Below are 55363 nucleotides of genomic sequence, written 5' to 3' on the forward strand. Positions count from 1 at the left end.
TCCTGTACTTACGGTACAGAGTTTAATCCCGCAGATTCAGGTACGGGAAATGGAGTCATTATTGCAAATTGGCAGTGGTAACACAGCGGTGCTAGGTGGGTTAATGCAAGATGAAATTTACAGAAATACCGATAAAGTCCCCGGTTTATCTGATGTGCCTGGCGTGGGTGCTGTATTTAAGGGTAAAAACGATGCCACGCGCAAAACCGAGTTGGTGATTTTTTTGCGTCCAACCGTCATTCCATTTGCCAGTCTAGAGTCAGATGAATTGCAAACATTTAAACAGTATTTACCTGCCCAACAATTAGAAAAAGTGCTTGAAGAAGCGAATCAGTAATTGATGCATTACCACTATTGCGATGAGTTTATTAATTAAAGCATTGGATAAAGCCGAAAAAGCGCAAGTTGAAAAAGCGCAGGCTGAACAGCAAAAAGTTGAGCAGCAGAAGCTTGCGCAAGAAGCTGCCACTTCGCCGCAAAATACAAGCAGAAGAAGTGCAGGTAATATTGCCAATGAGCAAACGGAAAGCACGATTGATGCGCCATTTATTCTGGAGCTGACTGAGCCAGAGCAGGCACAAGCTCAAGCAACACAAGCATTTGCACGTACCAATTACTCAGAAGAGCACACGTCAGAACGTGCAAATAATGTATTTGCATCTAAAGCTGCGCCCACAACAGAGATCAAGCCGATTGTTTGGATTGTGTTATTTGGGTTGTTTGCAATGCTATCCATTGCTGGTTATTTTTATTACCAGCTCAACCAAATGCAAGCCCCTATTGCTTCGCCTGTGGTGAGTCAACAAAATACAACGGTCAATCCAACACAGTCAGCGGTTGCTCAACCGCTGACTGCAAACGCGCCGCCTGTTGCGGAAAACCCTCCTGCGGATGCCCCAGCTTTAACTGAACAAGAAAAAACGGTGGAACTGTCACCAGCAAAATCCGTAGCAAGCAAGACGCATGTTGCAACTGCTACACAGCAGCCGGAGGCACAGTCTGCAGAGCCGCGCGCAATCAATGTAGTGAGCAGTGGTGATATCAAGGTTAGGCGTTCTACAGTGTCACAGTCGGTGCCGACAATCGCTTCAGAAAGTGCTTCGATTAGAGTCTCTCGGAGTGCTTCTGCACCCGCCGTGAACCCTGTGCTGATGAGCGCTTATAACGCTTATGTTGCCGGCAATGATAGTGAAGCGCAGGCTTTGTACAAACGTGTACTACAACGTGAAACCCACAATGTAGATGCGCTACTTGGCATGGCGGCCATTGCAGAGCGTCAAAATCGCTTGGACGATGCGCTGGGCTGGTACCAAAAAGTATTAGAGGCAGACCCTAAAAATACAATTGCGCTGACGGCTACCGCAGGCAATACGGCGGATCGTCAAACGCAAGCATTACAACTCAAGAACCTAATTGCACAGCACCCTAACGACGCGAATGCTTATGCTAACTTAGGTGCCTATTTTTCAGAACAATCACAATGGCCAGAGGCGCAACAAGCATATTTTGAAGCATTTAGATTGAATGCCAGCGCAGAAAATGCATTGAATTTGGCGGTGAGTTTAGATCAAATGGGCAAGCCAATGCTTGCGCTTCCTTATTATCAACAAGCACTGGCGTTAGTGGCCTCCTCTCAGTCAAGTATGATTGATGTTGCAGCATTACAAGCACGCATGGCTGCAATTCAAGCGCAATAAATAACTATGGCAGAACAAAGACGTAAATTAAGACTAGGTGATTTAATGGTGCAGCAAGGCCTGATTACTCAGGATCAGTTGCGCATTGCCTTGATCGAGCAAGACCAAAACAATTTGCCGCTTGGTAAGCAATTGGTACGCTTGGGTTTTGTGTCTGAATCCATGGTGCGTGATTTGGTGGCACATACCATTGGGCAAGAAAGTATTGATCTGAGTGCAGTGGTGGCCGATATCGATGCGCTTAGCATGGTGCCGGAAGACTTCTCCAGACGTTATCACGTATTGCCCGTCTCTTATGACGACGCCAGCAAGATCATGGTGGTGGCCATGGCGGACATGTTTAACGTGGTAGCGCTAGATCAGCTCAGAGCGATGCTTGGTGGGCAAATTCAGCTCAAACCGGTATTGGCAGCAGAAGCGCAACTGGAAGAGTTTATAGACCAGTTCTATGGCTACGAACTTTCGGTAGATGGCATTCTGCGGGAAATTGAAACTGGCGAGATTGACTATCAAAGCTTGTCTGAAAATGGCAACGAGTACACACAGCCAGTGGTGCGTTTAGTGGGCGCCTTGCTTATGGATGCCGTGAAGCGTGGCGCATCGGATATTCACTTTGAGCCCGAGTATGCGTTTTTACGTATTCGCTACCGCGTGGATGGCGTGCTGCAACAAGTCCGTAGTTTGCATAAAACCTATTGGCCGGGGGTAGCGGTGCGCTTAAAAGTGGTGTCCGGTATGGACATTGCTGAGACGCGCTCACCGCAAGATGGCCGATTAAATATGAATTTATGCGGCCGTCCGATTGATTTCAGGGTGTCCACACACCCCACCATCAATGGCGAGAATATTGTATTAAGGGTGCTCGACCGCGAAAAATCCATCATTCCGCTAGAACGCATGGGGCTGAGAACCAATACGCTGGATGAGCTCAAATTCATGATGACGCGCCCGGAAGGCATCGTCATTGTCACAGGGCCGACCGGTAGTGGTAAGACCACTACGCTATATTCATTGCTTTCACATTTGAATACCGAAGCCGTGAATATCATGACCCTGGAAGACCCGGTGGAGTATCCGGTCACCATGATGCGTCAAACCTCGGTGGCGGAAGTGAATAAAGTAGATTTTGCCAACGGTATTCGCTCTATTATGCGGCAAGACCCGGATATTATTTTGGTGGGTGAGATTCGTGACGAGGATACGGCCACCATGGCGTTTCGTGCCGCCATGACTGGTCACCAAGTGTTCAGTACCTTGCACACTAACTCTGCCTTAGGCACCTTCCCGCGCTTGCTGGATATTGGTATTTCGCCGGAAATCATGGCAGGCAATATCATTGGTGTAGTGGCGCAACGTTTGGTACGTGTGCTCTGTCCGCATTGTAAAGAGGCAGTAAAGCCCAGTGATGATGAGCGCAAAATTTTGGGCGTAAGCCAGTCTGAGGCAGTACAGATTTTTAGGCACAAAGGCTGTAAACGCTGTGGGTTTACTGGCTTTAGAGGCCGCATGGCCATTATTGAGTTATTGCGTGTAGACAGCGATATGGATGCGCTGATCGCGCGACGCGCACATTTGGATGAGTTGCGTAAACTTGCGCTGCAAAAAGGGTTTGTCACATTAGCGGATGATGGCGTGCGTCGTATTTTAGAGGGCTACACCAGCATCGACGAAGTGATGCGTGTGATTGACTTAACTTCAAGAATTAAGCATTAACTGCTAACGCACTGTGGCTACCTACAATTACAAAGCAATTGATAAGTCTGGTCGCTACGCACGTGGTCAAATGGATGCGGTCAATGAGGTGGATTTGGAAATCCGCCTTGAACGGATGGGTTTGGATCTCATCACGTTTAAGTCTTCCGGTAAATCAAGCCAAGTGTTGTCTGGCAATCGTGTCAGTAATCGCGATTTGGTGATGTTTTGTTTTCAGCTAGAACAACTCACCAGTTCCGGCGTGCCACTGTTAGAAGGTTTGAATGACCTGCGTGAAAGTACCACTAACCCTTATTTTCAAAAAGTCATCGGCGGTTTAGTTGCAGATGTAGAAGGCGGTAAAGTGCTATCGCAAGCGCTGGCAGACTACCCCAATGTGTTTAGCGAGGTGTTTGTTAACTTAGTGGCGGCGGGTGAGCAAACTGGGCAGTTGCCTTTGGTATTCAATAACTTAAGCGATACCTTAAAGTGGCAGGATGAGCTGTTTGCGCAAACCAAGCGTTTATTGATGTACCCATTGATTTTGCTGGTGGTAGTATCGGCAGCGGTGATTATACTGATGGTGTATTTGGTGCCGGAAATGGTGAAGTTTCTCAATAGCTTGGGGCAAGAGCTGCCCTGGAATACCAAATTATTAATCGCCATCTCCGACGCATTTGTGCATTATTGGTGGCTGATATTGCTGCTCATAGCGGCCGCAGTCATTGGTGTGTTCTCTTTATTGAAGTCTAGTGAGAGTGCGCGCTATCAATTTGATTACCTGAAATTGAAATTGCCGTTAACGGGTGAGATTTTGCATAAGATTGTAATGGCCAGATTCTCGCGTTATTTTGCATTGATGTATCAAACCGGCATTCCAGTATTGGATGCCATTAAAACCTGCGAAAAAATTGTAGGCAATCGTGTCATTGCCGATTCGTTAAACCGGGTGCATGGGCAAATCAATGCGGGCGATAGCATGAGTGAAAGCTTTCAGAATGCAGGCTTATTCTCACCGCTGGTGGTGCGTATGATTAAAATTGGCGAGAACACGGGCGCTCTAGATAAATCGCTCATGAACGTGAGCTATTTTTATGACCGTGACGTCAATGACATGATGCAAAAAATGCTCAAATTGCTAGAGCCTGCATTGACCATTATTCTGGGCTTAGTATTATTATTCATCATGGCATCCGTATTGTTGCCGGTGTATGACTCATTTAGTGCGATGAAGATATAAATGGCTATTTCTAAATTGATTTTATGCGCATCTAACCACCACCTGACAGCAGGGGTATGGTTTGGCACGCGCCTGCACTACTACGAGACCTTTGCCAACACCGAAGATGGCTATCAAGCATTTGATGCGTTTATCAAAAAAAATGCAAAAATGAATGTGTATTTGATCGCGGATGCCATTGAAGAGGAGTATCGCCTAGAGAGTCTGCCGCATACCACTGGTGGCGCTAGAGCCGAGCTACTTGAGCGCAAGCTGAATCAGTTTAATCGTAATAACCTGTTTAGAACTGCCCACTTTATCAGCCAAGATAAAGACAAGCGACGCGATGATAACTTCCTATTTGTTGCACTGAATAACGCCGACTTTTTACAAGGTTGGATGGGTGTCATTCAAGGGAATCAAGTGCCGCTGGTGGGCCTGTATTTGCTACCGATGATTAGCCAATACACCGTGCAGCAAATGAAGTTAATGGCGCCCAATATTTTGCTATGCGAGCGATTGTCTTCTGGCCTGCGCCAAACCTATTTACACAATGGGCATTTGCGCATGAGCCGTTTGGCGCCCATTGTGGATGTGAAGCCTAATCAAATGGCTTATTTCTACTTGGTGGAGATAGAAAAAACACGTTTGTATTTGCTTAGCCAGCGTTTTATCACCGATCACACCGAGCTACAGTTGGTCATGCCTTCTTCGGATAATCAGAGTGAGGTAATCGGTAGAAGCATTAGCCAAGAGCAGGGCATGGAATGCAAAATTGTGGATTCTTTGGCTTATGCCAAACATATCAATATTGCGCCAGATCTCGTACTTAAACACCCAGAGCTGCTGCACATGCAGCTGTTGGCCAATGGCAACATTCCCGCCAATTTAGCACCAGATCAATTAACCAAGGCCTATCATCTTAACAAGTTACGGCAGGCGATTTATATTGCTGCCGCTGCAGTGGCGCTGATTGGCATAGGCATTGCCAGCTATAGTTTTCTGCAAGCCAATTGGGATGCGCGTGAAACTGAACAGCTTGCACTACAGACACATGCGCAACAGCAGCGCTACGAGGAAGTGGCGAGTAATTTCCCCACCACGCCTATCCCTAGTGCCGAGCTAAAAACGGCGGTGGATTTGGCTGCAAGCGTGAAGCAATACAACATTACGCCGGAAGAAATGATGCGTGTGTTGAGTGGGGCGCTAGAAACGTCGCCAGAAATTGCCATCGAACGTCTGCGTTGGATGCAAACCGACAACGTGGAGGTGCAGGATGCAGAGAAAGCGCGTGAGCCTAACGCCAACAATGCGACTTCTCAGGCCGCAACGTTACGTCAAATTGCATTTGTCAGTGCATCGCTCAGTAACTTTAACGGGGACTACCGTGGTGCGCTCAACAGTGTGAATCAATTTGTTGCGCAGATTAAAAATAACCCCAAAGTAGAGCAGGTAATGGTGTTGCAAGAACCAGTCAATGCCAGTTCATTTGCCAGTTTGCAAGGGAGCACGCTGGATGAAAATACATCCGAACAAGTGCCCGCCATGTTTAAGTTGAAAGTGGTATTAAAGCCAATGGTGGAAACAGGGGTGGCCAGATGATGCTCAATCAACAAGATTGGAAACGCTTACAAGCTCCAATATTATGGCTAGGGGTTGCGTTAGTCGTTGTAGGCTTACTGGCGTTTTATGCCAAGAATTATCATGATGAAAAAAGAGTTGCACTTGAGCAGCAACGCACTCAACTAAATCAAGCACGCCAAAAATACTTATCATCTGGGCAAGAGCGGGAAATGATTGTGCAGTATCTTCCGCTGTATCAGCAGTTGATCGCTACAGGATTTATTGGAGAAGAGCGACGAATTGAATGGATAGAAGCGTTAAGGCAGATTCATCTGCAACACAAACTGTTTAGCATTGATTACAACATCAGCCAGCAAGCAACAACGCACCCTAGCTATTTGTCTAACCTGGGTAGTTTTATCTTGCATAGTTCCACCATGCGTTTAAATTTCGGCTTGCTGCACGAAGGCGATTTACTGACGTTGCTGGACAACTTACGCGCGCAATCCACTGGCTTTATCGTACGCGAATGTACCGTGACGAAACTCTCTAGGGCAAAAATCAATCCCACCATGCTCACCGATTACTTGGATGCAAGTTGTGATATTGATTGGATTACGTTGCGAGACCCACAGCTAAGGACGCCGCTATGAGGCTACTTATTCTCTTAATGTTGCTGTTTAGCTGGCATGTACAGGCCGCAGATGCTGGGCTAGGGCGTTTATTCAGCACACCAAGTGATCGTATAAATTTAGATCGTTTACGTCAAACCAAAAAAGAAATTGTGCCGCAAAAAGTGGAAACACCGACCACGCATACAATGCTGCCTGCGGTTGCGCCAAACGCGGTAGAGGTGCAAGGGTATGTCAAACGTAGCGATGGAAAAAAAGGCACGGTATGGGTAAACCGTCAGGCAGTGCAAGAAGGCACGAAAAATGATGAGGTGACGGTTGGGCATTTACCAACGCAGCAGAATCGCATTCCTATCCAAATCAATGCCACTGGCAAAGTGCTGTCGTTAAAGGCCGGGCAAACTTATGATCCTGAATCTAATCGCGTGAGAGAAATACGATACTCAGTGCAAGGTGACTCTGGCACAATCGGCAATGCTGATTAAGTATGAGTGTATCTAAATCTTATACAAAACAAAAAGGCGCGATAGTCATCTTAGCTGCTTTTATTCTTGGATTAGCTGCAACCGCGTATTTGTTAAAAGTATTTAACCCAGAAAGTCTTAGAGTAGAGCAAAACAGGAAAACTAGTTTGGCATTGAACGAAGCGAAGCAGGCTTTAATTGCGTTGGCTGTTAGTAATACAATAAATCCGGGGCAGTTTCCATTTCCTGATAGAAACAATGATGGCAATTATGATGGAAGAAGCGACTGTCCTTCTCCAGTTTCTGCATTTTCTTACGCATTCTTAATTGGGCGTTTGCCAATCTATGGCCAAACCAATCCGTGTGTTAGTCCTCAAACTGGTTTAGGGGTTAATGTACAAGATGGGCAAGGTAATCAGCTATGGTATGCGGTTTCGCGTAATTTGGTACATAAATACGATGCTCCAACCTCTAATCCCGCTATCAACCCATCTATTATTTTAACCCCTACCTACCCTTGGCTTAAAGTGTTTGATGGGAGTGGGGTGCTAATCTCTGACCGCGTAGCTGCAGTTATTATTTCGCCAGGAAATTCAATTGGCGCCCAAGATAGAGCAGCAGGCGTGGCGGACGCTAATCACTACTTAGATACATTTTTAATAGGCGCTACGGTTTTTAGTAATAGTGATTACAATAGTGCGGATGAGGATTTTGTGGTGATCCAAAGTAATGCAGATGTGAATGATCGGCTTACATATATCACTGCTGACGAGTTGATCTATGCTTTAGAAAAAAGGGTGCTGCAAGAGGCGAAGAATAAGCTGACAGCATTTTACGCAGCTAACAGTTATTATCCCTTTGCAGCAGGCTTTGGCTCAGTAGCTAATCAAAATCAGTGCATCCAAGGCAATCTTCGAGGATTACTCCCGGTAAATGCACCGAATAATCATGTATGTACTTGTGCAGCTGCAGATAAAACCTGTCATTGCAGCTTTAGCATAGTAAGTTCGGCCTCGTTTACTAGAAATGATGATAGTTTTGTTCCAGATGGTGCGGGAGTAAATAGTCCGACAGGCGCTTGCTCTGTGAGCCTTGCTGATACTAAGACTTGTAGTTGTAAAGGTGCAGGCGGTTGCAAGAGCTTAACTGGCACAACCGATTACCAGTGTGATGCTTGTGGGGCTTGTGTTGCTACTGTGGACGGTATAAATAAATTTACTACCACAGGCGCATTTGCGGGTGATGCCGGCGCTTGCATTAGCAGTGCTAATCAGGCGAGTTGTGTGAGTGGCTCAGATGGTAGTTTTGCCCTTATAGCATGCAATGGTAGTCAACTGATGGGTGGGTTGTTGCCTGCATGGTTTACATCAAATCAATGGGAAAAATATATTGTTTACGCAGTATCAGGTGATTGCGTTTCATCCTCCACTTGCCTTTCAAATACCTCACCTCCTAAAATAACAGTTGGGATAAATCCTAAGATAAATGCACTAGTTGCAGGATCCTTGGCCAATCCTAATGCTAGTTGCAGTATAGCGAGTTATCTTAATAGTGGCGAAAGTAGCAATATAAACGTAAGTAATGGAATACAAGATTCTCTATATCAAATGACGCAGCCTAGAACCTTGACCAACGGTGATCAGATAGTGGTGATCCCATGACATCTTTACGTTACAGAAGTAGTGGTTTTACGCTTGTAGAGATTGCTATCGTATTGGTTATCTTTGGACTGATTATGTCTGCGCTATTTGTGCCACTACGCGCCCAACGTGAGCAAGCTGCATTAACGCAAACTATTAATACTATGGATAATGCCAAACAGGCATTGCTAGCATTTGCACAAGTTAACGGCAGGCTGCCATGTCCAGCTACTGCTACCAATTTCATAAAAGATACAGATGCTGGTAGCTTTGGAATGGAAAACCCATTAGGTGGTACAAGGAACATCACACCGCCATTGCCAGCAGTGCCAAATTGTGCTGCGTATGTTGGGTTTTTGCCTGCAGCTACACTAGGTTTGCAACCTGTGGATGGTAGTGGTTTCGCGCTAGATGCTTGGGGCAACAGAATTAGGTATGCAGTTACGTCTGTTGACAGCAGTGCTACTTGTGGAGGCGACACCGCACCTGATTTTACTACTGCTGGTAATATGAGTGTAGTTGGCTTGAGTTGTTTAGCTCCAAATTTAAGAGTCTGTAGCACGTCAGTTGTGGCTAATTGCTCAGTTGCTGTGAATTTAATTAATAATGCTGTGGCTGTAGTTTACTCAACAGGAGCAACGGCGGTATTAGGTAGCGCAGGAAAAGCAGATGAATCAGAAAATTTAAATATCGATACTATTTTTGTGAGTCACGATATTTATCAAGGCGATACTCCCAACGAGTTTGATCATATTGTCACTTGGATATCGCCTTATATGCTCTATAACGCTATGATTCAGGCAGGTCAATTGCACTAACTCCTATGAATGATCTTCAACTACTACGTTACAGCCGTCACATTCTATTGCCGCAAATCGAATATGATGGTCAGGAAAAGCTCGCGCAAAGTCATGTGTTGATTGTGGGAGCCGGCGGGTTGGGCTCGCCAGTGGCCATGTATTTGGCAGCCAGTGGGGTGGGTACACTCACCATTTGTGATTTCGATGCGGTGGATTTAACCAATCTGCAGCGGCAGATTATTCACACCACGCAGTCTGTGGGTACCAATAAGGCAGTGTCTGCGCAACAAGCGATATTTGAAATAAATCCGGATGTGCTGGTGCACACTGTCCAGCAAAAATCCACGGAATCTGAAATGGCGGCACTAGTTGCACAAGCCGATGTTGTTGTTGATTGTTCAGACAATTTTGCTACGCGTTACGCACTCAATCGTCTATGTTTTCAGCACAAAACACCTTTGGTATCTGGTGCAGCCATTCGGTTTGAAGGGCAGATTACTGTGTTTGATTTCCGTCATGCTGCAAGCCCGTGTTATCACTGTTTGTATCCGGATACAGGCAGCGATCAGGAAATGCGTTGTGCCGATAACGGTGTATTTGCGCCGCTGGTGGGTATGATAGGTACCGCGCAAGCGGCAGAAGCATTAAAGTTGTTGCTGAATATTGGTGAATCGCTGCAAGGACGTTTGTTGCTATTGGATGCGCTGACGGCGGAATGGCGTACGATTAAACTAGCACGCGATGCTGCTTGTACAGTGTGTGGCTAAATCTAGATGCTTAGCCACACCTTATAGCGCTACTACTTACCGCCACCCACTAGATTTTTCACTGCACTGATAATATCTCCGGGGACAACAACCAGTTTGCTATTGTTGGATTCCGCCATTTTCTGCATGGTCTGAATATAGCGGTCGCCCAATAGAAAAGTCGCCGAAGTATTGTTTTCTTTGACAGCGTCAGTAATCAGTCGGATTGCTTCAGAGGACGCTTTAGCTGCCACTAGTTGTGCTTCCGCATCTTTACGCGCTGCTTCTAAGCGCGCTTCTGCATTTAAAATCAGCGATTGTTTTGCGCCTTCGGCTTCTGTCACGACTGCCACACGCTCACGCTCTGCCGCTGCTTGTCTTTCCATGGCTTCTTGCATGTTGGGGGAGGGTTTAATGTCTTGAATCTCGACAGATTTTACTGTGAGTCCCCAGTCCAATGCTTCATCTGCAATCGCCGTTTTTAATTCAGCTTTAATGCGATCACGCGAGGTGAGGGCTTGGTTTAAATCCATGCCACCAATAATAGAGCGTAAGGAGGTTTGCACCATATTGCGCATGGCTTCGCGAAAGTTCTCAATGCCATAGACTGCGCGTTCTATGCTCGATACTTTAATAAACGCCACGGCATTGGCCAAAATCACAGCGTTGTCGCGCGTAATCACTTCCTGCTGTGGCACGTCTAAAATGATGTCTTTGGTGGTGACTTTGTAGCTTACCTTGCTGAATAACGGATTAATCACGTGTAAGCCTGGGCTGAGTACCCCGGCAAATTTACCTAAGCGCTCTACCACCCACTCTTCACCTTGGGGCACAATGCGTACGCCTTTGATGATGGCAACAATCACTAGAAGTATAAGAATAATACTAAATTCTGGCATGACGAGATTCCTTATAAGAGATGCAGTAATGGGTTACGAATGTGCGATGACTCTGAGCATATTGCCTTCAACCGCAGTGACTTGCGCTTGCTGGCCGACTTCTAATGACACAGTGCTAATGGCAGTCCATTCACGGCTGCCCATCACACCTTGTGTAAACTGAATCACCCCATTTTGGGTTGGGCCACATGCTTGTGTAATCGTACCAATCCGTCCGATTTCTTCGCCCTGAGATTGTCCCACACGTGAGTGTGTTTCGGTTTTTTTATAATAGCGCTTCCAAATGACCAGCGCGGTGACGGAAAGCAGTGCGTACATGGCAAATTGAATACCATAATGCAAGTTAGGGTATGCCCAAACTGCAACGGCCATACATAAGGCGGAAATGCCAAACCATAATAAATAGATAGTGCCTGTAGCCATTTCTGCGGCAAGTAGTGCAAGGCCCAGTGCTCCCCATATCCACATTGTTTCCATTGCTACATTCCTTTTCAGCAGTAAAAGCACATGAATCTTAGCATTATTTTAAATAGGCTTGCCGAGATGCAGGTTTATTTAATGAATTAATTTGAAATGGTTGCAAATTACGAACGATATGTGGACAATGGATAAGATTCTCGATATAACTCACTCATTTATAACGAATAAAAAATTAATGGCGACTTCTTTCAAGCTTATATTGCCCGACGATAGAATTGAGCGTCTACAGTACATTCGACGCATGTTTCCACAAGCCAAAGGTAGGAACCTGATTGATGCATGGCAAGGCGGTAGAAAGCAAGCTTTCGCGCGCCTGCAAGCAGTAAATGCCAGTGCTTACGGGCGTAACCGCAATTTTATCAATGGTGCCGTCACCCGTTTATCCCCTTATTTACGCCATGGCTGTTTGACGGTAAAAGAAACCGTGGATCACATTCAACAACATTTTGGTAAGCAGGGTGCCAAGCTGGTGGAGGAGTTGGCCTACCGGGATTTCTGGCGTCAAAACTGGTACCGACATGGCAATGCCATCATGAGCGATATGGAAGAGCCGAAAGTTGCGCTTGGAAATAATATGCTGCCCGCGTTTATTCCACAGGGGATCACCGGCTTGCCCTGTATGGATGAAGTGGTGCGTGAACTGCTCAACGAAGGCTATGTGCATAACCACGGGCGTATGTGGTTTGCCGCATATATTATTCACTGGTTAAAGGTAGATTGGCGTAGAGCTGCCGATTGGTTTGAAGCACAATTACTGGATGGTGATAAGGCTTCGAATCACTTGTCTTGGCAATGGGTAGCCAGCACGTTTAGCTCAAAACCTTATTATTTTAATAAAGAAAACCTAGCGCGATTTACTGGTGAAAAATACTGTGCCACCTGCAAAATAGAGTGCCCATTTGATGATAGTTACGAAAATCTTCATCAAAGGATTTTTAACGATGATGGGCCTATCGTCACCAAAACTTATCCGGTCAACATGCCAGAGAAGGCGCCTATTTCTAAACACTCCTCGGTGAGTGTGTATGTGCACGATGAAATGCTTTCGTCCACTAATCCGCTGACCAAATTAGCCATGCCTAAAGTCTTTGTTTTTGATGAGGCGCTGTATGACCATTGGCCCCTCAAGCGCATTCAATTTATGGCAGATTGCCTGAGTGAAATGCCCAATGTGGATGTTTGGCTGGGCGATACGCGCACTGTGCTGCAAGAGTTGGGCGTAGGGCAGGTGATTTCACAAAATACGCCCAACTTGCAGGTCAAAGCGTTATTGGCGCCGTTTAATCCTATCTGGCAAGAAGAGGAAAAGCTCACGCATGTAGAGCTCAGTTTAAAACGCCTAGCCAGATTTACCCGCTATTGGGAAAAAGTGCAGCCGGATATCTTGGGCGAGCAAACTGCTTAATCGTTAACATAAAGGGGATTCGGGATGCCGATTGTATTGCTGGTCATTGGTGTGATGGTGCTGTTGTATATTATTACGGTGTACAACAGTTTGATTACCATTCGCCACAATGTGGAAAAAGCATGGTCGAATATTGATGTCCTATTAAAGCAGCGTAACGAAGAGCTGCCTAAGTTGATTGATACCTGTAAAGCCTATATGGCGCATGAATCTCAAACGCTAGAAAAAGTGGTGCAAGCGCGTATGGGTGTGACTCAAGCGCTCAAATCACACTCGGCAGCGGAGTTAAGTCAGGCAGAATCGTCTTTACTTTCTAGCATTGGTGGGCTTTATGCAGTGGCCGAAAACTATCCAGATTTAAAATCCAATCAAACATTTCTCAATCTACAACAGCGCATTACAGGTCTAGAAAATCAAATTGCAGACAGACGCGAGTTTTACAATGACTCTGTGAATGTCAATAACGTGCGTATCGCACAGTTTCCAGATTTAATCGTGGCAAGATTGTTCAACTTCCAGCGTGCTGATTTATTGCAGTTTGCGGCAGATGAGCTGAAAGATGTCGATGTCAGTGCACGTTTTAACGCCTAGCATCAGGCGTTAACTGGTAGTGTTTCAGCGCCTTAAAACGCAGCGTTTCAATTTGATTTGCCTAGGGTTGATGATCGCCGTGGCAATGCTAGGCTATGTCAACCATGTGCCGCGTATCTATTGGCTGTACATCGCGCTCTTTGGCATATTGGTTTGTATGTTGGCCAGTGTATTTCATTATTGGCGCTTTCTTAAGATGAGCGAAGCGCCAATTTCAAGTATCGCCAGTGCCGCACAAGGCTATGTTGAGCTATACGGTCAAGCCCGTACAGAAAAACCATTGAAGACGCCTTATCATGGCATTCCCTGTGTCTGGTTTCGTGCTTGGGTATTTTCAAATCAGCAGGGCAACCATCAACCCCATCAACTGCTGGATAATCGCCTGCTTGATTATCAAGAAAGCCGCTCTCCTTTTGTATTAGAGGATGAGAGTGGTCAATGTGTAGTAAACCCTGATGGTGCTGAGGTCATTTATTACGAGGCGCGCACGTGGCGTAAAAATAATCACCGCTATGTGGAAGAGTACTTGCCCGCCCACCAGTCTATTTATGTGATCGCTGTGCTAGACACACGAAAAGACATGCTAGATTCAGCCAAGCTAAATAAGGAAGTAAGCGCACACTTAAAGGCGCTAAAACAGCAGCCATCACGCCTGTTGAACCTATACGACCATGATTTAAATGGTGAGATCGATCTGCACGAGTGGGAGCTGGCGCGGCAAGATGCGATCCGGCAAGTGCAGTCAACGCATGCCATGCAAGCGCATACCGCTGGTTTTGAATTGGCCAAGCCAGCAGGCCAGCAATTGTTTTTAATTTCTGCAAAATCTCCATTACAGCTACGTAAAAACCATCTGCAATGGTTGGGCGTGTTTATCTCGCTGCTTACATTTTTTGTTGCGGCCTACATGAAGCTTGCATAAAAGACTTTAGCGCGCCTATGTTAAAATGGCGGCTATGAATACAACCACACCAACCCCCGAACTCGCTAAGTCATTTGATCCCAAAACCATTGAAAGTAAATGGTATGCATTTTGGGAGGGCAAAGGCTACTACGCTGCTGGTTTAAACCCAGAAGTGAACGATAATTTCTGTATTTTGCTGCCACCCCCCAATGTCACAGGCACGCTGCACATGGGGCATGGCTTTAACCAAACATTGATGGATGCGCTCACGCGTTACCACCGCATGCGTGGTGACAATACGTTATGGCAGCCAGGCACAGACCATGCCGGTATTGCCACGCAGATTGTGGTAGAGCGTCAGTTAGATGCACAAGGTGTGTCGCGTCATGATTTGGGTCGTGAAAAATTCCTAGAAAAAGTGTGGGAATGGAAAGAATACTCCGGCGGCACCATTACCAAACAAATGCGCCGTTTAGGCACCTCGCCAGATTGGTCACGCGAGCGTTTCACCATGGATGCAGGGTTGAACAAAGTGGTGACAGAAACCTTTGTGCGTTTGTATAACGAAGGCTTGATTTACCGTGGAAAACGCTTGGTGAATTGGGATGTGAAACTGGGTACGGCGGTCTCTGATTTGGAAGTAGTGCAGGAAGAAGAAGACGGCTTTATGTGGCATATCAACTATCCACTTGCGGATGGTTCTGCTAGCTTAACCGTTGCGACAACGCGCCCGGAAACCATGCTGGGTGACGTGGCCGTGATGGTACATCCTGAAGATGAGCGCTATGCACACTTAATCGGTCAACAGGTCAGTTTGCCATTATGCAACCGTGAAATCCCGATTATTGCTGATGACTATGTGGATAAAGAATTTGGTACGGGTGTAGTGAAAGTGACGCCTGCACATGATTTTAACGACAATATGGTCGGTCAGCGTCAAGGCTTGGATAAGATTGTGATCCTCAATCTGCAAGGGTTTGTGCCAGCAGCAGCAGAAGTTTGGGGCGCAGATGGTGCAGGCAAGCAGTCTATCGGCTTGCCACAAAATGTAATTGGCTTAGAGCGTTTTGCTGCGCGTAAACAAGTGGTGGCTGACTTGGAAGCTCAAGGCTACTTAGTCAAAGCCGAGAAACATAAGCTCAAAGTACCCCGTGGTGACCGTACCAATGTGGTGATTGAGCCTATGCTCACGGATCAATGGTTTGTAGCCATGAGTAAGCCTGCTGCCGATGGAAAATCCATCACGCAAAAAGCCTTAGATGTGGTGGCGAGTGGTGAGATTAAGTTTTACCCAGAGAACTGGGTGAACACTTACAACCAATGGCTAAACAATATTCAAGATTGGTGTATTTCACGCCAACTATGGTGGGGACATCAAATCCCAGCTTGGTACGATGAATGGAAGCAAGAGTATGTGGCACACTCTGAAGCAGAGGCATATGTGCAGTTCGAGCAAATGCTAAAGAGTTTGGAGTTAAAGGGAGATGCTGAAGCAGTAAAACTATTGCGTGAAAGAGGATTAACTCGTGATCCTGATGTATTAGACACTTGGTACTCCTCTGCTTTATGGCCATTCTCCACGTTAGATTGGACGGGTGATGAAGCGGTTGATGCACAAAACCAAGCATTGAAACAATTTTTGCCATCTAGCGTATTAGTCACGGGCTTTGACATCATCTTCTTTTGGGTGGCGCGTATGGTGATGATGACCAAGCACATCACTGGTCAGATTCCGTTTAAGCATGTCTATGTGCATGGCTTGATTCGTGATGCCGAAGGCCAAAAAATGTCTAAATCCAAGGGCAATGTGCTGGATCCCATTGATTTGATTGATGGTATTGGCTTGGACGATTTAATCAAAAAACGCACGACGGGGTTGATGAACCCGAAAGATGCGGAAAAGATTGAGAAACGCACGCGTAAAGAGTTTCCGGAAGGCATTTCTGCGTATGGTACGGATGCGTTGCGCTTTACCTTTGCAGCTTTGGCCAGCCCTGGCCGTGATATTAAGTTTGATTTGCAGCGCTGTGATGGTTATCGTAATTTCTGCAATAAATTGTGGAACGCCACACGTTTTGTGTTGATGAATACAGAAGGCCAAGACAACGGTTTTGGGCCAGAAAGTTGTGAGGCGGGTGGGCGTAAGTTTAGTCAGGCAGATCGCTGGATTGTGAGCGCACTGCAACGCACAGAGGCAGAGGTGGAACGTGCCTTTACCGACTACCGTTTTGATTTAGCCGCGAAAGCTATTTACGAGTTTGTGTGGGATCAATATTGCGATTGGTATTTGGAAATTGCCAAAGTGCAAATTCAAACAGGCGATGAAGCTGAACAGCGTGCTACGCGTCGCACCTTGTTACGTGTGTTAGAAACTATCTTGCGTTTGGCACACCCGATTATTCCGTTTATTACCGAAGAGATTTGGCAAACGATTGCCCCGATGACTGAGCTTAAAAACAAGTCGCGCGGAACTGAAAGTATTATGTTGCAGGCTTATCCAAAAGCGGATTTGGAAAAAGTGGATGAGCAAGCGGAAGCGTGGGTAGCAACACTTAAAATAGCGGTGGAAGCTTGTAGAAGTCTGCGTGGTGAAATGGGAATTTCTCCAGCATCTAAAGTACCGTTGATTGCGGCGGGTGATGCTAAGCAATTAATTGCTTATGCCCCGTATCTCAAATCGCTTGCTAAGTTAGAGAGCGTAGATGTAGTGGCAGACTTACCAGAGGCGGATGCGCCAGTGATGTTGGCGGGTGATTTTAGGTTGATGCTGAAAGTAGAAATTGATGTCGCTGCTGAAAAAGAGCGTTTAGGTAAAGAGATTGCGCGTTTGCAAAGCGAAATCGCCAAAGCCAACGGTAAGTTGAATAACGAAAGCTTTGTGGCAAGGGCGCCTGCCGCAGTGGTGGAGCAAGAAAAAGCACGTGTGGCTGAGTTCAGTGCAAGTTTGCAAAAGCTTGAGACACAGCTGGTTAAACTGAAGTAGCTGGCAGCGCAACGCAGGCGTAAGCAAAAGGAGGGTTGCATGAACACAGAAATCGTAGCTGATGTAGCGCGTGCAACGCTAGCTGGTGAAATTGCTTTCCCTGAGGTGGTGCGCCAGTTGATGGAAACAGGCGTTGAGTATTATCACGTGGACTACGTTAGCCGGAGCAAGTCTTTTTACAGCGCTAGTGGAGATGTAGTCACCACACCGATTAGTTATGAGCATCTACCGGCTGTTGCCGCCAATTTTGATTTGGCAGGGCTAAAAGCAGCCATTTTTGATAGTCAGCACAATCATCAGCATTATCGCGACTTTACCCGACGTGCCATGGAAGCTGGCGTACAAGGTTATATGGCTTTCTTACGTGGTCAGCGCGTCACCTATTGGGGGCGTGATGGCGAGCAGCATACCGAATGGTTTCCTGGTGCAGCACCAGCCCGTGCTGACTAGCGTATGAGTACAGACGACGATATCACGAATGAGGTGATGTGCGCCTGTAGTGGCACCACCCGTGGTCAAATCTATGACTTGTTTATGCAAGGCCTCGATCAAGAGGCTATCTCAAGGCGGACAGGCGCACTTTCTGGATGTGCCGGATGTGAGTGGGATGTCGCACAGTTTTTGAAAGCCCTTGCCGAGCAACAAAAAACATAATCAGTGACTTCATGAAATCACTTTCATCACTTTCAAGTGAAGCGAATCGCTTGAAAATGCGCTATCTAATTATTTGCCTGTGAAAGATTAGCGCTTGCACCACAGCCTTGGCAAAACTTGCTAAATGCACTTTTGCGTGTGCCGCAGCTGCTGCATTTATTGTGCAGGCCAATGCCGCAGTGCTGGCAGAAGTCATTTCTAGCATCTTTTAAATCAATGCTGCGTTCGCACCCCGGGCATACACCTTTATTAAGCAAAGTCAGCGCGGTATCGTAATTCAACTCTTCACGGCGCACTAATTGTGGTTGCGCTTCTGCCAACCGTTGTTTTTCCAAATATTTCTGTAGGGCGGAAATCGCGTACTTGCCTCCCAGCACCGTCATGATAATGCCGACTAAATAGCGGACATAACCACCGTAATCGGGCAAATAGGGCACAAGCTCAACAAAAAAAGTAATCAGCGCAAAAATAATAAAGCCCCATACAAATGGCCAGTAAGGCGTTTTACGTTTTTTGGCAAAGAGCCATGCGGCAAGCGCAAGCAGCGGTAAAGCAAGCAATAAGCGATAGAGAAATACGCGCGTCGCTTGTTTTTGGTTGGCGTCATACAGTTGTTGATAGGCGGTGTCTTCAAGTGCTTTTACTTGATCGCGCACTTTTGATTCGGATTGGTTCTGGTCTAGCTGTGTTTTGGAGAGTGCTTCTACGGCTTTTTCAGCATCACGTTCCAGTGCTTTGAGTTGGTCGAGTGCTGCAGTGCGTTTGACTAACTCGTCATCTTGCTGGTTTTGCTGGGTGACATCACGCGTGGCTAGCCAGTTTTCAAAGGTACGTCTGGTCGATTGGTAATCATTGCGACGCGTATTCAGCGTGAGCTGCGCTTGGTCTAATTTGTCGCTGGTTTCTCTATGTTGTGGTTGGAGCGCATCTAACTGCGCGCGCAGTGGATCAATTGTCGCGTGGTCGACAAAATCCTCTATTGAATATGTGTGCTCTACATGTGGTAAATCGTGGATGACGGCTGAGCCTAAACCCAGCAAAAACCAAGCAAATACGAACGCGACTAGCCATAATGCACGGTTAAACCATTTTTCTGAAAGTCTTGCACCTTTGCCCATGGATTACTCCTATATAAACAAACTGACATCCGAATTGCCGGCAAACTCAAAGAACGTTGCGGCGCCTCCGATTTCAATGCCTTCAATAAAGTCACTGCGTTTAAAATCAAATAAATCGACTGTCATTTGACAGGCAATCAGCTTGACACCACTTTCTAAACAAGCGCGGCGTAAGTCTTCGATCGATGCCACGCCTTTGTCTGCAATCTGTTGCTTCATCATCTTGGTGGCCATGCTCTCCATCCCCGGTAGCATTTGCACAAAATTGGGCATGGGTACAGGCATAGGCATAGCTGGGTTACCAAGGGGCGAGACTTTTAAATCTGAAATGTCTTTTTTAAGTAGGGTAAGCCCATAAAAAGTGAAGAAAATACAGACTTCATAATCAAGGGCTGCTGCGGTAGAGGCTAAAATAAAAGGTGGGTAAGCCCAGTCGAGCGTACCTTTGGAGGCGATGAGGGCAAGTTTCTTTGCCATGATTTAAAGCGCGTCGTTGCGCTTTTTAATATAAAAAGTAAACACTTTGTCGGTTTGGTCCAGCTGCAATAGTGTGTGACCGGTTTGCTTACAGAAGGCTTCGAAGTCTTTGACTGAGCCTGGGTCAGTCGCCATGATTTTGAGCACTTGATTCGCCTGCAGCTCGTTGAGCCCTTTTTTACATCGCAAAATAGGGAGCGGGCAATTTAAGTTTTTCGCGTCTACTTCTTTATCAAAGTCCATATTTTGTGCCTGTTATTTTATTGGTTGACGAAATCATAGCCCGCTCTTGCCCATGCAATCACACCACCAGTCAAATTGTACACATGTGCAGACCCTTTGCTTGCGGCAAAATCTGCTGCCAGTGCTGAGCGTACACCGCTATGACAGTAAAAGACTACATGGCTTGCATCTTCTAATTGTTGATATTGCACCGGTAACATCGACAACGGAATATGAATGGCGTGAGGAATTCGCCCACGCATCACCTCATCCTCATTGCGTACATCGACCAACAGCACACGGTGCTGCGTCATAAGTGTTGGTAATTCTGTGGCTTCAATGTGTTGGAATTGGCTCAAAATGATGTCCCCTGGATGCATTAGATTGTACACAGGATTTTAAATTGATGCGATGGCATCGCAAGCCGCAATGTGCGAATTTGCACAACGCGTGAATACGCTGCCAAACCTACACGCTGGGCGTTACAACATGTAAGAAAAAGAGCGGCATAAGTGATCTACATTGCACCATGCCATACAAATAAAGTATGTATTAATGATATATACGTGAATAACTGCCTAAATTGAAAGGGTAATAGGATGAATAGATTGCATTTTTTGAGTAGAATTAAGTCGTGTAGCGATAATTTAAGATGAAATTTTGTGTCGACCTGATATTACGTTGAATAGAAGGCTAGATAAGATTGCAATCAGCTCCCATCCCGCATAACGAGCAAGCGCGCATTGAGGCGCTACGCCAGTACCGTATTCTGGATACGTTGCCTGAGCCTTTGTTTGACGATATCACCCTACTGGCCTCACAAATATGCGAAACACCTATTGCCTCTATCACGCTGGTAGATGCGCATCGGCAATGGTTCAAGAGCATACGCGGTATTGATGCCACAGAAACATCACGAGATATTTCTTTTTGTGGCCATGCCATTCTTGGCCATGAACTATTTGAAGTCCCAAACGCGACAGAGGATATTCGTTTTTTTGATAATCCACTCGTTACAGGCGACCCTAATATTCGTTTTTATGCTGGTACGCCGCTAATCACTGGGCTTGGATTTAGCTTGGGTACTTTATGTGTGATTGATTCGGTTCCGAAAGCCCTCACGGAAAGTCAGCGCAATGCACTCAAAGCCTTAGGGCGTCAGGTGGTCTCGCTGATTGAGAGCCGTCTTATTGCACAAGAAGCCCTACAAGCATCCGAGTTACTCGAACGCACTGGTGAAATAGCTAAAATTGGTGGGTGGCAAATGGATGTCAACGGTACGCATGTTGAGTGGACAAAAGAGGTGTTCCATATTCATGAATTGACACCACCACATTTACCTACGCTGGAGGAGGCTATTCACTTTTATGCACCAGAAGCGCGGCCTGTGGTTCAAGCAGCTGTGGAGCGTGCAATTGTTGATGGCTCCGGCTGGGATTTAGAGTTGCCGTTTATTACCGCAACAGGCCGTTCTATTTGGGTGCGCGCCGTGGGCATGACGACAATGGTGGGTGGAAAAGTCGAGCGCCTATTCGGCACGTTTCAAGACATCAGTGAGCGCAAACTAGCGCAGCTGGATCTGGCTTGGCTGAATCGTGCACTGATGATGTTGGGCAAGTGCAACGAGACCTTGATTCATGTGGCTGACGAATCGAGATTAATTGTCGAGATTTGTCGTATTGCGGTCGATGTTGGAGGTTATCGCATGGCGTGGGTGGGCTATGCTAACGATGATGAGAAAAAATCGATTACGCCTAGAGCCTACTTTGGTAAAACACACGATGCACTGAAAGACGTAGCGCTCAGTTGGTCTGAAGAAACACAAGCAGGCAGAGGCCCTGCCGGCAAAACCATCCGCAGCGGCGAGCCGATTACCGTAGAAGATATGGCAACATTGGATTTGGATCCTGCATTAAAAGCCTTATTGGTAGATTTGGGCTATCGTGGGCTGGTGTCTTTGCCACTTAAATATAAAGGTAAAACCATTGGTTTGTTAGCGATGTATTCAGGGGAGATGCGTACATTTGCTGCCGATGAAGTCAGGTTGCTACAAGAAATCGCAGATAACCTTGCGTCAGGGGTTGTTAAAATCCGTGCAGAAATAGAGCGGCAACGGCTACATAACTCTATGCTAGCGGTGGCAACCGCAGTGAGTTTGCATAGCAGCGAGACGTTTTTCCCCGAGCTGTTGCGTAAGATGATTCAAGCTATTGGTGGGCAAGCTGGTTATATCGGTCAATTTACCAGCCAAAAACCTTGGGCCGCTAAAACCATCGCGGTACAGGTGAATCAGCAGATTATCAAAAATTTTGACTTTGCCATTCCAAGTACGATTGCAGATACTCTGTTTTCCAGTGCAGAGGTGCGGATAGTGCCAGCCTTTGCTGCGCGAGATTACCCTGAGCTTGTCATGATGCGCTACCACCCGTACCAGGCATTTGCCGCGTTGCGTTTGATAGACTCTAATCACCACCCGATAGGCTTGCTGTTTGTACTATTTGAAGACACGATTGCAAAAGATGCGATCGCGCTGATTTCTTCTATATTAACAATTTTTGCAGCCCGCACCGCAAATGAGCTGGAGCGGTTAAAGGCCTTGTCGCTCATTTCTGAGCAAGCCTCTCTGTTAGATAAAACGCGTGACGCGATTGTCGTCCGAGATATGCATCGTCGCATCACTTATTGGAACAAGGCAGCAGAGACCTTATATGGATGGACCGCCGCAGAAGCGCTAGGCAAGGATATTCACAAGCTCCTCAAACATGTGGCGTCCGATGTTCGTCAGACCGAAAAGAACGTGCTCAAACATGGTGAGTGGTCGGGTGAAATGACCAAACGACACAAGGATGGCAGCCCGCTGATGATTGAAAGTCGACTGACCTTGGTGCGCGACAAAGAAGGTCATCCGGTTTCTGTATTCTCGATTCATTCTGATATTGCGGATCGTAAGCTGGCAGAAGCCGAGATTAGGCGACTAGCGTTTTATGATCCGCTTACCAATCTTGCTAACCGTCGTTTGTTGATCGAGCATCTGGAGAAAGCGCTTAAAGTTGTCCGTCGTAAAAAGAATGCGGGCGCCGTGCTGTTTATTGATTTGGATAACTTTAAATCGCTCAATGACACCTTTGGCCACGATAAAGGCGATTTGCTACTCAAAGTTGTTGCGGAACGCCTCAAGCGGTGCGTGAGAGATTGCGATACCGTTTCGCGCTTGGGTGGAGATGAGTTTGTGATTTTGCTGGAAGACTTATCGGGTGTGCAAGTGCAGGCAGCCCATGTTGCGCGTATGGTGGCAGAAAAGATATTGGTGGAGTTGAATCAACCGGCAGATTTAGCAGGTCACATGCACAAGATCACGCCTAGCGTCGGCATTGCGCTGTTTGATCATCAGGCCAAAGATGTCTCCAGTGTGCTTGCGCAGGCCGATGCTGCTATGTATCGGTCTAAAATGGGTGGGCGTAATCAATATCAATTTTCGGCAGACTTGGACTAGCGAGGTACACAGACAAAACGCACCTCCGGCTTGGTGAACGGTCTAATGAGGGTGCACAGTGGATAGTACATAGTATCAAGTGCGAACAAATCGTCACTAAGCAGCAGTGGCAGTAGCTAAGCTTAACTTTTTAAATTTATTAGATTTTTAAATTGATTGGTTTTGCAATGAAGCTCACTCAATTAGAAAAATGGTTTAATCAATTATTGAATGAAGCAGGGATTAGCCTCAACGGCCCTAACCCTTGGGATATTCAAATCCATCATCCCGCAGCCATTCAGCGGATTGTGGCAGAGGGCAGCCTTGGTTTGGGCGAATCCTACATGCAGGGAGATTGGGACGCAGCGCAGCTGGATGCGTTCTTCTATCGCCTGCTGCGTGCACAACTGCATGAGAAAGTGAAGCCGATAGGCTTATGGTTTCATACCCTTCAACACACGCTGATGAATAAGCAAAATAGTCGGCGTGCTTGGAGAGTGGGGGAATATCACTATAACCTCGGTAATGCGTTTTATCAGGCCATGTTAGATAAGCGCATGACATATACCTGCGCGTATTGGCAGGATGCACTGGATCTTGATCAGGCGCAGGAAAATAAACTGGAGATGATTTGCCAGAAATTAAGACTACAACCTGGCATGCGCTTGCTTGATATTGGCTGCGGCTGGGGTAGCCTCATGGGATATGCCGCAGAAAAATATGGTGTGGAATGCGTAGGTATCACCGTATCATCAGAGCAAATGAAGTTTGGTCAGCAACGCTACGCACATTTGCCGGTAGCGTTTAGATTGCAAGATTATCGTGAAATGGATGAGCCATTTGATGCGGTCGCCAGCGTGGGTATGTTCGAACATGTGGGTAGAAAGAATTACCGCACATTTATGCAGGTGGCGCATCGTTGCCTAAAAAGTGATGGATTGTTTTTATTGCATACCATTGGTAAAAACCTCACCCATTTAATGCCAGACCCCTGGCTGGATCGCTACATTTTTCCTAATGGCGATTTGCCCTCTATTAAGCAGATTGCCCAAGCAGTGGAAGGCCAGTTTGTGGTGGAAGACTTACATAATTTTGGCGCGGATTATGATCGGACATTGATGGCTTGGTTTGACAATTTTAATCACCATTGGCCGGAGTTCAACACCGAGTATGGGGATGAGTTTTATAGAAAGTGGAGCTACTACTTGTTATCTTGTGCAGGTGCTTTCCGCGCGCGTGATATTCAGTTATGGCAGTGGATATTGTCTAAACAGGGTATTGTGGGTGGGTACCAACGCCCTGTTTTGCCAAATATTGAGACATAAAAGCCAGCAACTCAATGCGCACGATTACTGGTTTTCAGCCAATTGCAGTGCCGTCTGCACATACTCTTGTTTTGGGGAGCATGCCCGGCGTGCTTTCTCTCAAGGCCAATCAATATTATGCCCATCCGCGTAACGCATTCTGGCCCATCATGGCCAGTATTTGCGGATTCAGCCCTGAGCAGCCATACCTGCACCGGGTGGAACAGCTGCAAGCCGCGGATATTGCGCTTTGGGATGTGCTGCATACTTGCGTGCGTCCCGGCAGCCTTGATAGTGCGATTGAAGAGGGGTCGCGCGTACCGAATGACTTTGCGGCATTTTTCCAACAGCACCCACATATCAGGCTGGTGGGGTTTAACGGTGCAGAGGCAGAAAAAAGTTTTAACGCGTATATATTGCCCCAATTAAACGTCAGCGGTATCCGTTTTGTCCGGCTTCCATCATCAAGCCCAGCCCATGCTGCACTCACTTTAGCGCAAAAAATCACAGCATGGCGGGAGGCGCTTTGCATCAAGCCTTAGTCAATGCGGACTGAGGCCTTGCAATCACAGGAAATGCGATACCAATGATGATGGCGAGAAGATGGTAGCTGGAAGATACGTATGGGATCGCGCTTAACCTAGGGATGAATTCAAAAGCGATAGCAACCGCAGGTAACGCTACCAGCCACTGCTTGCCGATCAGTGCGCCTCTTACTACGCATATCCAACATAGCGCTAGCAATGCGCACAGCACCACCATCCACTGTATATGCAATATATTGGGCGAGTGTGAGGCAGATGCTGCGCTGGCCAGCGGTAAATAATAGGTAGGTAACATCAACAAAATGTATGACACGACAAATGTTGTATTGTTGGCGAATGCTTTATTCATGGTTTACGCTTCCTTTTGATTGGGTATGGCAACACTTAACACTCTTAAACTTCTGGATCGATTATTGGGGAATGACCAATCGATGGATTGGCCTTCCCTTAAGCCCAATAGCGCAAGACCGACTGGTGAAAGTACAGAGATTTTTCCATGCTCCACATTGGCATCTTCTGGAAACACCAGTTCCACCTCTCTCCTAAGGCCGTTGCTTTCATCCAAGTAGGTCACGCGCGCATTCATGCTAACAACGTTGGTGGGGACTTGATCCGCTGGCACTACATAGGCGCGGCTGAGTTCATAGGCCAATAGCGCACTATTTTCTAGCCTAGCTAGGCGGATATAGTCTTTATCTGAAATGATTAAATCTTCTGGTTCCATTGTCATCTCTATCGTTGTGTTACAAGCAATTTCCCGTATGGGTTGGTGATGGCTGAATCATAATGTGTTTACATCAATATAATTAGCCCTTGCAATCGCACATAATTGTTTCCTATGGCGCTACAATAGCGCTATGTATGATTTAAATTTAATGATTATTTTTGCGCAGGTTGTGAACGAGCAAAGCTTCTCTGCGGCCGCCAGAAAGCAGGGTGTTTCCAGATCGTCCGTCAGCAAAGCGGTTGCAAAGTTAGAACATGCACTGGGCGCAAGTTTGCTTAACCGAAGTACGCGTCACTTGAGTTTGACCGAGGTGGGCACAGCCTTTTTTGATTACTGCACACGCATTAACTATGAGGCGGATCAAGCCCATAAAATGATAGAAAGCCTGAATGCGCAGCCACGCGGAGTGCTGAAAGTGGCCGCTTCAGTTGCTTTCGGCACGCTACATATCGCGCCGGCAGTCGGGGATTTTATGCGGCGCTATCCGGAGCTGACCATTGATATGACGATTACCGATAGAGTCGTCGACTTGGCAGAAGAGGGATATGACGTGGTGATTTGCGTGACGCGCGATTTGCCTTTGGCCTTAGTGGCAAGAAAGTTAGCGCCAATCCGCCGCAAAATTTGCGCAACACCTACTTACTTTGATGAGTTTGGTGTGCCTACTTTCCCGCAAGATTTAGTGCATCACAACTGTCTGGATTATATTCACTCTGGTGATAGGGGGCTGTGGCGCTTACGTGGCCCTGAAGGCGATGTGTCTGTGCCTGTCTCTGGCAGGTTGCGCATCAACGATGATGAAGCCTTATCGCAAGTCGTGTTGGGTGGGTTCGGCTTAGCGTTACTGCCTACATACATTATCGGTAAAGATATTCAGGCCAAGCGCCTCAAGTCGGTGTTATCCGAATATATTCCGGTGGAGCAGCATGTCTATGCGATGTATCTGCCCAAGCGTAATTTACCGTTGAAAATTCGTGTGTTGATTGATTTTTTAATAGAGCGCTTTGGCGCGGAGCCATATTGGGATAAAGAGTAATGCTTACGCACTGAGTCGGCTAACAACAGATTCTCAGCCTGCTGCCAATTTTAAGCTTGTATTCAGGTTGGGGGCGTAGAGTGGGTCTCACGAATCACTCAATGGAGAACTAGTATGAAAAAATCAGTGCAAACCCTTTTGATGGCAACCGCCATTTCTTTTGCCATATTTGGCCCCGCCCATGCGGATGACGATGATTTGCAAGAGATGGAGTCTATATCAAAATCGTTTGGCTTGATCCCTTTAGAGCAAGCCAAAGCGACTGCATTACAAGCCAAGCCAGGCGTGATTAAAGATGCTGAACTTGAGAACCGCACCTTTGAAAAAGGCTGGGATTATGAGTTTGAAGTGGTCGATGCCGATGGTAAGGAGTGGGAAGTCAATGTGGACGCAAAAACCGGTAAAGTGCGCAACATCAAACGCGATTGGTTCTAGCCGAACATTTTAACGCTCAACCTTCATGCGCGTTAAATCTAATTTCCACCCGTAGGCCGCCCAGTGCGGCCGATCTGCCAAAGCTCAAGTGTGCGCCATAGCTATCGACAATATCGTGTGCGATGGCCAATCCAAGACCGCTGCCTGGTATGGATTCATCTGCACGAAAACCACGACGCGTCAGTAAATTAAGCTCATGCTCGGCACATCCCGGCCCATCATCTTCAATGACAAAAATCGTGGTATTGCTCCCGCTGATGGTCAGCGATACGCTGCTGCGGCACCATTTGCATGCATTGTCGAGCAGGTTCCCCAATATTTCTAACAGGTCTTCCCGGTCACCATGAAAACGTGCATCCGGTGTGATTTCCCACATGATATTGACCGCTTTGGCCTGATAAATTTGCCGTAGGGTGTGCACCAGTTGTGCAATTTCTGCTTTCAAATCTACTCTGCGTGCAGGGTGCGTATCGCCTAGTAAACGTGCACGTTTGAGTTCATGCTCAATGGTGTGGCTAATGGATGTGGTTGTGCGATAAATGTCGTTGCGTATTTCCGGGAGCATTTCCATCTCCGGTCGTTCCGCCGCCTGATTCAGCAGTGTCAGCTTGGTTTTAAGCGCATGTGCAAGATTGCCTAACGATTCTCTGGAGCGTCTGGATTTATGTTGCACGGCGATCAAAAGGCGATTCATCTCTTCAATCAGCGGGGCTACTTCTTGTGGGCCATTGTTGTTAATCTGACTTTCTTCGCCACTGGTCAGCTTGGCTATGTTGTCCTTGATTTGCTGCAAAGGTCGCAATGCATTCAGTACTACCAGCCGTTGTATGGCCAGCAAAGCAAATAACCCTAATAAAGAAACGACAGCATAGAGTATTTGAAAACGCATCACGCCAGCTTTGAGCGTTGCCAAGTTTTCTGCCACCGCAATGGTGATGACCCCTTGTTGTTTTTGGTAACCGTGCACGACAACGAGCAAAGGTTGTTGCTCAGGGCCATTGATATAGCGCTTGGTATGGGCGCCGGTGGTTAACGGTTGGATAGCCAAATCGACATCCCACAAAGAGCGGGAGGTGTGGCGCTGCTTGCCAGAAAATATCACATAGTAATGACCAGAAAAAGGCCGCTGATACACCGCACTGACATGTTTTGCATCCAGCAATAACTGTCCTGAAGCATCGAATTCTGTGCCCGCCAGCAAGCTTTCGCCCTCTCGCTGCAGGCGCTCGACCAATTGATCTTCAGTGAGCTTATTGATGGCATAAGTCACAATGGCCCATTGCAATGTCAGCAATGCAACCAGACTGATAATCAGCCCCCAAGAGAGGTGGCGCTTGAGAGAAATCATGTGCGTTTGGCCCCAAATACATAACCTTGGCCACGCTTGGTTTGAATTAAATCATTGCCGATTTTTTGGCGTAAACGATTCACGTACACTTCAATCACGTTACTGTCTTTGTCTTCGTCATATTCATACACATGGGCGGTGAGTGCCGTTTTGGAGAGCACGTGACCGGGGTGCAGCATAAAGTAGCGTAATAATCTGAATTCGGTGCCTGTGAGGTCGTGACGCTCACCATTCTCCAGTACGACTGCTTGCGATTGTTCATCCAAGCTAAAGTGATCATGTTGCAACTCTCCGCTGACCACACCAGCACTGCGCTTCAACACGGCACTGATACGGGCTAATAGTTCTTCAATCTGAAAAGGCTTGCTAATGTAATCATCTGCACCTGCATTAAAGCCCGCCACTTTTTCCTGCCAACTGCCGCGCGCGGTCAAAATAATGACCGGTATGCGGCAATCACCGTTGCGCCAGTTACCAAGGACTTCTAGCCCTGAACGCTTTGGCAAACCTAGGTCCAACACAATCAAGTCATAGGGCTCTAATGTCCCCTGTATTTCTGCCTCTACGCCATCGGTGGTTATATCCACAGCATAGCCGGCTCTTTGCAACGCAGCCTGTAGCTGTGGGCCCAGCGTAGGGTCATCTTCCGCTAAGAGTAAACGCATAATCAGTCGTCTTGCTCCATCTTGATCAGCTTGCCGGTTTTGGCATCAAGTTTCAGCTCCCACACCAGCCCTTTGTCATCGAGTATTTCTACCTCGTACACATATGCGCCATGTTTGCGTTCAAGCTCGGTTTCCAAAATCTCCCCGGGCTTGAGTGCTTTGGCTGCTTTGGTGATTTTTTCAAGCGAAAGAATTTGCCCGGAGGCTGACAGCTTACGAGCAGTCGCCGGGCTTTCTCCAGCGCTGATGGGCTGAACGGTAAACCATACTAACGCGATAGCTAGCGGTGCTATCACGAGTAACACGCGCACTGATAGCGCCTTGGCGCATGCAGATACGCATTTGTTAAAGTAATAATTGTCAGTATTCATAACGTCATTTTAGACCGTTGTTCACAACGCGAGAAGGTTTAGGGATGATGCTTAATGTTAACGCCAGAAACTTAATTCAAGCTGAATATTGGGACTTGGTGTTTAAAGCGGACATCTCTATATGTTGTGATCGAATAGAGGATGAATTAATTCAAAAAGTATATGCCTAAGTTGTATCTGATTCATCTACACTGACTTAATATAGCTAGGATATTGATTGATGGAACTGCAAAAGCACCGAACACCTGAAGATCTACGTGACCATATCGCGCTTAGTTTCACTAAGTTTTTACGCTATTTTGCAGACACGTTTTTTAGTGGACGCTATGGTCACCGTGCCGTTGTACTAGAAACTGTAGCCGCCGTGCCAGGTATGGTAGGGGGTGCGCTGCAACATTTAAAATCTTTACGCACCATGCAGCCGGATCGTGGCTGGATAAAAACATTGTTAGATGAAGCTGAAAATGAACGTATGCACTTGATGACGTTTATTGAGATTGCCAAGCCCAATGGATTTGAGCGTTTTTTAGTGATATTGGCGCAAGGTGTTTTTTACAATTTCTTCTTTGTGCTGTATGTGTTTTCGCCTAAAACCGCACATCGCGTCGTCGGATATTTTGAAGAAGAAGCAGTGATCAGCTATACCGAGTATTTGGCGGGTATTGAAAATGGCACTTACGAAAATGTTCCAGCACCACAAATTGCTATTGATTATTGGAAGCTTGCGCCAGATGCGCGCTTGAAGGATGTAGTGATAGTTGTCCGCAATGATGAAGCCGGACATCGCGATGTGAACCACGATTTTGCCAATCAACTCAGTTAAAACGCTTGCGTTACTTAGTCTTTTTAGGTGGCTTTTTAGTATTAATCCAACGCAAAAACGTATCAACAGGCATCGGCTTGGCAATCCAATACCCTTGTGCGATATCACAGCCTAACTCGACGAGTCTGTCCCACTGTTCCTGTGTTTCCACGCCCTCTGCAACTACTTTTTTATCCAGCGCGTGCGCTAAATCAATAGTGGAACGCACAATCATCAAAGACTCTTTGCTCAACAACATATTGCTCACAAACGATTGATCAATTTTAATGAACTGCACCGGGAGTCGTTGCAGGTAGCTGAGCGATGAATAGCCCGTTCCAAAATCATCAATACTCAGGGGAATGTCTTGCTCACGTAATAGGTGCAATATCTCCAAGGCATGCTGCGCGTCATCCATGACGGAAGTTTCCGTGACTTCAATCTCCAAAAGATTTGCGCCTATGTTCCACTTGGTTTTTAAGTCGTGGATTCTCTCTACTAGATCTTCCTCGTGTAAGTTGCGTGCTGAGAGATTGATGGCGATTGGCATCACAAAACCAGCGCTTTCCCAAGTATGCATCAATTGCATCGCTGTATCGATGACCCATTGAGTGATGGGCTTAATCAACCCGATTTGCTCAGCCAGTGGAATAAATTCACTGGGCGAGATCAACCCACGTTCAGGGTGGTTCCAACGTATGAGTCCTTCAACACCACATGTCTTACCCGTGTTGAATTCCACTTTGGGTTGCAGGTAAAGCGCGAGTTGGTTTTGATCGATGCCACGCCTAAGTTCTGCTGCCAGTGCTAAACGATGCGGTTTGTCTGAATCCTGCGTGTGATCAAACATTTGGTAGCGGACACCTTTTTTCTTAGCCTGACGTACTGCAAAATCGGTATGTCGATATAAATCATGAGGTGTTAACCCGTGCTCTGGAAACATGGCGATGCCGATTTTTGCAGAGATATCGAGTGCAATGTCCGAGATCACAATCGGCTGCGCTAATAAAGATTCAAGCTGATTCACCAATCTCACTGCATCATCGGCGCTGCTATTGTGCAATAAAATCCCAAACTCATCACCGCGTAGTCTGGCTATGTTGCTTGTAGCAGGTGCTACTTGCTTTAATCGCTCTGCAAATTCTTGGAGTACTTGGTCGCCTTTACTAAACCCTAGCGCATCGTTGATTTCACTTAATTTTTCGATATTGATCTGCACGAGCGGAAAAGACTGATTCGTGCGTTTTCCTGATTCGATGGCTTCAATGAGCAGGTCGGTAAACTGAGTTTCATTGGGTAAGCCAGTCAGGGCATCAAAATGCGTCAGTTTGTAAAACGCTAATTCAGCTAATTTTCTATCGGTGATATCAGCAATGAGCACATAATAGCCGCCAATCACGCCATCCATATTGGTGGTGGGTACATAGTTAACCATCTGCCAAACATTCGGGAACGGCTCCCAATCATAGTGAATAGATTTACCTAGTAGCGCCTGAGCTATATGCGGGGCCGCCTTTTGGTAACGCTCATCGCCAAGCGCTTCTTTTACACTTACCCCTTGAATGTTACTCGTGCTCGGTGTAAAAAACCGATCAATATATCTTTGATTGGCATAGACATATCGCTGCTGCGCATCCACGTAAGCAATGAGCGCAGGCACATTGTCCGTCACTTTACGTAGATTTTCTGCGCTAGCTTGCAACTCAGCTGTGCGTGTTTCAACCTCTTTCTCAAGCCGATTGTTTTGCGTTTGAATATCACGCTCGGCCTCACGCTCTATGCTGACATCTCTAAACACAAGTACAACGCCAACCACCACTCCAGAGGAATCTAGTATGGGCGCCGCACTGTCGGCAATTGGACGCGTAATACCATGACGGTCAACTAGTACGGTGTTCTTTTCTAAGCCTTGCACCGCTTTAGTTTCAATGGCGGTTTGGATAGGGATAGAAGAAGGACGGCCAGTGAGCTCGCTAAATATTTTAAACACCTCTTCAATCGGGCGGCCTTCTGCGGCAGAAAAATGCCAGCCAGTTAATTGCTCTGCAATGGGATTCATGCGGGTGATACATCCATTGGTATCTGTCGCGATTACACCGTCTCCAATAGAGTGGAGCGTTGTGGACAGTCTATTTTCATTTTCGGCTAATGCTTTACGGCTTGAATAGAGATCTTTTAGCTGTTTTAAAATGAGGAAAAATGTAGAAAAAAGCAGCGCTAAAAGCAATGTGCCGGAAAATAAAAGGGCAGCGATACTCAACTGCCGGGTTCTATCCTGTTCAATCAAGCGTTGTTTTAATAACTGCCGCTCTTCGTTCTCCATGTCTCGCCACAAATGGTAGATACGATCGCGTGTCTCTTGCAAGGGAGTTCTCGCGATATAGGCATTAGCAGCTTCCAAGCCTTGGCTTTTTCTCAGATACACCATGTGCCTGGCAATTGTTAGGCGCTCATCGATCACCTCCCGGATTTGTTGCCAGCGAAGTTGCTGAATGGGGTTATCAACAGTTGCTTGCTTGATGAGGTGTAGGGATTTTTCTCTTGATTGGATGACTTGATCGCGCTCGGCAATGCGCTTTTCATCGCCGGTAATTCTGTAGGTTTGCGTGCTTAACTCTATTTGAATCGTGTCAGACTTGGCTTGCACAACATTATTGAGCACTTCGTGTGTGTGTTGCACCCACACCATTGCATCTGCAGCGTTTTTGGATAAGTGCAATGCCGCGGCTATAATTGCAAGCACGATAAAACAAGCTACACCGAACACTGATAGCAATTTCTCATGAAATGCGTAATAAGCCTTCAATATAGTTCCAAATTAACAATGGTTATTATTTTGTTTTATTGTAAATGAACTTTTACAAATATTGAAAATTGTCCATTAAAATTAATTGCTTAGTTTAGGTCGGGCCTTTTTCTGATGTTGTTGTACGGATTTCCTGTTTTTTACGCAACGGCCCGCGCGTATTGTTTGATGCCTAGTATTGCTGAAAATTTAATCGCTGACATGGGTTTGCCAAATAAGTAGCCTTGGCCCTCACTACATTTCTTTTGCATCAGATGCTTACGTTGCGCTTCAGTTTCAATCCCTTCAGCAATCGCTTCAAGATGGAAGCTGTGCGCCATGTCCAACGTTGCGCGGATCACAGAGGCATCCTGCTCATGTTCCAACATGCCGTGAACGAATGATTGATCGATTTTGATACGGGTCAACGGATAAGTCTTGAGTAGGCTTAAAGATGCATACCCTGTACCAAAATCATCAAAAGCAATACCAACACCATGTTCACGCAAGTGATGCAATGAGCGGAGTACCACGTCATCATGGTTCAGCGCAATATTCTCAGTAATCTCCAGCTCTAGTGCTTCAGGGGGTAAGCCATGCCTGTCTAATGTTTCCATGACTTCTGAGACTAGATCGCCCACTCTGAATTGTGCTCCAAACAGATTAACGCCCATACGCAGATTGGCTGCACCGTTACGTCGCCAGTATGCGGCTTGTGCACATGCTTCATCTAAAACCCAAGCGCCAACTGTTGCGGCAAGTGTGCCGCCCTCTAGCGCAGGGAGAAATGAAGCAGGCGTCAATATGCCTCTTTGTGGGTGGTTCCAGCGGATGAGTGCTTCTGCGCCGGTAATTTCGCCAGTCAATAAATTCACCTGTGGCTGATAGAAAAGCAGAAACTCTCCCTCATCGACAGCGCGATGCAGTTCCAGCGCATACAAGCGCCTAGCGTCTGCCTCCATGCGTAAAGCCGTGACAAATAGAAAAACACGCCCACGTCCTAGGCTTTTAGCTTTGAATAAGGCAAGGTCAGCGTTGCTGACCAATTCCAACGCTTCATGTGCCTGAAGTGGGGCGAGTGCTGCGCCACAACTTGCTGCGATCCTGACTTCCTGACCACCCATCACAATCGGTAATGCAATGTGTTGAATCACTGATTCGGCGACTTCTTTCACCAATGCTGTGTCCGTCATAAAAGGCAACAAAATCGCAAATTCATCCCCGCCAATTCTGGCTGCAACCCCAATATGTTCCACCAATTTAGCAATGCGAACCGAGACTTCTTTGAGTATCGTATCACCAACGATATGTCCCAAGGTATCGTTGATGTCCTTGAAGCCGTCCAGATCGATCATTAACACAGATGCTGGCTTAGCGGCGATGAGCGTGTCTTCTACACTGCGATAAAAGCTTGCTCTATTGGCAAGACCCGTGAGCGGATCAATGTTGGCTTGATGGCGTAACTCCATTTCTTCCAGACGTTGTGCGGTGATGTCTTTAAGCACTGCTTCAAACTTCATTTGGCCGGCTTCTTTCCAACCAAATAGTGAGAATCCGAGCAGAAACTCGGTGCCATCTTTACGCAAGCCTCGTACTTCCGAAGGGATGCTGAGCTGATCCAGAGAGGCTGTAGCAATTGCATGGGCGACGGAGGCTTGGAACTGTAAATGATGGCGTTCTGGAATCAGCATTTCAACCGGTTTACCAAGCCCTTCTTTAAGGGTATAGCCATGAGATTGTGCGGCTGCTGCGTTCCATGCAGTAATACGGCGGGTCTCGTCAAACCACACTACAGGCGTATTTGAACTGCCTGCATATTCTTCAAAGTTAGGTCTGGTGCGGTTAGCCGCTACTTCAATGCGCCTTAGTTCAAGACGGTCTGACACCATCTTGGCAAGCTCTTGTAACCGTAAATGATCATCTGCAGAAAAATCCAAGTGTGGCTTATTATCAATGACGCACAACGCCCCCAGTGCGAGACCTTCCGGAGTGCGCAATGGAACCCCAGCATAAAAACGAAGATTTGCCACGCCGGTGACTAAAGGATTATCGTGGAATCGATCATCCAGCGTAGCATCTGGAATCACCATGCCATTGACTTCATTGATGGCATGCGCACAAAAAGAGACATCGCGACTCATGTCCACCGTACCAACGCCCACACTCGCGGCAAAGAACACATGATCACTACCAATCATGTTGACTGCAGCAACAGGCATATTGAACATGCGCGCTGCAATCTGAACTGCAGGTTCAAGGCTAGGGATTAACTTTTCATCGTCTAGGCCATGATTGGATAAGGCAATCAATCGTTCTGATTCAGTCGAAAGTATCGCTGGACACTTCATCAAACCCTCCTTGTTTTTACGTAGATTTTTAGCGGAGATAGATCGAGACTGTTGATTCTATTAAAAAATTACGTGTTTGCATACCCATACAAAATTGTATGACGCCAGATTTTTAATAATTCAATCTGTCATCGCTGATGTAACGAGAAGGCGGCTATCATCATTGATTGCCATGTGCGCGAAGTATATTAGACAAGGAGTACTTTTCACTTATATGAATAATGACTATTTGGACATGATTCCAAGCGCTTTTAGTAACGTCTCCCTTTCCAAAAAAGTCACAGCTATATACATGCAAACGCAGTATCTGTTATTCAGGTGCAAGCTGGAAAACATGCGAAGTTTTCTTTTACACATATCGGTGAGCCTACTCGATACAACTTGGCTAACCATGCTGGGGTGACTAGTATGCTTTTATTGGGCATCATCAATGTCGATTTTAGATTTTACAACGGGTTCCGGTTGCGGCTTAACTCAGTTCACAAGGTTGAGCGGCGGCCACAGAGAGGATTAAGTGGTCACGAGTCAGTAGAACTTGTTCCACTTGAATTCTCCACATTCATCCCAATATAGGTAAAAGATAAGAATGCGCCTTGTCTATTCCCTTTAAACAATAACAACTCAGGAGCGCAGGCAATCAGTATCCTGTTTTTAGTAAAGGGATAGATATGATTGCATACCTCATTCTGGTACACCGGTATCCAGAACAATTCAAGCGCATGTTCAAAGCAATTCACCACCCTCTTAATCATTATTTAATCCACATAGACAAAACTTCAGGTCCAGAAATTTCTAAGAACATTCAAATGTTTTTAAATGACTACCCTAATGCAGAGTTGCTTAAGCCAGAAAAGGCACTATGGGGAGGATATAGTCTAGTCAATATTGAGTTGCGTGGAATGGCCAGGCTTTTACAAATCAATCAAGAGTGGACGCATTTTATTAACCTTAGTGGGCAGGATTTTCCATTAAAAACGCAAAAGTTTATTCGTAGTTTCTTAACTGAGAATCCTAATAAAGAATATATTCAGGCGCTGGATCAACTTCAGCACCGGCCAGATACGATGCATAGAGTGCTAGATTTTTGTTATGAATTAGGAAGCAAAATTTTTAGGCCTAATATTCGCCGCAAATTTTTGAAAGGAGTAACGCCCTATATAGGCACTCAGTGGATGATTGTGAGCCGAAGATTTTGTGAGTTTGCTGCCACTTCAAAAGAGTCTCAACGATATAAAAGTTTTTATAAGAACAGCTTTATTGCAGATGAAGGGTTCTTTCAAACTGTAATGATGAACAACAATTGTCATGGGGACGTTATCCAAGATGATTTGCGTTTTATAGATTGGATTCCTGATGGAGACATCAAATTACGCCCTCGGACGTTTACCTATGCGGACTCGAAGCAATTAACTTCTAGCCATAATTTGTTTGCGCGTAAATTTGACTCTACAGAAGATGATGCAATATTGGATGAAATTGAATCCTATCTAAGCAACTCTCCTAATAACATCACAACAGCCTGTGCCAGCAGTACAAACTGACATAACGTGGCTGATTGCTACACAAAACTTAATTTGTTGGTGTTAAAAACGGCTTAGCTTTTAACTAACCCATTATTTTAATTGGTGGCCGGGGGCAGAATCGAACTGCCGATACGTGGCCGTGCGGTATTCCACTATTCAAAATACCGCTTGCTAAGCACTCAATGGTCTAGTTGGTTGCTGGTGGCGCGCTTTCAGGCTCAGATGGCTGCACTGGATTACCTTTCGTCGTCCCTGCGTTTTCATCTTTAGACTTTAAAACTTTATTTTTCGATTTGTGATGGCGAGGTTTGGGTGCTTCGGATGCACCTTTATCGGTTCTCTTGTTTTGCTGAACATGCTGGGGAGATTCTGAATTGCCTAAGTTTTTTGCATCATCATGCAAGCTATCTTGATTCACGTCAGTAGGGCCTTTATCGGTGCGGCTTTGCTGACGTTGATGCTGTGGCGAGTCGGCAGTACCAATCGCGCTTCCATCATCGGTATTATTTTCTGTGGTAGCCGCATATACAGAATATGAGCTTAAAACAAGAGATGCTGCAAATAGAGTGTTGATGAGTTTGTTCATTTTAAAATCCTAAAAAGACTTGTGATATTGCATTAAGCGCTTTAGTGGAAAATTAAAATGTCGGTTAAATCCTAAATTAATGTAGGACTAAGCCGACCAATAAACGTAAGTACCTGATCGCATGGCAGTTGCTGGCTTACAGCCGAGCTATATAGGCCATGAAATGAAAAAAGCCCACATTTCTTTGAGCTTTTTAAGTACTGGCTGCCGGGGCAAGTGAGAATTCGGCAGCTTGATAAGCAATAGGTTATTTTGTTGCCTCACCTTGGCTGCGGGCCCAAGCCATCACTTTCAATACCTCGTCAGGCGACAAGCCATTGCTTTGGTTGCTTGGATCCATCACGCCTTTGCCTTTACCGCTCATTCCGCCGTTGGTGCCGGCCCAAATGATTTCAAACATACCTTTATCGGTGCTGCTTTTGGCATGGTTAAAGCGAGGGCCAATTAAACCGCCTGCCGTCTGACCTTGTGCTTGCGCACCATGGCATTGCCCACAAGAGTAGCTTTGATACAGCTTTTTGCCACTGGCAATAGCTCCTGCATTGCCGCTATAAGGGTTGATTCCGGTGCTCAGAAATTGCTTAGACTCAGCCGTATCGAACAACTTAGCATCAATCTTCAATGCTTGACCGGATTTGGTATCTACAAAATTTTGGTCGGAAAACGATAGGTTACTAAAGAATAACAATGAAACGCTGGCTGTGATTAACGCTACTTTGGTTGGGTAGTTTTGCATCATAAATCTCCTCATCGGATAATGAATCAAGCATCCCTTACTGTTGTGAGTTTGGCCGGGTAATGAAAGTTCCGTAGGATGTTTTGAGACGAGTGCTTGAAAAGGTACTGAGGCGTAAAAGTCAGGCGAGTTTGTTGTTGAGCCTGAACAGTAAGATTTGAACAATAAAAAAGCCCACATTTCTGTGAGCTTTCTAAATGCTGGAGGTCGTTGGAAAAATCACCCAACTTAAATTTTGCAAATCTGCTTACGCATCTTCGCGAAATTTGGTGGCCGGGGGCAGAATCGAACTGCCGACACGCGGATTTTCAATCCGCTGCTCTACCGACTGAGCTACCCGGCCAGCGTTGCAATTGCACTGATGTGAATTGCAAGCCGCGCATTATAGCAAACAAACTCTGTTTTGTAATAAACCTTTACAAAATTAATTAATCGGCAGGTAGTCACCGCAAAACAATTGCACTATGATGGTCTTGTAGTCATCCTGATTTACAACTTACTGCGATTACATTTTGCTGCAGGCATACACAATAAGGAGAAGCACATGGGTTTATTTGCATTTATTAAAGAAGCTGGTGAAAAGTTATTTGGTACGGGTGAGGCAAAAGCCGCAGAAGTAGTGGCGAAAAAAGAGCCTACGCCTGTCAATATAGACGCCGCTAATCGTGCTGCCGCCAATGCGATAGCGGAATATGTTGCCAAAATGAATCTATCAGCGGATGGACTCACTATAGGCTTTGATGGTGCTTCAGGAACGGTCATCGTACAAGGCATGGCAGAGACGCAGGAAATCAAAGAGAAAATATTATTGTGTTGTGGTAACGTTGCAGGTGTGGAACACGTGCAAGATCAGTTGGGCGTGAAAGAGGCGGCGGCTGAGCCACAGTTTTATACGGTGGTACGTGGTGATACTTTGTCTAAAGTGTCGAAAGAGTATTACGGCAATGCCAATGCTTACATGAAGATTTTTGAGGCGAATAAGCCCATGTTAAGCCATCCCGATAAAATTTACCCGGGCCAAGTATTGCGCATACCACCACAATAATTTTTAAGAGGAGATTGAGAATGAATGCATTATTACGTACGTTGTTAGTTGGTTTGGTGGCGGTTACATTGACTGTGGCTTGTAGCAAAAAAACAGAAGAGGCCGCTGCTGATGCAAAAGCAGAAATGGGCGAAGCGATTGATGCCACTAAAGATGCAGCTGCAACGGCAGCTACAGAGGCTAAAGATGCAGTGGTAGAGAGTGCAGAAGAGGCCGCAGCAAAAACGGAAGCCGCTGCAGCAGACGCTAAAGAATCTGCTGTAGATGCAGTTAAAGCAGCTAAAGAAGCTGCACATGAAGCAACTGCACCTTAATTCGCGCTATCTGAATTAACAAAACAGTATCTATCATCCCGCACAGCATACGTTGGGCGGGATGAATTCTATTGATGTCATGTAAAATATGGCATGACACAATTTTCTATTACGCCACTCAATACAACGCTTAAAGATGCGTTGACCCATAAGATCAATTACAAAACCAAACCGCAAGGCGCGCTCGGCCAGCTAGAGGCTATTGCCTTACAAGTGGGGTTGATTCAACAAACCTTAACGCCGCAACTCAAGCAACCGACGATGCTGGTATTTGCCGGTGATCATGGCATTACTCAAAGTGGTGTGAGCCCTTATCCGCAAGCAGTGACTGCCCAAATGGTGTTGAATTTTCTTGCCGGTGGAGCTGCGATTAATGTGTTTAGTCGCCAAGTTGGGATGCAGTTACGTGTGATCGACGCAGGGGTGAACCATGTTTTTGCATCGGATACATGCTTGATAGACGCCAAGATTGGCATGGGCACGGCCAATTTTTTAGAGTATCCAGCAATGACTTTAGCGCAATGCGATGTTGCTATGACACGCGGTGCCGAGTTGGCGCGTTCCGAAATCGCAGCAGGATGCAACATCATGGGCTTTGGTGAGATGGGCATAGGCAATACCTCTAGTGCCAGCTGTTTAATGAGTGTGCTCACAGGCATACCTATCACCCAATGTGTGGGTCGTGGCACAGGGTTAGATGATGCAGGATTAGCCAATAAAATACATGTATTAACGCAGGCAATTCAGCACCATGCACTACAAACAACAGAAGCTCATATTGTGCTCAGTACATTTGGTGGTTTTGAAATTGCGATGATGGTAGGTGCAATGTTAGGCGCAGCTGAGCAGGAAATCGTTTTATTGATTGATGGATTCATTGCCACGGCTGCATTGTTGGTGGCCAGTAAATTGGAGCCGGCCGTGTTGGATTATTGTATTTTTGCGCACCGTTCAGATGAACATGCCCACAAAGCGCTGTTGGATTATTTGGGCGCAACACCTTTGCTGGATATTGGCTTGCGCTTAGGCGAGGGCACGGGTGCAGTACTGGCTTATCCGCTCGTGCAAAGTGCTGTGAATTTCCTCAATGAAATGGCAAGCTTTGAGAGCGCTGGTGTTTCTGAAAGGGAGTTGTCATGAAGCAAGAGTGGCGTCACTTGCTGCTGGCGCTAGGTTTTTTTACGCGTATCCCGGTGCCTAATTTACCTGATTTCAAAGACGCTGATTTGAATCATGCTGCCAAGTATTTCCCTCTGATTGGGATTTTGGTGGGGTTGGTTGCTGCCCTTGTGTATTTTCTGGCGCACTTCATATTGACGCAATCGTTGGCAGTCCTCATCAGTATGGCCGCGACTATTTATCTGACAGGTGCTTTTCATGAGGATGGATTGGCCGATAGCGCAGATGGCTTAGGCGGTGGTTGGAATAAAGAGCGAATACTTACTATCATGCAGGACTCGCGCCTTGGCACCTATGGTGCTACCGCACTATTTTTGATGTTGTTTGCAAAATTTCAAACGATAAACGCAATGAGTCCGATTGTAGTGCCAGTCGCATTGATTAGCGGGCATGCCTTGAGTCGCCTGGCTGCAGTGTGGGTCATGCGTTGCTTGGTGTACGTGCGGTTTGAGGGTAAATCGAAACCTTTAGCCACAGCAATCTCAACAATAGATACCTTAATCGCACATATGTTTGGCCTAGCGCCTTATCTAGTTGTGATTGTGTTGTTGGTGTTGAGTCAGCATGCGTGGCAAACCATAGCGTTATTTATATTGCTTACCAGTTTGCCTGTGCTGTGTGTCTGGTGGTGGTGGGCGCATAAAATCCAACGTTGGCTTGGGGGCTATACGGGGGACACTTTAGGCGCCATACAACAAATGACAGAGCTGGCATTTTATTTGGGTGTATTAGTGTGGAGTTTGCACGTATGAGATTGACCTTAATCCGCCATACCAGTTTACAGATTCCAGCTGGTGTTTGTTATGGGCAAACTGATGTCGATGTAGCTGCGACTTTTATGCATGAAGCAACCCAAGCCAGAGATAAACTAAAGCATTTGGCGTTTGATGCCGTGTTTTCAAGCCCGTTACAACGTTGTGTGAAATTAGCCCATGCGTTAGTAACAGACAACATTGCGCATGATGAGCGGCTCAAAGAGCTGCATTTTGGCGATTGGGAGATGCGCGCTTGGGATGATATTCCGCGTGATGTGTTTGATCACTGGGCACAAAATTACGCAGAATTGGCACCGCCCAATGGCGAGACATTTAGCCAGCTACAACAGCGTGGCGTGGCTTTTGTCGAAGAGATATTACAGCAGCATCCGCAAGGGCATGTGTTGGTGGTCACGCATGGCGGTATGATTCGTGCAATATTGGCGCATGTGTTGAATATGCAATTAAAAGGGTTGTTCCGGTTTAATATTGATTATGGCAGCGTCACGCAATTAGACTTTTGCGGCACAGTGCCAAAGATTGAGTATGTAAATCGCTAGACGCTAGGTAGTGTTAGCGCACTTGTATGGTTTGCCCCATACATTCTACAGTTTGCCCGGCGCGGATTTTAGCGGTTTTGCGCAATTCAATTTCACCGTCTACTGTCACCATGCCTTCAGCTACCATGGCTTTGCCTTGTCCACCGCTATCGGCAATGCCCACGAGTTTAAGCAAATCGCACAGTGCAATATGCTCACCTTTTAATTCAAATATCTCCATTATTATCCCTTTAATTGAATCGGCAGGCCAGCGGCCACAAAACTCACGTGATCTGCAATGGCCGCAATGGCTTGGTTAAGTCTGCCTTGTTCGTCTTGAAATTGGCGATTGATTTCGCCGAGTGGCACAATGCCCATGCCGACTTCGTTGCTGACCAAAAATACCTTGGCCTGCAATGTAGGCAATACCGCAAGCAGCTGATCACGTTCTTGTTGCCAGTCTACGCCTTCCAGCGGTGCGCAATCTGGGCATATGCATTGTGCCAACCACAGGGTTAGGCAATCTACAATGATGCAAACATCCGGCTGGTCTTGGGCAACGAGACACTGCGCAAGGTTAAATGGTTGTTCAATCGTGGTCCAATAGCTTGGTCTTGATGCCTTGTGGTGTTCCACGCGTTGCTTAAATTCTTGGTCATAGACTTGCGCAGTTGCAATATAAATCACTGGCAGTTCTAGTTGTGCTGCCAGCTTCTCTGCATAACGGCTTTTGCCGGAACGTGCACCGCCTAGTATTAAATGTAGCGCCATATTATGTTGCCTCTGCAGTAAGTTGGTTTTGCATGTGATTGGCGTGGCTCCATTGTCGAATAATTGTTTGCAGTTGTGTCAGCCCGTATGTAAATACGGATGGGCCGGGCTGTAAAATATCAGCTGATTTTATCTCAAATACCATATTGTTTTTAATGGCGGGTATGTTGTGCCAACCTTCGCGTGCCGCCACTTGTTCTGGTTGAAATTTTTTACCACACCAAGAGCCAATAATAATGTCTGGCATGCGCGCTAGCACTTGTGCTGGGGTGACTGTACGATCTTGCGCGCTGTGATATTGGCTTAACTCAGGAAAACAATCTTCACCGCCCGCAATCGCAATCAACTCAGCTGCCCAGCGAATGCTACACATCATGGGCGCATCCCACTCTTCAAAATATATCTTGGGTTTGCGTGGTAAATTGGCAGCTGAGTTGCGTACTGTTTCAATTTGATGCTGAATATCTTGCACAATGGTTTCAGCTTTATCGGTTGCGCCAACTAAGCGGCCAGTGGTCAGTATCATGCGTAAAATATCGTCAACAGATCGTTGGTTAAACACATGTACCTCTATGCCAGCTTGAATGAGCGACGCAGCAATATCGGCTTGTAGATTAGAAAAGCCAAGCACTAAATCGGGAGCTAGCGCTAAAATCTTGTCGATTTTGGCAGTGGTAAAGGCTGAGACCTTGGGCTTTTCTTGGCGTGCAATTGCTGGGCGTGTGGTGTAGCCGGAAATGCCGACAATGCGATCTTGCTCGCCTAATAAATAAAGCACTTCTACCGTTTCTGTAGTTAAACAAACAATGCGCTGGGGTAAGGCTTTCATTTGGACTCCACATCATTTTGCCATTGATTCTCCATGAGCATCTCAGCAAGTGGTTTTTCTTTGGCCCAGCCTTCCTCAACCAGCATCGGCGCTTTGTAAAAGCTATTGACATAACCTAAGCATAAAATAGCAATTGGCTTTGCGCCATCGGGCATATTAAGTAGTTTAGCGAGTTTCACAGGGTCAAACATCGATACCCAGCCCATGCCAATGCCTTCGGCTCGTGCGGCTAACCACATGTTTTGGATAGCGCAACTGACGGAGGCTATGTCCATTTCGGGTAGTGTGCGGCGGCCAAAAATATGTTTTTCTCTGTGGTCACATAAAGTGGCAACGAGCACCTCGCCGCAGTCCAAGACGCCCTCTACTTTTAAGCGCATAAACTCTGCCATGCGAGCAGTAGTTTCAAACTCACCAATGGCTTGCGCAGTTTTAATACGTTCTGCGTCCACTTGTGCATGAATGGCTTTGCGTAAAGAAGGGTCACTGATACGAATAAAACGCCAAGGCTGCATCAAACCCACGCTAGGCGCATGGTGGGCGGCTTGTAATAGCTTAGTCAGTAGTTCTGGCGCAATAGGCGTAGGCAAAAAATGCCGCATATCGCGTCGCTCCGCAATGGCTTTGTAAATAGCGGCTTGTTCGGCTTCGGTATAAGCGTGTCGATTAGTCATTTGAGCGATAAAAAAAGCCGCTTAATATGAGCGGCTTTTTGTACAAACATAGCGCATTACACTTTCGAAGTTTGAAGTGCTTTGATATTGCGAAAAGCCAAGACAGTAAGCCAAGCGATGGCAAAATACATCATCGAGAAGCCCACCCAGCTAGGCAGATATTCCCAACCATGTTGCATAGATTCGATCACACCGTTCGCTGGAAAGCGACCAGAGAATAGATAGTAGGTTTGTGTGGAAATCACAAAGGCAATAAAAGTGGTCACCAGGCTTACCAATACATAAGGCAGAAGGTTGAATGCGTCATTTTGTTTGGCTAACCATACACCACCCAACCACATCGCGCCATAGGCTGGAATCAATCCCCAATAGCCATTGGTCAAGCAAAAGCCTTGTGCTGGATCAAATGCGGCGGCACCAAAATCAATCACCGTTGCTAACGTAAAAAAAGCAGCAAACCACAGCAAGCGGCTAGATAACTTGCTGCCTAAATATATACCACCCAACAAAAACAGCGCTAAGCTTGCATCTGGCAGTGCAACACTAGTGAGCACGTGGCTACCGCGTGTAAGTAGCATAAAAAAGCTAATTGCCGCAGCAACTAACAGTTGGGTTTTAACGCTTAAAGCCGAGTTTTTTGACATAGTATCTCTTATTGCAAGTGCACATAGTGGTAAAAATCTAATCATACCACTATGTCACTTTAATCATAAATCCCTGGTTAAAAATCTGCCTTCATACCAATACGCCATGTACGCACAAAGTCTACTGGGTAGATAGAGTCATCAGCGACTTGTATGGAGTTTTCATGTTCAAACAGATTATTGATAGCCGTATATAGCTGAATATTTTTGAACTGGTAATTTAAAGCAATATTCGTTGACTCATAAGCACTCTGTCTTTGATCAAAATTATTTTCAAGATCATTAAACGCATAGGCACGTGAACGCCATGTGTGATTTAAGTTGAGATGTGCATTTGTGAAAAAATTCCAATTTAAATTCGCGACGACAGAATGCTTCGGCACACCTGGTAAGTCTTTGCCATTGTAGGCGCCAGCACCACGATCTTCACGATCAATTTTAGCGCGCGTGTAGTTATAAATAAGCGATGTACTCAATTGCTCATTAATCTGGAAATAGTCCTGAATCTCAAATCCATATTTGTGGGATCTATCAATGTTGGTATTCAAGAAGGTAGCAACATCGAGAAAAATCTCGTCATCTAGTTTGGTGTAGAACGTAGTCACTTTTAAACGATTTTTATCACTGATGTGATTGAGGCCTAGATTGAGGGTTCTGGTTTTAGCGGGCTCGATAAAACCATTAAAGCCAAATCCAAAACCGAATAAACGGTCAATGTCAGGCGCTTGATAGGCTTGGTTGTAATTGGTGAAAATGGATAAGCTTGAGTTAACTTTATAATTCACGCCAATATCCCAAGCATCAATATCCTGTTTTTCTTTGGCTGCTGCTGTGCCAAATGGGTTGATGACGGGTTTGAAATTGTAGCGCACACTTTCATCGCGCGCCCCCCCAGAGAGGGTCCAATCAGCTAACTTTACTTCACCTTGTATGTACACAGCTTCGTTTTTCTTGGTGGTTTTGTCAGAGGTTACACCAAAGAAATCACTAAAACGGTTACGCTCACCATCAAAGTTCTGATAACCGGTAATCAGGCTAAAGCTGTCTGTCTGATAGCGTAAGCTGATGTCGTTGCTCTTGTAGATGGAGTTTGCAGTAGAGGGGGTGGCAGAAATAAACTCTGAGAACTTGTCCTCGTTATAGTGCACTGCACGCAATTGCAGGTTTTTAAGAATGTCCCACTCAGCACCCAATTGCCATTGGTCGGTATCGAATGATTGATGATTGTAAGTGCCGTTAGCTTGCTTAGGGTCATCTTTAAATTGTGCTTTCGTCATTGGGTTCACATAACGAATATCATTGCGTGAGCTGGTACCCTCCGCAAAGAAGCGTAAAAAATCGGTAGGCTTAATCTTGAGTTTGGCGTTTTGACTGTTACTTGTGAATTGATCTTTATGGCCAGAGGCGTCTTTTTTGCTAAAACCGTCATAGCTGTCATGGGCTAGGTTAGCTGATAAATCAATGTACTGCTCTGAAATGCCTGCTGAAATAGCATGGTTTTTTTGTCCAAAGTTACCTAAAGAGGTATTCACGGTTACCCCAGACTTAGCTTTAGTGTAGATTTGTATCGCACCAGCAGTTGCTCCATCGCCATAAATAACAGAGCCGCTGCCTTTGCTGATTTCAATACGCTCAATATTACTTAATGGAATGCCTGCTAATAAAGCAGGTTGTAGATCGATATTGTTTAATCGCTGGCCGTCCACTGTGATGACCACATTTTGATAGCCATTCTCATTGCCAAAGCCACGCATGTTAATCGCGGGTGTTGCACGGTTGCCAATGTTAGGTGACACATTTAAGGATGTTTGTTGTGTCAGATAATCGTATAACGTAGGTGCGCCAGATGTCTCAATTTGTTTTGCAGTATGGATTTCTGAAGCATAAGTGGTTTCAGATTCTTTGCGCTCAAAGCGGTTGGCTTTAACCGTAATCTCGTCTAAGTCGATATTTTCTGCCGAAAAAGCAGTATTGCTGAAAGCCAGTCCAATCAGACTGGCAATAATAGTTTTGTTCATTCTCTTTTCCCTGATGTACACGCGTCCCCGCATGCAAGATGCATTGTATGAATGGGAATACATTGAGATGAACAGACCGCAACGGGGGCAATAACGCATGGCACTCGTTTTGATGTACCGTCACCCCGCGGCATTTCCAAACTTTGCCCATGATTGAGCGTATGTTGTGTAGGCCGGTCTCCGGGCTTGTGACAATCTGATTTACGCCTTCCCAAGCGAATGTAGCTCAGTGGCATGTGGTAAATCTCAAATCACTTACCGTTGCGGGGGCAGCACAGGAATAATTGCGTAAAACACAATGCACCTGTTTCCCAGTTTCACCGGATTGCAGAAATGCAATGCCAGCACCTAACAACAGGCGTTATTATAGCGAAGTAACCGCTGACTTAAAAATTTTTATACAACAGAAATTTTGAAACATGCTAATTCACTTTGAATAGTGAACGTTAGCTATTGACGCTAATGAATTTTTTCAATTATAGTGGGCGCATGGAGATTGATTTAAAAAGTTTAGAAGACAAAGTGAGTAAACTCATCGGCGTTTGTGCAACGTTGCGCGATGAGAATCAGCAATTGCGATCTGAACTGACCAAAGCGGCGCAAGACTCTGCACGTCTTAAAAGCAATATGCTGCAAGCCAGTGACCAGTTGGAAACTTTACTTGGCACTTTGCCGGCTGAGGGGCAATCTTAATGGCTTCAAAACCAATTGATATTGAGATTCTGGGTCGTGAGTTCACAGTATCTTGCACAGACGATGAGCGTCAGGGCTTGCTGGAAGCGGTGGATTACTTAGACCATAAAATGCGCGAAATTCGCGATGCGGGAAAGATTGTGGGCGTGGAACGAATTGCTATTATGGCAGCTCTGAACATTTCTCATGAGTTGCTGAATACTAAATCTGGTGGAGTTGACGTGGGTGATATTAAGCGTAGGATGTTTACTATGCAAAACCAGATTGATGAGGCGATTTCTTTGCAAAATAAGCTGTTGTAGCCAAATCACTTCATTTCAACGTCACAAATACGTTTTAACATCCTAAAACATAATCTTTTGGCGTAACGTTTTCTTTGGTGTTGCCTGAGTCTAAATTCCTTGAACTAGTCTTTGTTATAGGTTTCGGCTATTCGGGTGCGGTGTGATCGCTCTAAATTGGGTCTGCTTTTAAGTAGCCCTTGGTGAGTGAACCTAAAGCGCTTTAGGCTGTTACCACCTGAACTTTTTTGGTTCAGGATTAACGGCTCAGGTAACACCAAAGAGAATTAACCTTGTTGAAGTCTCGCTGACACTGCGTTACTTTCGTTCCTCGTACTTAGTGTATTGCGTTCGCTCAAGTGCCTTGTTTTAGATTCGCTTGAACAAGGTTGCTCAAATGCCTCGTCTCAATTGATGTTATGCAAAGCACCACTCAAACACCTTAAATTTTGATGTGTAAATTCAAAACTTTCTGAATTTGTTTTTATCTTTATCTCAGTGCGTGATATTTCAAATCCGCCAGACTCACAATGTCTAGGCATCTTTCGTGACAAGCTTCCAACACCACAGGCGGGGCGAAGCCTGCTTCTGAAGCTTCCAGCCAACGTGCAGCACACACACACCAGCGATCTCCGGCTTTGAGTCCGGTAAATCCAAACTCTAATCTTGGGGTGGAAAGATCATTGCCTTTGGAGAACGAAAATGCCAAGAACTCATCTGTCATTTGTGCGCATACGGTGTGACTGCCATTGTCTTCCGGGCCGGTTTCACAACAACCAGTACGTGTAAATCCGGTCATCGGGCTGGTGCTACACGTTTGTAGTGGTGTGCCAAGTACATTTTTTGCCATTGCTATTCCATTTAAAACTAAGTCCATCGTATGATACGAGAAAATGATTAGACGAGATATAGAGATGCGTTATTGGTTAATGAAGTCTGAGCCGGGGGATGTTTCAATTGATGATTTGGCGGCCAGACCGAATCAAACGGTAGATTGGTATGGTGTGCGCAATTATCAGGCACGTAATTTTATGCGCGATCAGATGCAAGTGGGTGATGGGGTGTTGTTCTATCATTCTAATTGCGAGGAGCCCGGCGTGGCTGGTATCTGTGAGGTCAGTTCATTGGCGTACCCGGATCGCCTACAATTTGTGCAAGGTCATAAGTACTTTGACCCGAAAGCCACGCAGGAAACACCGCGCTGGTTTAATGTCGATGTAAAACTAGTACGTAAAACACGCTTGCTCAGCCTAAAGGAGATGCGGGAAACGCCGGCATTAGAGGGTCTACGCATTTTGCAGCGCGGTAATCGGTTGTCCATCACGCCAGTAGATCCCAAAGATTGGGCGTATATTCTGGAGTTATTAAAGTAGGGCACGATGCATTATTTAAACTAAGTTACAACATTACAGGGGTAGCGCATGTCAGATTTATACGGACCGCAACATCGGGCATTGCAGGCGGATTTCGATACCACGGCTTTGGCCGATGCAGTCAATAGCATTATTGTCGTGCCAGAGGTATTGCCGGAACATCAGGCGTTTATTGAAAGCCGTGATATGTTCTTTCTGACCACCATTGATCATCGTGGTTTCCCAACTTGCTCTTATAAAGGCGGCAATCCGGGAATTGTAAAAGTGGTGGACAGTAAGACCTTGGCTTTCCCCAGTTATGATGGCAATGGCATGTTTTTATCGATGGGCAACATGACACAAAACCATAAAGTCGGCATGCTATTTATCGATTTTGAAACGCCGCATCGCGTGCGCGTGCATGGTACTGCCAGCGTGCATAAGCAGGATCCACTGCTGGTGGAATACCACGAAGCACAGTTGATTGTGCGAGTGACAATAGAAGAGATGTTTATCAATTGTCCGCGTTATATTCACCGCTATACTCGTCAGCAAGCCAGTCAATACGTGCCGCAAACCCACTGTGAAACGCCCATCGCGCAGTGGAAGCGCATTGAACCGTTGCAACCGGTATTGGATGCAGATACCCAAGCCAAAGCGGCGCAACAAGGCTTAATCTCGCCGGAGCAGTACGGTGAGTTGGTGCAGCAAGGTAAGGGCTAACTTGAAAGCATGTAATAAAAAAGGCGCATGAAGCGCCTTTTTTGTTTAGCTAAACGAAATTACTTTTTAGTATCTAAGCTACCCATGGCTTTCGGATAAGTGACCAAACCCCAAGGCATATTTTTCACTTCTATTTGCTTGGTGACTTCAAGCTTCTCTGCATCAATGACAAATAGAGCATCTGACTTACCGCACGCTAACAGAATTTGTTTGTCATCCGGCGTAAAGCTAAAGTGCCAGCAACGATTGCCGGTTGGAATGTCTTTGATTTTTTCAAAGGTTTTAGCATCAAATACTTGTAGGGCTTTTTCTTTATTGGTGGCCACAAAAATGCGGTCGCCAGCATGGTTGAATGCAATGCCGTAAGGCGTTTGACCAGTATCAACCGTACGCAACACGTTGTAGTCTTTATCCAGTACTAAGAACTTATTGCCGAACTCCAATGTGGCCACATAGGTATTGCCATCGGGCGAAACTTTGATGCCGCGTGGACGGTCGCCATACTCGTGCGTGTGAATGGTTTTTACCAATTTACCATCTTCAATATTGTGGACAGTAATGGTGTTGTCTGCTTCATTGGTAATGACCAATTGTTTACCATCAGCGGAGAATTCGATGCCTTCGGTTTCTGGGCCGCCGGTGATTTCACGTACTTTCTCACCTTTGATTAAATCCACTACCGCAATTTTGGCTGGGATTTTTTCTTCGTCATCGTCATCATCTTCTTCCTCTGCTTTTTTTGCACCGGGTGCTGGTGGTGGTCCACCTTTTGCACTTGGCTCAGAAGAAACATAAGCAAAATCACCTTTTATCCGTACGAACTCAGGATTTTTACCCACGGGGATTTGTTTTAACACTTCACCTGTGACTGTATCGATGACCGAGATACTCGCATTGCCACGGGTTGCAACAATCAGCTTTTTGCCATCATCTGTTACGCCTAGCCCACGTGGGCCTTCTGCTTTCACATCGAATTGTTTTACTACGGACATTGCGGTTAAATCAATCACGCTGACGCCAGCATCTTGGCTGGTTACATAGGCCAAGTTAGTGCTGCTAATGGTGGTGGCGTCAGGGACGATAGGCTTTGCAGTTTCAGCTGGAATGGTTTCCGGGATGTTCTCTTGCTTGTCACAGGCGCTTAATCCGATTAACAATGCCATCATTAATACGTGCGTGCCTGTTGGCAATCGCGCAGAAGATAATTTCATTCATATTCTCCAAAGTTGTTGTTATGCATCCTTATAGTTAAGGATTGCTTATTTTTGATTTAGTTTACTATTCAAGCAAAAAACATACTGGCTTGATATACGTAAAATAATGAATTAAATCATGTGGTTAAAATATGGGCTGGTTGAAGTGGCTCAAATCAGCCTAAATATGGTTGATTTGAGCCACTGGTGTTGGTTCAACCGTCAATCATTAACCTAAAAATAATCGATATGCTGGATTCTGCGATTCATCCCAATACGGGTAGCCCAATTGCTTAAGGAATGTATCGAATGCAGTTTTTTCCTCTGGCGGCACTTGCATGCCAACCAGTACGCGACCAAAGTCTGCACCATGGTTACGGTAATGGAACAAGCTAATATTCCAGTTATGCCCCATGGACTCTAAGAAATTCATCAGCGCGCCCGGTTTTTCCGGAAACTCAAAACGGTACACTACTTCGTTAGTGGCTTGTGGTGCATGGCCGCCCACCAAATGGCGTAAATGCAGTTTGGCAACCTCGTTATGAGTCAGGTCTAACGCTGGTAAGCCTTCATTTTGTAACGCTGCGACCAATTGATCTGACTCTGTGGTGCTCTGAATTGCCACGCCCACAAAAATATGCGCATTCACCGGATCTGAGTAGCGGTAGTTAAACTCGGTAATATTGCGATTGCCCAGTAAGCGGCAGAATGTTTTAAACGCACCCGGTTTTTCCGGAATCGTCACTGCCAGCACGGCTTCGCGCTGCTCACCTAACTCGGCGCGCTCTGCAATAAAGCGTAAACGGTCAAAATTCATATTCGCGCCAGAAGCAACCCCAATCAGTGTTTTGCCAGTTAGGTTGTGGCGTTTTGCATACTCTTTTAAACCGGCAGTGGCGAGTGCACCCGCGGGTTCTAAAATACTGCGCGTGTCTTCAAACACATCTTTAATCGCGGCACAAATCGCGTCGTTATCGACGACGATCATTTCATCTACATATTGCTGACACAGTGCAAACGTGTGTTCACCTACTTGTTTGACCGCAGCGCCGTCTGCAAACAAGCCCACTTGCTCTAGCATGACGCGTTTGCCCAATTTAAGTGACTCGGTCATGGCTTCCGCATCTTTGGCTTCTACGCCGATGACTTTGATTTCTGGGCGCACAGCTTTGATGTAAGCGGCAATCCCCGCTAGCAAACCACCGCCGCCTACGCAGCAAAAAATGGCTTCGATGGGCTCGGGGTGATCTTTCAGAATTTCTAGCGCAATGGTGCCTTGACCGGCAATCACATCGGGGTCATCGTAAGGGTGCACAAATGTCAGGCCTTGGGATTTCTCCAGTTCCAGCGCGTGCACATACGCATCGGAATAACTGTCACCAAATAGCACGACTTCTGCGCCACGTGCTTTTACCGCGCTAATTTTGATTTGTGGCGTGGTGGTCGGCATGACAATCACCGCTCTGCACCCCAATTTTTGTGCGCTCAATGCAACGCCTTGTGCATGATTACCTGCGCTGGCGCAAATCACCCCGCGTTGTAACGCATCTGGCGACAGATTGGCCATTTTGTTATAAGCACCACGCAGTTTAAAAGAAAATACCGGCTGCATATCCTCACGTTTTAGGAGTACGCGGTTATGGATGCGGGCGGATAAATTTGACTGAAACTCTAAAGGCGTTTCTTTGGCAACGGCATACACTTTGGAATGCTCTATTTTTTCACGGTAAAGGGTAGCGGGTGTCTGCATGCGAAATTTAAACCGTCATATTTTTATAAGCGGCTTTTGCGGTGTATGATATGAAATTATTTGTATTATAAAAGAAATAGTTAAGGATTTACTGAAAATGGCTTATACGCAAGACGAATTAAAGCAACAAGTAGCAAAAGCAGCAGTGGAATATGTCAAAGAAGGCATTATTGGGGTGGGCACAGGGTCTACTGCCAATTTCTTTATTGAAGAACTGGCGAAAGTAAAACACAAAATTGAAGGTGCCGTTGCAAGCTCAGAAGCCACTGCGCAGCGTTTACGTGGTCACGGGATTCAAGTGTTCGATTTGAACAATATTGACGGTATGGATATCTATGTGGATGGTGCAGATGAAATTACTGAACACATGCACATGTTAAAAGGTGGCGGCGGCGCACTGACACGTGAGAAAATTGTGGCGGCAGTGGCTAAAACATTTATCTGTATCTGTGATGAAACCAAATATGTGCCGGTGTTAGGTAAATTTCCGTTACCAGTAGAAGTGTTGCCAATGGCGCGTAGCCAAGTGGCGCGTGAGCTGGTAAAGCTAGGCGGTCAGCCAAAGCTGCGTGATTTCACGACAGACAACGGTAATGTGATTTTAGATGTGTATGGGTTGACGATTTCTGATCCAGTAGCGATGGAAGCCAAGATTAATCAAATCGTGGGCGTAGTGACCAATGGCTTGTTTGCAGCAAGACCTGCGAACGTATTGTTACTTGCAACGTCTGAAGGTGTGAAAACCTACAAAAAGTAATTAGGTAAAAAATAACAAAAACTATCATATTGTTGTCACAACTCTTTGATAAGTTTGCAAGATAATAAATTAGGATACACATATGCAATTTGAACACACCTCAAAACAATACGATGCCGAACTAGAAGCGGTACGCGCCAAAGTACTTGAAATGGGTGGCTTGGTGGAACAGCAAATTGTAAACGCACTCGAAGCTTTATTACGTGCTGATTTAAAGTTGGCTAGAGATGTGATGCAAAGTGATGCACGCGTCAACGCATTAGAAGTGCAGGTAGATGAAGACTGTAGCCACATCATTGCGCGTCGTCAGCCAGCTGCCGGCGACTTGCGCATGATTATGATGATGGTGAAAACCATTACTGATCTTGAGCGCATCGGTGACGAAGCGACCAAGATTGCGCGTACGGCGCAGCGTATTTATGAAGAAGACCGCATGTTTAAACCGCGGTTTACTGAAATCAAAACCATGGTGAAAATTGTGCGTGAAATGCTACGCACTTCTTTAGATTCATTTGCCCGTTTGGATGTGAGTCAAACCCTAGAAGTGGCTAAGCAGGATGAGCAGGTGGATGAGCAATTCCGCGCTGCCATGCGTCAACTGATTACGTTTATGCTGGAAGATCCACGCACGATTTCGATGTCACTCGAAGTATTGTTTGTGGCCAAAGCGGTAGAGCGTATCGGTGACCACGCCAAGAATATTTCCGAGTACGTGGTGTACATGGTCAAAGGCAAAGATATTCGTCATACCAGCTTGCAAGATATCGAACGCGAAACGCTTTCTTGATTGCTTAGCTATATAAAAAAAGCACCTCATGGAGGTGCTTTTTTTATATACGTACCGCGGAGATTTTTAAATGAATACTTTTAAACAAGGTGTTTCAAAACTTAGGTATTTAAAAATCTAGGTATTTAAAGTCTAGGGTTTTTCTGGGACATAGCCGCTAGCAGTATCGGCGCCATCCCCAAAAAAGTAT

General features: G+C 46.0%; 59 protein-coding genes, 1 tRNA gene and 1 riboswitch (2 of these 61 running past the window's edge). Of the genes, 34 read left to right on the forward strand and 26 right to left on the reverse strand.

The features are described from left to right. The 10 genes in view from mshL to A3Q3_RS0109955 are tightly spaced (at most 22 nt apart) and all read left to right on the forward strand, a layout consistent with a single transcriptional unit that may run on beyond the window. Window positions 1-337, forward strand: partial view of a pilus (MSHA type) biogenesis protein MshL gene (gene mshL / locus A3Q3_RS0109910; RefSeq protein ID WP_020183432.1) — the 3' end only. The gene continues 1553 nt to the left of window position 1, outside the view; 337 of the gene's 1890 nt are visible here — the last part of the coding sequence; the start codon falls outside the window, past its left edge; it ends in the stop codon at window positions 335-337. A gap of 22 nt (window positions 338-359) precedes the next feature. Then, window positions 360-1697: a tetratricopeptide repeat protein gene (locus tag A3Q3_RS14175; protein ID WP_020183433.1), complete on the forward strand. Its 1338-nt coding sequence runs from the start codon at window positions 360-362 to the stop codon at window positions 1695-1697. 6 nt (window positions 1698-1703) lie between these two features. Next, the gene (locus A3Q3_RS0109920; RefSeq protein ID WP_020183434.1) at window positions 1704-3410 is read left to right on the forward strand and encodes a GspE/PulE family protein; all 1707 of its coding nucleotides are present in this window, start codon (window positions 1704-1706) and stop codon (window positions 3408-3410) included. Window positions 3411-3423: 13 nt separating this feature from the next. Further along, complete coding sequence (locus tag A3Q3_RS0109925; protein ID WP_020183435.1) at window positions 3424-4629, forward strand: type II secretion system F family protein; 1206 nt, start codon at window positions 3424-3426, stop codon at window positions 4627-4629. Next, a complete protein-coding gene (locus A3Q3_RS0109930) occupies window positions 4630-6210 on the forward strand; it encodes a hypothetical protein (protein WP_020183436.1) in 1581 nt (526 codons plus the stop codon). Then, the gene (locus A3Q3_RS0109935; protein ID WP_020183437.1) at window positions 6207-6824 is read left to right on the forward strand and encodes a hypothetical protein; all 618 of its coding nucleotides are present in this window, start codon (window positions 6207-6209) and stop codon (window positions 6822-6824) included. Before A3Q3_RS0109930 ends, A3Q3_RS0109935 begins: the two co-directional genes overlap by 4 nt. Next, on the forward strand, window positions 6821-7288 hold the full coding sequence (locus tag A3Q3_RS0109940; protein ID WP_026361868.1) for a hypothetical protein: 468 nt from the start codon (window positions 6821-6823) through the stop codon (window positions 7286-7288). The genes A3Q3_RS0109935 and A3Q3_RS0109940 overlap by 4 nt, the downstream gene beginning before the upstream one ends. 2 nt (window positions 7289-7290) lie before the next feature. Then, entirely contained in the window at window positions 7291-8928 is a 1638-nt protein-coding gene (locus A3Q3_RS0109945) for a hypothetical protein (RefSeq protein WP_020183439.1), read from the forward strand. Continuing rightward, the gene (locus A3Q3_RS0109950) at window positions 8925-9725 is read left to right on the forward strand and encodes a prepilin-type N-terminal cleavage/methylation domain-containing protein (RefSeq protein WP_020183440.1); all 801 of its coding nucleotides are present in this window, start codon (window positions 8925-8927) and stop codon (window positions 9723-9725) included. The genes A3Q3_RS0109945 and A3Q3_RS0109950 overlap by 4 nt, the downstream gene beginning before the upstream one ends. A 5-nt stretch (window positions 9726-9730) precedes the next feature. Then, window positions 9731-10474 carry a molybdopterin-synthase adenylyltransferase MoeB gene (locus tag A3Q3_RS0109955; protein ID WP_020183441.1) on the forward strand — a complete coding sequence of 248 codons (744 nt, stop codon included), beginning with the start codon at window positions 9731-9733 and terminating at the stop codon, window positions 10472-10474. 32 nt (window positions 10475-10506) lie between these two features. On the opposite strand, the gene A3Q3_RS0109960 is transcribed toward A3Q3_RS0109955, so the two are convergent. Then, window positions 10507-11352: an SPFH domain-containing protein gene (locus A3Q3_RS0109960; RefSeq protein WP_020183442.1), complete on the reverse strand. Its 846-nt coding sequence runs from the start codon at window positions 11350-11352 to the stop codon at window positions 10507-10509. Window positions 11353-11385: 33 nt separating this feature from the next. After that, complete coding sequence (locus A3Q3_RS0109965) at window positions 11386-11829, reverse strand: NfeD family protein (protein ID WP_020183443.1); 444 nt, start codon at window positions 11827-11829, stop codon at window positions 11386-11388. A 178-nt stretch (window positions 11830-12007) separates the two neighbouring features. On the opposite strand from A3Q3_RS0109965, the gene A3Q3_RS0109970 reads away from it, so the two are divergent. From A3Q3_RS0109970 to A3Q3_RS0109995, 6 genes are all read left to right on the forward strand, one after another. Then, on the forward strand, window positions 12008-13237 hold the full coding sequence (locus A3Q3_RS0109970; RefSeq protein ID WP_026361869.1) for an FAD-binding domain-containing protein: 1230 nt from the start codon (window positions 12008-12010) through the stop codon (window positions 13235-13237). Window positions 13238-13261: 24 nt separating this feature from the next. Next, the gene (locus tag A3Q3_RS0109975) at window positions 13262-13828 is read left to right on the forward strand and encodes a LemA family protein (RefSeq protein WP_020183445.1); all 567 of its coding nucleotides are present in this window, start codon (window positions 13262-13264) and stop codon (window positions 13826-13828) included. A gap of 70 nt (window positions 13829-13898) precedes the next feature. Next, window positions 13899-14750: a hypothetical protein gene (locus tag A3Q3_RS0109980; protein WP_232418403.1), complete on the forward strand. Its 852-nt coding sequence runs from the start codon at window positions 13899-13901 to the stop codon at window positions 14748-14750. 34 nt (window positions 14751-14784) lie between these two features. Continuing rightward, on the forward strand, window positions 14785-17715 hold the full coding sequence (locus A3Q3_RS0109985; protein ID WP_020183447.1) for a valine--tRNA ligase: 2931 nt from the start codon (window positions 14785-14787) through the stop codon (window positions 17713-17715). A 39-nt stretch (window positions 17716-17754) separates the two neighbouring features. Continuing rightward, window positions 17755-18165, forward strand: coding sequence for a DUF1398 family protein (locus tag A3Q3_RS0109990; protein ID WP_020183448.1), 411 nt, complete (start codon window positions 17755-17757; stop codon window positions 18163-18165). A gap of 3 nt (window positions 18166-18168) precedes the next feature. Beyond that, window positions 18169-18369, forward strand: coding sequence for a (2Fe-2S)-binding protein (locus tag A3Q3_RS0109995; RefSeq protein WP_020183449.1), 201 nt, complete (start codon window positions 18169-18171; stop codon window positions 18367-18369). Window positions 18370-18434: 65 nt separating this feature from the next. Here the strand turns inward: A3Q3_RS0109995 and A3Q3_RS0110000 are convergent, their stop codons facing one another. The 4 genes from A3Q3_RS0110000 to A3Q3_RS0110015 are packed head-to-tail and all read right to left on the reverse strand — an operon-like array spanning window position 18435 to window position 20545. Continuing rightward, window positions 18435-19487 (reverse strand): zinc ribbon domain-containing protein, encoded by a 1053-nt coding sequence (locus A3Q3_RS0110000; protein WP_020183450.1) that lies wholly within the window; start codon window positions 19485-19487, stop codon window positions 18435-18437. A gap of 9 nt (window positions 19488-19496) precedes the next feature. Beyond that, entirely contained in the window at window positions 19497-19964 is a 468-nt protein-coding gene (locus A3Q3_RS0110005) for a DsrE/DsrF/DrsH-like family protein (RefSeq protein WP_020183451.1), read from the reverse strand. A 3-nt stretch (window positions 19965-19967) separates the two neighbouring features. Further along, window positions 19968-20207, reverse strand: coding sequence for a sulfurtransferase TusA family protein (locus A3Q3_RS0110010; RefSeq protein WP_020183452.1), 240 nt, complete (start codon window positions 20205-20207; stop codon window positions 19968-19970). Window positions 20208-20224: 17 nt separating this feature from the next. After that, a complete protein-coding gene (locus tag A3Q3_RS0110015) occupies window positions 20225-20545 on the reverse strand; it encodes a rhodanese-like domain-containing protein (protein WP_026361870.1) in 321 nt (106 codons plus the stop codon). A gap of 344 nt (window positions 20546-20889) precedes the next feature. Between A3Q3_RS0110015 and A3Q3_RS0110020 the strand changes: the two genes are divergently transcribed. From A3Q3_RS0110020 to A3Q3_RS0110030, 3 genes are all read left to right on the forward strand, one after another. Then, window positions 20890-23679 carry a diguanylate cyclase domain-containing protein gene (locus A3Q3_RS0110020; protein WP_020183454.1) on the forward strand — a complete coding sequence of 930 codons (2790 nt, stop codon included), beginning with the start codon at window positions 20890-20892 and terminating at the stop codon, window positions 23677-23679. A gap of 167 nt (window positions 23680-23846) precedes the next feature. Continuing rightward, on the forward strand, window positions 23847-24983 hold the full coding sequence (gene cfa / locus A3Q3_RS0110025; protein ID WP_020183455.1) for a cyclopropane fatty acyl phospholipid synthase: 1137 nt from the start codon (window positions 23847-23849) through the stop codon (window positions 24981-24983). Between the two features lie 14 nt (window positions 24984-24997). After that, a complete protein-coding gene (locus A3Q3_RS0110030) occupies window positions 24998-25504 on the forward strand; it encodes a DNA-deoxyinosine glycosylase (protein ID WP_020183456.1) in 507 nt (168 codons plus the stop codon). Here the strand turns inward: A3Q3_RS0110030 and A3Q3_RS0110035 are convergent. Both A3Q3_RS0110035 and rnk read right to left on the reverse strand, forming a co-directional pair. Continuing rightward, window positions 25494-25856, reverse strand: coding sequence for a hypothetical protein (locus tag A3Q3_RS0110035; protein ID WP_020183457.1), 363 nt, complete (start codon window positions 25854-25856; stop codon window positions 25494-25496). The genes A3Q3_RS0110030 and A3Q3_RS0110035 overlap by 11 nt on opposite strands. 3 nt (window positions 25857-25859) lie before the next feature. After that, entirely contained in the window at window positions 25860-26231 is a 372-nt protein-coding gene (gene rnk, locus A3Q3_RS0110040; RefSeq protein WP_020183458.1) for a nucleoside diphosphate kinase regulator, read from the reverse strand. A gap of 133 nt (window positions 26232-26364) precedes the next feature. Here rnk and A3Q3_RS0110045 point away from each other — a divergent pair, with 133 nt between their 5' ends. Further along, window positions 26365-27270: a LysR family transcriptional regulator gene (locus A3Q3_RS0110045; protein WP_020183459.1), complete on the forward strand. Its 906-nt coding sequence runs from the start codon at window positions 26365-26367 to the stop codon at window positions 27268-27270. A gap of 114 nt (window positions 27271-27384) precedes the next feature. Further along, on the forward strand, window positions 27385-27705 hold the full coding sequence (locus A3Q3_RS0110050; RefSeq protein ID WP_020183460.1) for a PepSY domain-containing protein: 321 nt from the start codon (window positions 27385-27387) through the stop codon (window positions 27703-27705). Between the two features lie 16 nt (window positions 27706-27721). Here A3Q3_RS0110050 and A3Q3_RS0110055 read toward each other — a convergent pair whose 3' ends face one another. From A3Q3_RS0110055 to A3Q3_RS0110065, 3 genes are read right to left on the reverse strand one after another with little or no spacing between them, the layout of a single operon-like run. After that, entirely contained in the window at window positions 27722-29053 is a 1332-nt protein-coding gene (locus A3Q3_RS0110055; protein WP_020183461.1) for a sensor histidine kinase, read from the reverse strand. Further along, window positions 29050-29718 (reverse strand): response regulator transcription factor, encoded by a 669-nt coding sequence (locus A3Q3_RS0110060; protein ID WP_020183462.1) that lies wholly within the window; start codon window positions 29716-29718, stop codon window positions 29050-29052. Before A3Q3_RS0110060 ends, A3Q3_RS0110055 begins: the two co-directional genes overlap by 4 nt. Window positions 29719-29720: 2 nt before the next feature. Next, on the reverse strand, window positions 29721-30089 hold the full coding sequence (locus A3Q3_RS0110065; RefSeq protein ID WP_020183463.1) for a PepSY domain-containing protein: 369 nt from the start codon (window positions 30087-30089) through the stop codon (window positions 29721-29723). 220 nt (window positions 30090-30309) lie between these two features. Here A3Q3_RS0110065 and A3Q3_RS0110070 point away from each other — a divergent pair, with 220 nt between their 5' ends. Continuing rightward, entirely contained in the window at window positions 30310-30912 is a 603-nt protein-coding gene (locus A3Q3_RS0110070) for an alternative oxidase (protein ID WP_020183464.1), read from the forward strand. 10 nt (window positions 30913-30922) lie between these two features. Here A3Q3_RS0110070 and A3Q3_RS0110075 read toward each other — a convergent pair whose 3' ends face one another. Together A3Q3_RS0110075 and A3Q3_RS0110080 are read right to left on the reverse strand one after the other, a co-directional pair. Beyond that, complete coding sequence (locus tag A3Q3_RS0110075) at window positions 30923-33634, reverse strand: EAL domain-containing protein (protein ID WP_232418405.1); 2712 nt, start codon at window positions 33632-33634, stop codon at window positions 30923-30925. Window positions 33635-33837: 203 nt separating this feature from the next. Next, window positions 33838-36024: a bifunctional diguanylate cyclase/phosphodiesterase gene (locus A3Q3_RS0110080; RefSeq protein ID WP_020183466.1), complete on the reverse strand. Its 2187-nt coding sequence runs from the start codon at window positions 36022-36024 to the stop codon at window positions 33838-33840. 668 nt (window positions 36025-36692) lie between these two features. Here A3Q3_RS0110080 and A3Q3_RS13875 point away from each other — a divergent pair. After that, window positions 36693-37565, forward strand: a complete 873-nt coding sequence (locus tag A3Q3_RS13875) for a beta-1,6-N-acetylglucosaminyltransferase (RefSeq protein WP_020183468.1) — start codon at window positions 36693-36695, stop codon at window positions 37563-37565. 169 nt (window positions 37566-37734) lie between these two features. On the opposite strand, the gene A3Q3_RS0110095 is transcribed toward A3Q3_RS13875, so the two are convergent. The 3 genes from A3Q3_RS0110095 to A3Q3_RS0110105 all read right to left on the reverse strand — a co-directional run bounded on the left by A3Q3_RS0110095 (window position 37735) and on the right by A3Q3_RS0110105 (window position 39212). Continuing rightward, window positions 37735-38133, reverse strand: coding sequence for a hypothetical protein (locus tag A3Q3_RS0110095; protein WP_020183469.1), 399 nt, complete (start codon window positions 38131-38133; stop codon window positions 37735-37737). Between the two features lie 247 nt (window positions 38134-38380). Beyond that, a complete protein-coding gene (locus tag A3Q3_RS0110100; protein ID WP_020183470.1) occupies window positions 38381-38872 on the reverse strand; it encodes a c-type cytochrome in 492 nt (163 codons plus the stop codon). Window positions 38873-39136: 264 nt separating this feature from the next. Continuing rightward, window positions 39137-39212, reverse strand: a tRNA-Phe gene (locus A3Q3_RS0110105). Between the two features lie 201 nt (window positions 39213-39413). Here A3Q3_RS0110105 and lysM point away from each other — a divergent pair. The 5 genes from lysM to cobC all read left to right on the forward strand — a co-directional run bounded on the left by lysM (window position 39414) and on the right by cobC (window position 42722). Beyond that, window positions 39414-39914: a peptidoglycan-binding protein LysM gene (gene lysM, locus A3Q3_RS0110110; protein ID WP_020183471.1), complete on the forward strand. Its 501-nt coding sequence runs from the start codon at window positions 39414-39416 to the stop codon at window positions 39912-39914. 20 nt (window positions 39915-39934) lie between these two features. Then, a complete protein-coding gene (locus tag A3Q3_RS0110115; RefSeq protein WP_020183472.1) occupies window positions 39935-40228 on the forward strand; it encodes a hypothetical protein in 294 nt (97 codons plus the stop codon). 93 nt (window positions 40229-40321) lie between these two features. After that, complete coding sequence (cobT, locus tag A3Q3_RS0110120) at window positions 40322-41368, forward strand: nicotinate-nucleotide--dimethylbenzimidazole phosphoribosyltransferase (protein WP_020183473.1); 1047 nt, start codon at window positions 40322-40324, stop codon at window positions 41366-41368. Further along, on the forward strand, window positions 41365-42159 hold the full coding sequence (locus tag A3Q3_RS0110125; protein WP_020183474.1) for an adenosylcobinamide-GDP ribazoletransferase: 795 nt from the start codon (window positions 41365-41367) through the stop codon (window positions 42157-42159). Before cobT ends, A3Q3_RS0110125 begins: the two co-directional genes overlap by 4 nt. Beyond that, entirely contained in the window at window positions 42156-42722 is a 567-nt protein-coding gene (gene cobC / locus A3Q3_RS0110130) for an alpha-ribazole phosphatase (RefSeq protein ID WP_020183475.1), read from the forward strand. Before A3Q3_RS0110125 ends, cobC begins: the two co-directional genes overlap by 4 nt. A gap of 13 nt (window positions 42723-42735) precedes the next feature. On the opposite strand, the gene A3Q3_RS0110135 is transcribed toward cobC, so the two are convergent. The 6 genes from A3Q3_RS0110135 to A3Q3_RS0110160 form a co-directional block, all read right to left on the reverse strand. Continuing rightward, window positions 42736-42942 (reverse strand): RNA-binding S4 domain-containing protein, encoded by a 207-nt coding sequence (locus tag A3Q3_RS0110135; RefSeq protein ID WP_020183476.1) that lies wholly within the window; start codon window positions 42940-42942, stop codon window positions 42736-42738. 2 nt (window positions 42943-42944) lie between these two features. Continuing rightward, window positions 42945-43472, reverse strand: a complete 528-nt coding sequence (cobU, locus tag A3Q3_RS0110140; protein WP_020183477.1) for a bifunctional adenosylcobinamide kinase/adenosylcobinamide-phosphate guanylyltransferase — start codon at window positions 43470-43472, stop codon at window positions 42945-42947. 1 nt (window position 43473) lies between these two features. Beyond that, the gene (locus A3Q3_RS0110145) at window positions 43474-44301 is read right to left on the reverse strand and encodes a cobalamin-binding protein (RefSeq protein ID WP_020183478.1); all 828 of its coding nucleotides are present in this window, start codon (window positions 44299-44301) and stop codon (window positions 43474-43476) included. Further along, window positions 44298-44975, reverse strand: coding sequence for a 5,6-dimethylbenzimidazole synthase (gene bluB / locus A3Q3_RS0110150; RefSeq protein ID WP_020183479.1), 678 nt, complete (start codon window positions 44973-44975; stop codon window positions 44298-44300). Before bluB ends, A3Q3_RS0110145 begins: the two co-directional genes overlap by 4 nt. 56 nt (window positions 44976-45031) lie before the next feature. Next, window positions 45032-45619 carry a hypothetical protein gene (locus A3Q3_RS0110155; RefSeq protein ID WP_020183480.1) on the reverse strand — a complete coding sequence of 196 codons (588 nt, stop codon included), beginning with the start codon at window positions 45617-45619 and terminating at the stop codon, window positions 45032-45034. A 77-nt stretch (window positions 45620-45696) separates the two neighbouring features. Continuing rightward, the gene (locus tag A3Q3_RS0110160; protein WP_020183481.1) at window positions 45697-47637 is read right to left on the reverse strand and encodes a TonB-dependent receptor; all 1941 of its coding nucleotides are present in this window, start codon (window positions 47635-47637) and stop codon (window positions 45697-45699) included. Between the two features lie 153 nt (window positions 47638-47790). Then, a riboswitch (cobalamin riboswitch) is annotated at window positions 47791-48004 on the reverse strand. 95 nt (window positions 48005-48099) lie between these two features. Between A3Q3_RS0110160 and A3Q3_RS0110165 the strand changes: the two genes are divergently transcribed. After that, window positions 48100-48330, forward strand: a complete 231-nt coding sequence (locus tag A3Q3_RS0110165; protein WP_020183482.1) for a hypothetical protein — start codon at window positions 48100-48102, stop codon at window positions 48328-48330. After that, a complete protein-coding gene (locus A3Q3_RS0110170) occupies window positions 48330-48632 on the forward strand; it encodes a cell division protein ZapA (RefSeq protein WP_020183483.1) in 303 nt (100 codons plus the stop codon). Before A3Q3_RS0110165 ends, A3Q3_RS0110170 begins: the two co-directional genes overlap by 1 nt. Before the next feature lie 469 nt (window positions 48633-49101). On the opposite strand, the gene A3Q3_RS0110175 is transcribed toward A3Q3_RS0110170, so the two are convergent. Then, a complete protein-coding gene (locus A3Q3_RS0110175; protein WP_020183484.1) occupies window positions 49102-49461 on the reverse strand; it encodes a DUF2237 family protein in 360 nt (119 codons plus the stop codon). A gap of 64 nt (window positions 49462-49525) precedes the next feature. Between A3Q3_RS0110175 and A3Q3_RS0110180 the strand changes: the two genes are divergently transcribed. Beyond that, window positions 49526-49984, forward strand: coding sequence for an EVE domain-containing protein (locus tag A3Q3_RS0110180; protein WP_026361873.1), 459 nt, complete (start codon window positions 49526-49528; stop codon window positions 49982-49984). A gap of 48 nt (window positions 49985-50032) precedes the next feature. Next, window positions 50033-50686, forward strand: coding sequence for a pyridoxamine 5'-phosphate oxidase family protein (locus tag A3Q3_RS0110185; RefSeq protein WP_020183486.1), 654 nt, complete (start codon window positions 50033-50035; stop codon window positions 50684-50686). 59 nt (window positions 50687-50745) lie between these two features. Here A3Q3_RS0110185 and A3Q3_RS0110190 read toward each other — a convergent pair whose 3' ends face one another. Next, entirely contained in the window at window positions 50746-51897 is a 1152-nt protein-coding gene (locus A3Q3_RS0110190) for a glutaminyl-peptide cyclotransferase (protein ID WP_020183487.1), read from the reverse strand. A 211-nt stretch (window positions 51898-52108) separates the two neighbouring features. Further along, on the reverse strand, window positions 52109-53629 hold the full coding sequence (gene ilvA, locus A3Q3_RS0110195) for a threonine ammonia-lyase, biosynthetic (protein ID WP_020183488.1): 1521 nt from the start codon (window positions 53627-53629) through the stop codon (window positions 52109-52111). 97 nt (window positions 53630-53726) lie between these two features. On the opposite strand from ilvA, the gene rpiA reads away from it, so the two are divergent. Both rpiA and phoU read left to right on the forward strand, forming a co-directional pair. Further along, the gene (rpiA, locus tag A3Q3_RS0110200) at window positions 53727-54386 is read left to right on the forward strand and encodes a ribose-5-phosphate isomerase RpiA (RefSeq protein WP_020183489.1); all 660 of its coding nucleotides are present in this window, start codon (window positions 53727-53729) and stop codon (window positions 54384-54386) included. Window positions 54387-54468: 82 nt separating this feature from the next. Further along, entirely contained in the window at window positions 54469-55173 is a 705-nt protein-coding gene (gene phoU / locus A3Q3_RS0110205) for a phosphate signaling complex protein PhoU (RefSeq protein ID WP_020183490.1), read from the forward strand. A 132-nt stretch (window positions 55174-55305) separates the two neighbouring features. Here phoU and A3Q3_RS0110210 read toward each other — a convergent pair whose 3' ends face one another. Continuing rightward, on the reverse strand, window positions 55306-55363 hold the final stretch of the coding sequence (locus tag A3Q3_RS0110210) for an oxidative damage protection protein (protein ID WP_025223558.1). The gene runs 215 nt beyond the window's last position; 58 of the gene's 273 nt are visible here — the last part of the coding sequence; the start codon falls outside the window, past its right edge; its stop codon occupies window positions 55306-55308.

This window comes from Methylotenera sp. 1P/1 (assembly GCF_000384355.1).
Lineage (GTDB): Bacteria > Pseudomonadota > Gammaproteobacteria > Burkholderiales > Methylophilaceae > Methylophilus.

Bases quoted from the DNA above. Each gene is read 5' to 3' on its own strand.
- A3Q3_RS0110175 (WP_020183484.1), bottom strand. From the start codon at position 49,461: ATGGCAAAAAATGTACTTGGCACACCACTACAAACGTGTAGCACCAGC.
- A3Q3_RS0110045 (WP_020183459.1), top strand. From the start codon at position 26,365: ATGTATGATTTAAATTTAATGATTATTTTTGCGCAGGTTGTGAACGAG.
- A3Q3_RS0109995 (WP_020183449.1), top strand. From the start codon at position 18,169: ATGAGTACAGACGACGATATCACGAATGAGGTGATGTGCGCCTGTAGT.
- A3Q3_RS0110070 (WP_020183464.1), top strand. From the start codon at position 30,310: ATGGAACTGCAAAAGCACCGAACACCTGAAGATCTACGTGACCATATC.
- A3Q3_RS0110165 (WP_020183482.1), top strand. From the start codon at position 48,100: ATGAATTTTTTCAATTATAGTGGGCGCATGGAGATTGATTTAAAAAGT.
- A3Q3_RS0110160 (WP_020183481.1), bottom strand. From the start codon at position 47,637: ATGAACAAAACTATTATTGCCAGTCTGATTGGACTGGCTTTCAGCAAT.
- A3Q3_RS0110100 (WP_020183470.1), bottom strand. From the start codon at position 38,872: ATGATGCAAAACTACCCAACCAAAGTAGCGTTAATCACAGCCAGCGTT.
- bluB (WP_020183479.1), bottom strand. From the start codon at position 44,975: ATGACTAATCGACACGCTTATACCGAAGCCGAACAAGCCGCTATTTAC.
- A3Q3_RS0110180 (WP_026361873.1), top strand. From the start codon at position 49,526: ATGCGTTATTGGTTAATGAAGTCTGAGCCGGGGGATGTTTCAATTGAT.
- A3Q3_RS0109975 (WP_020183445.1), top strand. From the start codon at position 13,262: ATGCCGATTGTATTGCTGGTCATTGGTGTGATGGTGCTGTTGTATATT.
- A3Q3_RS0110185 (WP_020183486.1), top strand. From the start codon at position 50,033: ATGTCAGATTTATACGGACCGCAACATCGGGCATTGCAGGCGGATTTC.
- A3Q3_RS0110095 (WP_020183469.1), bottom strand. From the start codon at position 38,133: ATGAACAAACTCATCAACACTCTATTTGCAGCATCTCTTGTTTTAAGC.
- cfa (WP_020183455.1), top strand. From the start codon at position 23,847: ATGAAGCTCACTCAATTAGAAAAATGGTTTAATCAATTATTGAATGAA.
- A3Q3_RS0110125 (WP_020183474.1), top strand. From the start codon at position 41,365: ATGAAGCAAGAGTGGCGTCACTTGCTGCTGGCGCTAGGTTTTTTTACG.
- A3Q3_RS0109940 (WP_026361868.1), top strand. From the start codon at position 6,821: ATGAGGCTACTTATTCTCTTAATGTTGCTGTTTAGCTGGCATGTACAG.
- A3Q3_RS0109930 (WP_020183436.1), top strand. From the start codon at position 4,630: ATGGCTATTTCTAAATTGATTTTATGCGCATCTAACCACCACCTGACA.
- phoU (WP_020183490.1), top strand. From the start codon at position 54,469: ATGCAATTTGAACACACCTCAAAACAATACGATGCCGAACTAGAAGCG.
- A3Q3_RS0110055 (WP_020183461.1), bottom strand. From the start codon at position 29,053: ATGATTTCTCTCAAGCGCCACCTCTCTTGGGGGCTGATTATCAGTCTG.
- A3Q3_RS0109985 (WP_020183447.1), top strand. From the start codon at position 14,785: ATGAATACAACCACACCAACCCCCGAACTCGCTAAGTCATTTGATCCC.
- A3Q3_RS13875 (WP_020183468.1), top strand. From the start codon at position 36,693: ATGATTGCATACCTCATTCTGGTACACCGGTATCCAGAACAATTCAAG.
- A3Q3_RS0110060 (WP_020183462.1), bottom strand. From the start codon at position 29,718: ATGCGTTTACTCTTAGCGGAAGATGACCCTACGCTGGGCCCACAGCTA.
- A3Q3_RS0109990 (WP_020183448.1), top strand. From the start codon at position 17,755: ATGAACACAGAAATCGTAGCTGATGTAGCGCGTGCAACGCTAGCTGGT.
- A3Q3_RS0110155 (WP_020183480.1), bottom strand. From the start codon at position 45,619: ATGTCAAAAAACTCGGCTTTAAGCGTTAAAACCCAACTGTTAGTTGCT.
- A3Q3_RS0110065 (WP_020183463.1), bottom strand. From the start codon at position 30,089: ATGAATACTGACAATTATTACTTTAACAAATGCGTATCTGCATGCGCC.
- A3Q3_RS0110030 (WP_020183456.1), top strand. From the start codon at position 24,998: ATGCGCACGATTACTGGTTTTCAGCCAATTGCAGTGCCGTCTGCACAT.
- A3Q3_RS0109935 (WP_020183437.1), top strand. From the start codon at position 6,207: ATGATGCTCAATCAACAAGATTGGAAACGCTTACAAGCTCCAATATTA.
- A3Q3_RS0110135 (WP_020183476.1), bottom strand. From the start codon at position 42,942: ATGGAGATATTTGAATTAAAAGGTGAGCATATTGCACTGTGCGATTTG.
- ilvA (WP_020183488.1), bottom strand. From the start codon at position 53,629: ATGCAGACACCCGCTACCCTTTACCGTGAAAAAATAGAGCATTCCAAA.
- A3Q3_RS0110115 (WP_020183472.1), top strand. From the start codon at position 39,935: ATGAATGCATTATTACGTACGTTGTTAGTTGGTTTGGTGGCGGTTACA.
- A3Q3_RS0109965 (WP_020183443.1), bottom strand. From the start codon at position 11,829: ATGGAAACAATGTGGATATGGGGAGCACTGGGCCTTGCACTACTTGCC.
- A3Q3_RS0110080 (WP_020183466.1), bottom strand. From the start codon at position 36,024: ATGAAGTGTCCAGCGATACTTTCGACTGAATCAGAACGATTGATTGCC.
- cobU (WP_020183477.1), bottom strand. From the start codon at position 43,472: ATGGCGCTACATTTAATACTAGGCGGTGCACGTTCCGGCAAAAGCCGT.
- A3Q3_RS0109945 (WP_020183439.1), top strand. From the start codon at position 7,291: ATGAGTGTATCTAAATCTTATACAAAACAAAAAGGCGCGATAGTCATC.
- A3Q3_RS0110010 (WP_020183452.1), bottom strand. From the start codon at position 20,207: ATGGACTTTGATAAAGAAGTAGACGCGAAAAACTTAAATTGCCCGCTC.
- A3Q3_RS0110170 (WP_020183483.1), top strand. From the start codon at position 48,330: ATGGCTTCAAAACCAATTGATATTGAGATTCTGGGTCGTGAGTTCACA.
- rpiA (WP_020183489.1), top strand. From the start codon at position 53,727: ATGGCTTATACGCAAGACGAATTAAAGCAACAAGTAGCAAAAGCAGCA.
- lysM (WP_020183471.1), top strand. From the start codon at position 39,414: ATGGGTTTATTTGCATTTATTAAAGAAGCTGGTGAAAAGTTATTTGGT.
- A3Q3_RS0109950 (WP_020183440.1), top strand. From the start codon at position 8,925: ATGACATCTTTACGTTACAGAAGTAGTGGTTTTACGCTTGTAGAGATT.
- cobC (WP_020183475.1), top strand. From the start codon at position 42,156: ATGAGATTGACCTTAATCCGCCATACCAGTTTACAGATTCCAGCTGGT.
- A3Q3_RS0110035 (WP_020183457.1), bottom strand. From the start codon at position 25,856: ATGAATAAAGCATTCGCCAACAATACAACATTTGTCGTGTCATACATT.
- cobT (WP_020183473.1), top strand. From the start codon at position 40,322: ATGACACAATTTTCTATTACGCCACTCAATACAACGCTTAAAGATGCG.
- A3Q3_RS0109960 (WP_020183442.1), bottom strand. From the start codon at position 11,352: ATGCCAGAATTTAGTATTATTCTTATACTTCTAGTGATTGTTGCCATC.
- A3Q3_RS0109970 (WP_026361869.1), top strand. From the start codon at position 12,008: ATGGCGACTTCTTTCAAGCTTATATTGCCCGACGATAGAATTGAGCGT.
- rnk (WP_020183458.1), bottom strand. From the start codon at position 26,231: ATGGAACCAGAAGATTTAATCATTTCAGATAAAGACTATATCCGCCTA.
- A3Q3_RS0110000 (WP_020183450.1), bottom strand. From the start codon at position 19,487: ATGGGCAAAGGTGCAAGACTTTCAGAAAAATGGTTTAACCGTGCATTA.
- A3Q3_RS0110005 (WP_020183451.1), bottom strand. From the start codon at position 19,964: ATGGCAAAGAAACTTGCCCTCATCGCCTCCAAAGGTACGCTCGACTGG.
- A3Q3_RS0109980 (WP_232418403.1), top strand. From the start codon at position 13,899: ATGATCGCCGTGGCAATGCTAGGCTATGTCAACCATGTGCCGCGTATC.
- A3Q3_RS0110145 (WP_020183478.1), bottom strand. From the start codon at position 44,301: ATGAAAGCCTTACCCCAGCGCATTGTTTGTTTAACTACAGAAACGGTA.
- A3Q3_RS0110190 (WP_020183487.1), bottom strand. From the start codon at position 51,897: ATGAAATTATCTTCTGCGCGATTGCCAACAGGCACGCACGTATTAATG.
- A3Q3_RS14175 (WP_020183433.1), top strand. From the start codon at position 360: ATGAGTTTATTAATTAAAGCATTGGATAAAGCCGAAAAAGCGCAAGTT.
- A3Q3_RS0109920 (WP_020183434.1), top strand. From the start codon at position 1,704: ATGGCAGAACAAAGACGTAAATTAAGACTAGGTGATTTAATGGTGCAG.
- A3Q3_RS0110050 (WP_020183460.1), top strand. From the start codon at position 27,385: ATGAAAAAATCAGTGCAAACCCTTTTGATGGCAACCGCCATTTCTTTT.
- A3Q3_RS0109955 (WP_020183441.1), top strand. From the start codon at position 9,731: ATGAATGATCTTCAACTACTACGTTACAGCCGTCACATTCTATTGCCG.